Origin of the sequence: Neisseria shayeganii 871 (genome assembly GCF_000226875.1) — a bacterium.
Classification (GTDB): Bacteria; Pseudomonadota; Gammaproteobacteria; order Burkholderiales; family Neisseriaceae; genus Eikenella; species Eikenella shayeganii.
In genome coordinates, this window is record NZ_JH164926.1 from 1,204,095 (window position 1) to 1,250,083 (window position 45,989).

The 45,989-nt window shown below is 56.0% G+C and carries 63 protein-coding genes and 4 pseudogenes; 19 read left to right on the top strand and 48 right to left on the bottom strand.

From position 1 onward, the window contains the following. Window positions 1-37: 37 nt before the first annotated feature. From ftsZ to HMPREF9371_RS05500, 10 genes are all read right to left on the bottom strand, one after another. Window positions 38-1,210 (bottom strand): cell division protein FtsZ, encoded by a 1,173-nt coding sequence (ftsZ, locus tag HMPREF9371_RS05455; protein WP_009118972.1) that lies wholly within the window; start codon window positions 1,208-1,210, stop codon window positions 38-40. A gap of 101 nt (window positions 1,211-1,311) precedes the next feature. After that, on the bottom strand, window positions 1,312-2,544 hold the full coding sequence (gene ftsA, locus HMPREF9371_RS05460) for a cell division protein FtsA (RefSeq protein ID WP_009118973.1): 1,233 nt from the start codon (window positions 2,542-2,544) through the stop codon (window positions 1,312-1,314). Between the two features lie 68 nt (window positions 2,545-2,612). After that, the gene (locus tag HMPREF9371_RS05465) at window positions 2,613-3,383 is read right to left on the bottom strand and encodes a cell division protein FtsQ/DivIB (protein ID WP_009118974.1); all 771 of its coding nucleotides are present in this window, start codon (window positions 3,381-3,383) and stop codon (window positions 2,613-2,615) included. Continuing rightward, window positions 3,367-4,278, bottom strand: coding sequence for a D-alanine--D-alanine ligase (locus HMPREF9371_RS05470; protein WP_040660223.1), 912 nt, complete (start codon window positions 4,276-4,278; stop codon window positions 3,367-3,369). The genes HMPREF9371_RS05465 and HMPREF9371_RS05470 overlap by 17 nt, the downstream gene beginning before the upstream one ends. 282 nt (window positions 4,279-4,560) lie before the next feature. Further along, on the bottom strand, window positions 4,561-5,565 hold the full coding sequence (locus HMPREF9371_RS05475; protein WP_040660225.1) for a hypothetical protein: 1,005 nt from the start codon (window positions 5,563-5,565) through the stop codon (window positions 4,561-4,563). Between the two features lie 230 nt (window positions 5,566-5,795). Further along, entirely contained in the window at window positions 5,796-6,827 is a 1,032-nt protein-coding gene (locus HMPREF9371_RS05480; protein WP_009118977.1) for a hypothetical protein, read from the bottom strand. Next, window positions 6,824-8,230: a UDP-N-acetylmuramate--L-alanine ligase gene (gene murC / locus HMPREF9371_RS05485; protein WP_009118978.1), complete on the bottom strand. Its 1,407-nt coding sequence runs from the start codon at window positions 8,228-8,230 to the stop codon at window positions 6,824-6,826. The genes HMPREF9371_RS05480 and murC overlap by 4 nt, the downstream gene beginning before the upstream one ends. Window positions 8,231-8,401: 171 nt before the next feature. Then, the gene (locus tag HMPREF9371_RS05490; RefSeq protein ID WP_040660227.1) at window positions 8,402-9,028 is read right to left on the bottom strand and encodes a DUF2459 domain-containing protein; all 627 of its coding nucleotides are present in this window, start codon (window positions 9,026-9,028) and stop codon (window positions 8,402-8,404) included. 53 nt (window positions 9,029-9,081) lie between these two features. Beyond that, window positions 9,082-9,918, bottom strand: a complete 837-nt coding sequence (locus HMPREF9371_RS05495) for a 23S rRNA (adenine(2030)-N(6))-methyltransferase RlmJ (RefSeq protein WP_009118980.1) — start codon at window positions 9,916-9,918, stop codon at window positions 9,082-9,084. Window positions 9,919-10,041: 123 nt separating this feature from the next. Beyond that, complete coding sequence (locus tag HMPREF9371_RS05500; RefSeq protein ID WP_009118981.1) at window positions 10,042-10,806, bottom strand: amino acid ABC transporter permease; 765 nt, start codon at window positions 10,804-10,806, stop codon at window positions 10,042-10,044. A 288-nt stretch (window positions 10,807-11,094) separates the two neighbouring features. Here HMPREF9371_RS05500 and ribF point away from each other — a divergent pair, with 288 nt between their 5' ends. From ribF to HMPREF9371_RS05540, 8 genes are all read left to right on the top strand, one after another. Further along, entirely contained in the window at window positions 11,095-12,024 is a 930-nt protein-coding gene (gene ribF / locus HMPREF9371_RS05505) for a bifunctional riboflavin kinase/FAD synthetase (protein ID WP_040660229.1), read from the top strand. A 176-nt stretch (window positions 12,025-12,200) separates the two neighbouring features. Then, window positions 12,201-12,833, top strand: a complete 633-nt coding sequence (gene upp, locus HMPREF9371_RS05510) for a uracil phosphoribosyltransferase (protein ID WP_009118983.1) — start codon at window positions 12,201-12,203, stop codon at window positions 12,831-12,833. Between the two features lie 34 nt (window positions 12,834-12,867). Further along, window positions 12,868-13,554: a tRNA (adenosine(37)-N6)-threonylcarbamoyltransferase complex dimerization subunit type 1 TsaB gene (tsaB, locus tag HMPREF9371_RS05515; protein WP_009118984.1), complete on the top strand. Its 687-nt coding sequence runs from the start codon at window positions 12,868-12,870 to the stop codon at window positions 13,552-13,554. Then, on the top strand, window positions 13,551-13,994 hold the full coding sequence (gene rimI, locus HMPREF9371_RS05520; RefSeq protein WP_009118985.1) for a ribosomal protein S18-alanine N-acetyltransferase: 444 nt from the start codon (window positions 13,551-13,553) through the stop codon (window positions 13,992-13,994). Before tsaB ends, rimI begins: the two co-directional genes overlap by 4 nt. Then, window positions 13,988-14,959, top strand: a complete 972-nt coding sequence (locus HMPREF9371_RS13320) for a uracil-DNA glycosylase (RefSeq protein WP_009118986.1) — start codon at window positions 13,988-13,990, stop codon at window positions 14,957-14,959. Before rimI ends, HMPREF9371_RS13320 begins: the two co-directional genes overlap by 7 nt. A gap of 94 nt (window positions 14,960-15,053) precedes the next feature. After that, a complete protein-coding gene (gluQRS, locus tag HMPREF9371_RS05530; RefSeq protein WP_009118987.1) occupies window positions 15,054-15,959 on the top strand; it encodes a tRNA glutamyl-Q(34) synthetase GluQRS in 906 nt (301 codons plus the stop codon). A gap of 76 nt (window positions 15,960-16,035) precedes the next feature. Then, on the top strand, window positions 16,036-16,650 hold the full coding sequence (locus tag HMPREF9371_RS05535) for a methyltransferase family protein (protein WP_009118988.1): 615 nt from the start codon (window positions 16,036-16,038) through the stop codon (window positions 16,648-16,650). A gap of 52 nt (window positions 16,651-16,702) precedes the next feature. Beyond that, complete coding sequence (locus tag HMPREF9371_RS05540; protein WP_009118989.1) at window positions 16,703-17,569, top strand: DUF808 domain-containing protein; 867 nt, start codon at window positions 16,703-16,705, stop codon at window positions 17,567-17,569. Window positions 17,570-17,596: 27 nt separating this feature from the next. Here the strand turns inward: HMPREF9371_RS05540 and HMPREF9371_RS13325 are convergent. Next, window positions 17,597-17,799: pseudogene (locus HMPREF9371_RS13325) on the bottom strand (hypothetical protein); the annotation flags it as partial. Between the two features lie 60 nt (window positions 17,800-17,859). On the opposite strand from HMPREF9371_RS13325, the gene murI reads away from it, so the two are divergent. The 3 genes from murI (at window position 17,860) to HMPREF9371_RS05555 (ending at window position 20,196) form a co-directional block, all read left to right on the top strand. Next, window positions 17,860-18,675, top strand: coding sequence for a glutamate racemase (gene murI, locus HMPREF9371_RS05545; protein ID WP_009118991.1), 816 nt, complete (start codon window positions 17,860-17,862; stop codon window positions 18,673-18,675). A 43-nt stretch (window positions 18,676-18,718) separates the two neighbouring features. Further along, window positions 18,719-19,345 (top strand): phosphoribosylglycinamide formyltransferase, encoded by a 627-nt coding sequence (gene purN, locus HMPREF9371_RS05550; protein ID WP_040660231.1) that lies wholly within the window; start codon window positions 18,719-18,721, stop codon window positions 19,343-19,345. Window positions 19,346-19,506: 161 nt separating this feature from the next. Next, window positions 19,507-20,196: a DUF3108 domain-containing protein gene (locus HMPREF9371_RS05555; protein WP_009118993.1), complete on the top strand. Its 690-nt coding sequence runs from the start codon at window positions 19,507-19,509 to the stop codon at window positions 20,194-20,196. Window positions 20,197-20,236: 40 nt separating this feature from the next. On the opposite strand, the pseudogene HMPREF9371_RS13330 reads toward HMPREF9371_RS05555, so the two are convergent. Then, window positions 20,237-20,374 (bottom strand): annotated as a pseudogene (locus HMPREF9371_RS13330) (lipoprotein signal peptidase); the annotation flags it as partial. 55 nt (window positions 20,375-20,429) lie between these two features. On the opposite strand from HMPREF9371_RS13330, the gene HMPREF9371_RS05560 reads away from it, so the two are divergent. Both HMPREF9371_RS05560 and grxD read left to right on the top strand, forming a co-directional pair. After that, window positions 20,430-21,698, top strand: a complete 1,269-nt coding sequence (locus HMPREF9371_RS05560) for an RsmB/NOP family class I SAM-dependent RNA methyltransferase (RefSeq protein ID WP_040660233.1) — start codon at window positions 20,430-20,432, stop codon at window positions 21,696-21,698. 26 nt (window positions 21,699-21,724) lie between these two features. Continuing rightward, on the top strand, window positions 21,725-22,036 hold the full coding sequence (gene grxD, locus HMPREF9371_RS05565) for a Grx4 family monothiol glutaredoxin (RefSeq protein WP_009118995.1): 312 nt from the start codon (window positions 21,725-21,727) through the stop codon (window positions 22,034-22,036). Between the two features lie 48 nt (window positions 22,037-22,084). On the opposite strand, the gene HMPREF9371_RS13335 is transcribed toward grxD, so the two are convergent. Continuing rightward, the gene (locus HMPREF9371_RS13335) at window positions 22,085-22,267 is read right to left on the bottom strand and encodes a lipoprotein signal peptidase (protein ID WP_232203130.1); all 183 of its coding nucleotides are present in this window, start codon (window positions 22,265-22,267) and stop codon (window positions 22,085-22,087) included. 12 nt (window positions 22,268-22,279) lie between these two features. Here HMPREF9371_RS13335 and HMPREF9371_RS05570 point away from each other — a divergent pair, with 12 nt between their 5' ends. Further along, window positions 22,280-22,945 (top strand): glutathione S-transferase, encoded by a 666-nt coding sequence (locus tag HMPREF9371_RS05570; RefSeq protein ID WP_009118997.1) that lies wholly within the window; start codon window positions 22,280-22,282, stop codon window positions 22,943-22,945. Between the two features lie 87 nt (window positions 22,946-23,032). Here HMPREF9371_RS05570 and rpsT read toward each other — a convergent pair whose 3' ends face one another. Next, window positions 23,033-23,296 carry a 30S ribosomal protein S20 gene (gene rpsT / locus HMPREF9371_RS05575; RefSeq protein WP_009118998.1) on the bottom strand — a complete coding sequence of 88 codons (264 nt, stop codon included), beginning with the start codon at window positions 23,294-23,296 and terminating at the stop codon, window positions 23,033-23,035. A gap of 139 nt (window positions 23,297-23,435) precedes the next feature. Beyond that, a complete protein-coding gene (locus HMPREF9371_RS05580; RefSeq protein WP_009118999.1) occupies window positions 23,436-23,870 on the bottom strand; it encodes a PaaI family thioesterase in 435 nt (144 codons plus the stop codon). Window positions 23,871-24,018: 148 nt separating this feature from the next. Here HMPREF9371_RS05580 and hflX point away from each other — a divergent pair, with 148 nt between their 5' ends. Beyond that, complete coding sequence (gene hflX / locus HMPREF9371_RS05585; protein WP_009119000.1) at window positions 24,019-25,224, top strand: GTPase HflX; 1,206 nt, start codon at window positions 24,019-24,021, stop codon at window positions 25,222-25,224. A gap of 23 nt (window positions 25,225-25,247) precedes the next feature. Here hflX and HMPREF9371_RS13340 read toward each other — a convergent pair. From HMPREF9371_RS13340 to HMPREF9371_RS13885, 3 genes and pseudogenes are all read right to left on the bottom strand, one after another. After that, window positions 25,248-25,442, bottom strand: a pseudogene (locus tag HMPREF9371_RS13340) (hypothetical protein); the annotation flags it as partial. Beyond that, window positions 25,408-25,995 carry an RDD family protein gene (locus HMPREF9371_RS05590; protein ID WP_009119001.1) on the bottom strand — a complete coding sequence of 196 codons (588 nt, stop codon included), beginning with the start codon at window positions 25,993-25,995 and terminating at the stop codon, window positions 25,408-25,410. The gene HMPREF9371_RS05590 and the pseudogene HMPREF9371_RS13340, both read right to left, overlap by 35 nt. A 95-nt stretch (window positions 25,996-26,090) precedes the next feature. Then, a pseudogene (locus tag HMPREF9371_RS13885) lies at window positions 26,091-26,223 on the bottom strand (lipoprotein signal peptidase). Window positions 26,224-26,330: 107 nt separating this feature from the next. On the opposite strand from HMPREF9371_RS13885, the gene prmA reads away from it, so the two are divergent. From prmA to HMPREF9371_RS13345, 4 genes are all read left to right on the top strand, one after another. Further along, window positions 26,331-27,224, top strand: coding sequence for a 50S ribosomal protein L11 methyltransferase (gene prmA / locus HMPREF9371_RS05595; RefSeq protein ID WP_040660235.1), 894 nt, complete (start codon window positions 26,331-26,333; stop codon window positions 27,222-27,224). Between the two features lie 105 nt (window positions 27,225-27,329). Next, window positions 27,330-28,337, top strand: coding sequence for a zinc ribbon domain-containing protein (locus tag HMPREF9371_RS05600; RefSeq protein WP_009119003.1), 1,008 nt, complete (start codon window positions 27,330-27,332; stop codon window positions 28,335-28,337). Between the two features lies 1 nt (window position 28,338). After that, window positions 28,339-29,658 (top strand): amino-acid N-acetyltransferase, encoded by a 1,320-nt coding sequence (gene argA / locus HMPREF9371_RS05605; protein ID WP_009119004.1) that lies wholly within the window; start codon window positions 28,339-28,341, stop codon window positions 29,656-29,658. A gap of 183 nt (window positions 29,659-29,841) precedes the next feature. After that, a complete protein-coding gene (locus HMPREF9371_RS13345; RefSeq protein WP_009119005.1) occupies window positions 29,842-29,988 on the top strand; it encodes a hypothetical protein in 147 nt (48 codons plus the stop codon). Between the two features lie 49 nt (window positions 29,989-30,037). On the opposite strand, the gene typA is transcribed toward HMPREF9371_RS13345, so the two are convergent. The 30 genes from typA to rpsJ all read right to left on the bottom strand — a co-directional run bounded on the left by typA (window position 30,038) and on the right by rpsJ (window position 45,965). After that, on the bottom strand, window positions 30,038-31,846 hold the full coding sequence (typA, locus tag HMPREF9371_RS05610; protein WP_009119006.1) for a translational GTPase TypA: 1,809 nt from the start codon (window positions 31,844-31,846) through the stop codon (window positions 30,038-30,040). Between the two features lie 169 nt (window positions 31,847-32,015). Beyond that, on the bottom strand, window positions 32,016-32,405 hold the full coding sequence (rplQ, locus tag HMPREF9371_RS05615; protein ID WP_040660237.1) for a 50S ribosomal protein L17: 390 nt from the start codon (window positions 32,403-32,405) through the stop codon (window positions 32,016-32,018). Window positions 32,406-32,430: 25 nt separating this feature from the next. Then, complete coding sequence (locus HMPREF9371_RS05620; RefSeq protein WP_040660239.1) at window positions 32,431-33,414, bottom strand: DNA-directed RNA polymerase subunit alpha; 984 nt, start codon at window positions 33,412-33,414, stop codon at window positions 32,431-32,433. Between the two features lie 27 nt (window positions 33,415-33,441). Then, window positions 33,442-34,062, bottom strand: coding sequence for a 30S ribosomal protein S4 (gene rpsD, locus HMPREF9371_RS05625; protein ID WP_040660241.1), 621 nt, complete (start codon window positions 34,060-34,062; stop codon window positions 33,442-33,444). An 18-nt stretch (window positions 34,063-34,080) separates the two neighbouring features. After that, window positions 34,081-34,476: a 30S ribosomal protein S11 gene (gene rpsK, locus HMPREF9371_RS05630; RefSeq protein WP_002216249.1), complete on the bottom strand. Its 396-nt coding sequence runs from the start codon at window positions 34,474-34,476 to the stop codon at window positions 34,081-34,083. A 23-nt stretch (window positions 34,477-34,499) separates the two neighbouring features. Next, entirely contained in the window at window positions 34,500-34,862 is a 363-nt protein-coding gene (rpsM, locus tag HMPREF9371_RS05635) for a 30S ribosomal protein S13 (protein WP_009119010.1), read from the bottom strand. A gap of 76 nt (window positions 34,863-34,938) precedes the next feature. After that, window positions 34,939-35,052, bottom strand: coding sequence for a 50S ribosomal protein L36 (rpmJ, locus tag HMPREF9371_RS11800; RefSeq protein WP_003697674.1), 114 nt, complete (start codon window positions 35,050-35,052; stop codon window positions 34,939-34,941). Between the two features lie 18 nt (window positions 35,053-35,070). Beyond that, the gene (gene infA / locus HMPREF9371_RS11805) at window positions 35,071-35,289 is read right to left on the bottom strand and encodes a translation initiation factor IF-1 (RefSeq protein WP_009119011.1); all 219 of its coding nucleotides are present in this window, start codon (window positions 35,287-35,289) and stop codon (window positions 35,071-35,073) included. A gap of 26 nt (window positions 35,290-35,315) precedes the next feature. Continuing rightward, on the bottom strand, window positions 35,316-36,623 hold the full coding sequence (gene secY / locus HMPREF9371_RS05640) for a preprotein translocase subunit SecY (RefSeq protein ID WP_040660244.1): 1,308 nt from the start codon (window positions 36,621-36,623) through the stop codon (window positions 35,316-35,318). Between the two features lie 14 nt (window positions 36,624-36,637). Continuing rightward, complete coding sequence (gene rplO / locus HMPREF9371_RS05645) at window positions 36,638-37,069, bottom strand: 50S ribosomal protein L15 (RefSeq protein WP_040660246.1); 432 nt, start codon at window positions 37,067-37,069, stop codon at window positions 36,638-36,640. Between the two features lies 1 nt (window position 37,070). Then, window positions 37,071-37,256, bottom strand: coding sequence for a 50S ribosomal protein L30 (gene rpmD / locus HMPREF9371_RS05650; RefSeq protein ID WP_040660248.1), 186 nt, complete (start codon window positions 37,254-37,256; stop codon window positions 37,071-37,073). Next, window positions 37,249-37,770 carry a 30S ribosomal protein S5 gene (rpsE, locus tag HMPREF9371_RS05655; RefSeq protein ID WP_009119015.1) on the bottom strand — a complete coding sequence of 174 codons (522 nt, stop codon included), beginning with the start codon at window positions 37,768-37,770 and terminating at the stop codon, window positions 37,249-37,251. Before rpsE ends, rpmD begins: the two co-directional genes overlap by 8 nt. A gap of 32 nt (window positions 37,771-37,802) precedes the next feature. Then, window positions 37,803-38,156 (bottom strand): 50S ribosomal protein L18, encoded by a 354-nt coding sequence (rplR, locus tag HMPREF9371_RS05660; protein WP_009119016.1) that lies wholly within the window; start codon window positions 38,154-38,156, stop codon window positions 37,803-37,805. A 17-nt stretch (window positions 38,157-38,173) separates the two neighbouring features. Continuing rightward, window positions 38,174-38,707 carry a 50S ribosomal protein L6 gene (gene rplF / locus HMPREF9371_RS05665; protein ID WP_040660250.1) on the bottom strand — a complete coding sequence of 178 codons (534 nt, stop codon included), beginning with the start codon at window positions 38,705-38,707 and terminating at the stop codon, window positions 38,174-38,176. A 15-nt stretch (window positions 38,708-38,722) separates the two neighbouring features. Then, a complete protein-coding gene (gene rpsH, locus HMPREF9371_RS05670; protein ID WP_009119018.1) occupies window positions 38,723-39,115 on the bottom strand; it encodes a 30S ribosomal protein S8 in 393 nt (130 codons plus the stop codon). 13 nt (window positions 39,116-39,128) lie between these two features. Continuing rightward, window positions 39,129-39,434 (bottom strand): 30S ribosomal protein S14, encoded by a 306-nt coding sequence (gene rpsN, locus HMPREF9371_RS05675; protein ID WP_009119019.1) that lies wholly within the window; start codon window positions 39,432-39,434, stop codon window positions 39,129-39,131. 2 nt (window positions 39,435-39,436) lie between these two features. Continuing rightward, entirely contained in the window at window positions 39,437-39,976 is a 540-nt protein-coding gene (gene rplE / locus HMPREF9371_RS05680; protein ID WP_009119020.1) for a 50S ribosomal protein L5, read from the bottom strand. A gap of 12 nt (window positions 39,977-39,988) precedes the next feature. After that, window positions 39,989-40,312, bottom strand: coding sequence for a 50S ribosomal protein L24 (gene rplX, locus HMPREF9371_RS05685; RefSeq protein WP_009119021.1), 324 nt, complete (start codon window positions 40,310-40,312; stop codon window positions 39,989-39,991). A 10-nt stretch (window positions 40,313-40,322) separates the two neighbouring features. Next, window positions 40,323-40,691, bottom strand: a complete 369-nt coding sequence (gene rplN, locus HMPREF9371_RS05690) for a 50S ribosomal protein L14 (protein ID WP_040660252.1) — start codon at window positions 40,689-40,691, stop codon at window positions 40,323-40,325. Between the two features lie 222 nt (window positions 40,692-40,913). Further along, entirely contained in the window at window positions 40,914-41,177 is a 264-nt protein-coding gene (gene rpsQ / locus HMPREF9371_RS05695; protein WP_009119022.1) for a 30S ribosomal protein S17, read from the bottom strand. Then, entirely contained in the window at window positions 41,177-41,368 is a 192-nt protein-coding gene (gene rpmC, locus HMPREF9371_RS05700; protein ID WP_040660857.1) for a 50S ribosomal protein L29, read from the bottom strand. Before rpmC ends, rpsQ begins: the two co-directional genes overlap by 1 nt. Then, entirely contained in the window at window positions 41,368-41,784 is a 417-nt protein-coding gene (gene rplP / locus HMPREF9371_RS05705; protein ID WP_040660254.1) for a 50S ribosomal protein L16, read from the bottom strand. The genes rpmC and rplP overlap by 1 nt, the downstream gene beginning before the upstream one ends. Continuing rightward, window positions 41,768-42,463 carry a 30S ribosomal protein S3 gene (gene rpsC / locus HMPREF9371_RS05710; RefSeq protein WP_009119025.1) on the bottom strand — a complete coding sequence of 232 codons (696 nt, stop codon included), beginning with the start codon at window positions 42,461-42,463 and terminating at the stop codon, window positions 41,768-41,770. The genes rplP and rpsC overlap by 17 nt, the downstream gene beginning before the upstream one ends. A 10-nt stretch (window positions 42,464-42,473) precedes the next feature. Further along, complete coding sequence (gene rplV, locus HMPREF9371_RS05715; RefSeq protein ID WP_009119026.1) at window positions 42,474-42,803, bottom strand: 50S ribosomal protein L22; 330 nt, start codon at window positions 42,801-42,803, stop codon at window positions 42,474-42,476. Window positions 42,804-42,813: 10 nt separating this feature from the next. Then, window positions 42,814-43,092 carry a 30S ribosomal protein S19 gene (rpsS, locus tag HMPREF9371_RS11810; RefSeq protein ID WP_009119027.1) on the bottom strand — a complete coding sequence of 93 codons (279 nt, stop codon included), beginning with the start codon at window positions 43,090-43,092 and terminating at the stop codon, window positions 42,814-42,816. A gap of 5 nt (window positions 43,093-43,097) precedes the next feature. Next, entirely contained in the window at window positions 43,098-43,931 is an 834-nt protein-coding gene (rplB, locus tag HMPREF9371_RS11815) for a 50S ribosomal protein L2 (RefSeq protein WP_009119028.1), read from the bottom strand. A gap of 5 nt (window positions 43,932-43,936) precedes the next feature. Next, on the bottom strand, window positions 43,937-44,251 hold the full coding sequence (gene rplW, locus HMPREF9371_RS05725) for a 50S ribosomal protein L23 (RefSeq protein WP_182121943.1): 315 nt from the start codon (window positions 44,249-44,251) through the stop codon (window positions 43,937-43,939). Beyond that, the gene (rplD, locus tag HMPREF9371_RS05730) at window positions 44,248-44,868 is read right to left on the bottom strand and encodes a 50S ribosomal protein L4 (RefSeq protein WP_009119030.1); all 621 of its coding nucleotides are present in this window, start codon (window positions 44,866-44,868) and stop codon (window positions 44,248-44,250) included. The genes rplW and rplD overlap by 4 nt, the downstream gene beginning before the upstream one ends. Beyond that, entirely contained in the window at window positions 44,868-45,512 is a 645-nt protein-coding gene (gene rplC, locus HMPREF9371_RS05735; protein ID WP_009119031.1) for a 50S ribosomal protein L3, read from the bottom strand. Before rplC ends, rplD begins: the two co-directional genes overlap by 1 nt. A 141-nt stretch (window positions 45,513-45,653) precedes the next feature. Beyond that, the gene (gene rpsJ, locus HMPREF9371_RS05740) at window positions 45,654-45,965 is read right to left on the bottom strand and encodes a 30S ribosomal protein S10 (protein WP_002642322.1); all 312 of its coding nucleotides are present in this window, start codon (window positions 45,963-45,965) and stop codon (window positions 45,654-45,656) included. Window positions 45,966-45,989 lie beyond the last annotated feature (24 nt).

Consider the following 45,989-nt stretch of genomic DNA (forward strand, 5'->3'; position numbering starts at 1 on the left):
AACGGCAGGTTTTTTGTTGGTCAAGCCCAAGCAGGCATTAATCGGCTTGACGGCGGATGACCGCAGGAATTTCAAAATCATCCAGCACAGATTGGTTGGCAAAATCGGCAGCAGCCAAGTTCAGAGTACGGGCGCTGCGGCCGGAACGGATCACGCTGTCGATTTCGGGGAATCCGCCATCGGTGCCGGTGGCTTGGGCGGCTTTCACCATGCGCAGATTGTTGTGTTGCGCATGCTCGCCCTGTTCTTTCAAACCGGTGGCGATGATGGTGACACGGATTTCGCCCTCTTCCATAGAGGCATCCTCCGCCGTGCCGTATTTCAGTTCGGCATCTGGATGGGCATACTCGCTCACCACCGACATGATTTCCTTATACTCTTTCATGGTCAGGCATTCCGGCGCGGTGGTAATGTTCACCAAAACGCCGCGCGCGCCCTCCAAAGTCACATTGTCGAGCAGCGGGCTGGCAATCGCCTGCTCGGTGGCCAAACGGGCGCGGTCGATGCCGTGCGCCTGACCGGAACCCATCATCGCCATGCCCATGATGCCCATCACGTTTTTCACGTCGGCAAAGTCCAAGTTGATCATGCCGGGGCAGGTCACCACTTCGGTGATGCCAGCTACCGCGTTGCGCAGCACATTGTCGGCAGCGCGGAAGGCTTGGCGCACGGTGACGTCTTCGCCCAAAGCGCTCATCAGCTTGTCATTGGGGATCACAATCAAGGAATCCACTTGGTTTTTCAGGGTTTCCAAGCCTTCTTTGGCGATGTTGATACGCTTGCCTTCGTGCTCGAAGGGGCGGGTGACCACCGCTACGGTAAGAATACCCATTTCGCGGGCGATTTCGGCCACCACGGGAGCGGCGCCGGTGCCGGTGCCGCCGCCCATACCGGTGGTGATGAACAGCATATTGGCGCCTTGAATGGCTTCGGCGATGGTTTCACGCTCTTCCAAAGCCGCGTTGCGGCCGACTTCGGGGTTGGCTCCCGCACCCAAACCTTTGGTCAGGTTGGTGCCCAACTGGATGCGTTTGGGAGCTTTGTTGCCTTGCAGGGATTGGGCATCGGTATTGGCACTGATGAATTCGACACCTTGAACGGTGTTGTCAATCATATTGTTGATGGCATTGCAGCCGCCGCCGCCGATTCCGATTACTTTAATGACCGCAGGGCTGGTTGCCGATTCGACAACGTCATAAACCAATTGCATTGAATACTCCTTATTGCACCTTGCCGAAGGCTACCTGAAAACGTAAAAACGCCCGCATTATATCGTTCCGGCCTGTATTTGTGTGGAAATTTTACGGAAAATCAAAAATTGTTTTTCACCAGATCAATCAGCCGGCGGAAGATCGAATCACCGGTTTCCGGACGGCTCAGATGGTAGCCGTGCACGTTGCGCTGCTCGACTGCGGTTTGCAGCAGGCCGATGGCGGTGGCGTAGCGCGGATTGCGGATGCGCTCAGACAAACCGCCCATTTCCTGCGGCACGCCGATACGGGCGGGCAGGTTGAACACCTCCTCGGCCAAATCCACCACGCCGGACAATAAAGATGCGCCGCCGGTCAGCACCACGCCGGAAGTCAGCACTTCTTCGGGAAAGCCGGAACGGCGCAATTCGTTCAGGGTCAATTCCAAAATCTCCTCCACCCGCGGACCGATCACGCTGGCCAATACGCGGCGCGAAATCTGACGCGGGCTGCGGTCGCCCACGCTGGGCACCTCCACCATTTCGTCCAAACCTTCGCCGCTGGCCAAGGCCACGCCGTGATGGATTTTGATGTATTCGGCAGCGCTATAAGGGGTGCGCAGGGCTTGGGCCAAGTCCTTGGTAATCAAATCGCCCGCCACCGGAATCACAGCGGTGTGGCGGATGGCGCCGTTGGTGTAAACCGCAATGTCGGTGGTGCCGCCACCGATGTCGATCACGCACACGCCCAACTCTTTTTCGTCTTCGGTCAGCACCGCCTGCCCGCTGGCCAAGGGTTGCAGCATGATGTTGTCGATGTGCAGGCCGCAGCGTTCCACGCATTTCTGGATATTCTGCATCGCTGTCACCGCACCGGTAACAATGTGGATGCGCGTATCCAAACGCACGCCGCTCATGCCGATCGGTTCTTTCACGCCGGGCTGGTTATCGATGATGTATTCCTGTACCACAGTGTGCAGAATTTGGTGGTCCGGCGGAATATTGACCGCCTTGGCGGTTTCGATGGCGCGGTCGATGTCGGCCTGCATCACTTCGCCCTCTTTGATTTTCACCACGCCTTGCGAATTCATGCTGCGGATGTGGTTGCCGGCAATACCGGTGATGACGCTGTCGATCTGGCAGTCCGCCATCAACTGCGCTTCCTCCACCGCTTGGGTAATCGCTTGGGCGGTGGCGTCGATATTGGTCACCATGCCCGCCTTCAGGCCGTGCGAAGGAGCCTGCCCCAAACCGATGATATGAACCTCATTGTCGTCCTGCACTTCGCCGATCAGCGCGATGACCTTGGAAGTACCGATGTCCAGCGCCCCCACCAACTGTTTTTCTTTTGCCATAATTTTCCTATTCCACTTCCACTAATCCGTTATGTTTGCCGCCCGGGCCGCTCAGGCCCGATGCCGCCTCAGGGCTCGGCATCGCCGTGTGGGTGTGCGGCCGATGCCGCCTGCTCCGGTACCGCCGGCGTTTCCTCACCGCTACGGTAGCGTACAGCAAACCCGTCTTTATAACGCAGGTCCACATAGCGCACGCTGTCGGCACGGCTGTGCAGCACCTCATGCCAGGCCTGTACGAAACGGCGCAAACGGCTCTCCGCGTCCAAACGCCCTAAGCGCAACACCAAGCCGTTGTCCAGCGTGAGCGTGCGTGCGGCGCGCTGCCCGTAATCCAAACGCTCGATTTTCAAGCCGGTCGGTTCCAAAATGGCGCGAAAGCGGTCGTATTCTTCCACCATGATTTTGCGCGCCCCGGTGGCACCCGAGAACACCGGAAACGGCTCGTCGGTGGGCGCATCAAAGGCCCTGCCCTCACTGTCCACCAAGCCGCCGCCTTCCCACCGCGCCACCGGCTGACGCTCGCTTACCTGGATCTGAACGGTATCCGGCCACATACGGCGGATCTCCACCTCAGCCACCCAAGGAAGGGCTTCAAACGCTTCGCGTGCGGCATGCAAATCGGCTTTAAAAATATTACCGCGGATGTGCCGCTGAGCGGTCTGCTGGAGTTGGGCGGCATCCAAGCGTTGCAACTGGCCGTCGATTTTAACCGATTTGATCGGAAAATACGGCGAATTCATCATCCACACCACGGCTGCGGCCAACAGGCTGAGCACCACCAGCACATATAAGCCGTTGTTGATGCGCTTGAGCGCACCGGCGTTATCCCACAGTCGCATGGCGCAAAATTTCAAGGCATAAATCGGCAAAATCCCAACCGGCCTGCGCCGCTGCCTTCGGCACCAGGCTGTGGTCGGTCATGCCGGGCACGGTATTGATTTCCAACAGATAAAGTTTGCCGTTGCGGTCTTTCAAAAAGTCCACCCGTCCCCAGCCTTTGCCGCCCACCGCATCAAATGCGGCCTTGGCCAAGCGGCGGATTTCCGCTTCCTGATCGGCCTCCAAATCGCTCGGGCACTGGTACACCGTGTCGTCACGGTGGTATTTGGCTTCGTAATCGTAAAACTCGTTGGCCGGAATGATGCGGATGCTCGGCAGCGCATCCTGCCCCAATATGGCACAAGTGTATTCGCCGCCGTCGATGCAGCGCTCGGCCAAAATCTCGCCGTGCAGATGTTTCACCTCATCCAACACGGCGGGCAGGCGGCCGGCTTCTTTCACTTTCACCACGCCGACGCTGCTGCCCTCAGTAGAGGGCTTCACAAACAGAGGCAGGCCCAATTGCTGCTCGACTGCGGCAAAGTCGCTGTCTTCGCGCAACACAGCAAACTCCGGCACCGGCAAACCCAAAGCCAGCCACACCAGCTTGGTGCGGTATTTGTCCATACCCAAGGCGGAAGCCGCCACGCCGCAACCGGTGTAGGGAATGCCCAAGGCATCCAATACCGCCTGCACCGTGCCGTCTTCGCCGTAAGTGCCGTGCAGCACATTGAAGGCTACCTGAAAGCCCTGCGCCTTCAGCTGCCAGATGTCCTGCTCTTTGGGGTCGAAGCCGTAGGCATCCACGCCTTTGCTGCGCAAGGCCGCCAGCACCGCCTTCCCGCTTTTAAGCGACACTTCACGCTCGGCGGAAAAACCGCCGTACAAAACCGCCACTTTGCCGAAATTCTGCATCATTACTTCCTCAATCCGTTGCGGCACGCCAAGCCACACTTATCTGCCTTAAATTTATCTAAAATACCCAAATCCTATTCAGGTAGCCTGCCGCACGGCAAGGCTGCCTGAGGCAAACCCCGTCCCAGTCTGCCGCCTGAAAGCCTGTGTATCTTCTTCTGGCGCAGCAGTTTGCCGAAACAACACCTCAAATCCCAAGCGCGGTACGCATAAAGCGGGCACCTTGCCAATCTGTTGCTTATCCTCTGCGGATAACGCAGCAACGCTTGGTGACGGCACGTACTAAGGCAAGATGCGGTAGTGCGCCCAAGTCGGATCGTATTCACAGCCACACACCGCACCGATCCGCCTGAAGCGGGCGCACAGCACCCTGGCCTTCGCCAGCAACGCTGCCGACTCTGCCGTTACCGCATACACCGTACGCAGACCACATGCATCAGTCCGCTCCAGCGTACCAATGCCGTTTTGCCGCACTTGCGCCTCCGCATAAAACGCTTGCGTCAAGCTCTCGGCCGCCGCCCTGTCGTCCAAACGGCAAGACAGCGATACACACCAGGCCATGTCTGCCCGACCAAACAAAGCAGCGGCTGATTCGTTGCGCACAAAGTCCATCGCATCCAGCCCGGCTGTCTCGTCCGCTTCAGCCCGATAGCCGGCATATCGCCAAGCGGGTGGCGGATACAGGCCGTTGCGGCCCCAGCCGCGCCATAAGGCATCCAGCTGTTCAGGCAGCCCGTAAAGCGGCACCGCATCGGCAGCAGGATCCGCAGAAAAATCCACCGCACCGATCTTCACCGCCGCATCCCATTCACCCACCACATGATCCAGCAGCACCAAGGTCATATTCTTGGCATGCGCCCACATGGCGGTATCTATGTGTTTCGCAAACGCTACTTGCAAAGCCACCCGTTCCCGGCGTTCGGTGCAGCGCACCCAAATATCGGCCGTTTCCAATGACAAACCGGCCATGCGGATAAGCAACTCCCGGCCCGATCCGGCCGCACGCCGACGAAAGCCGCGCACGCAGTAAGCCGTTGGCGGAGCGCTATCCAACAAGGCCTGCACTTGCGGAAAATGCGCCAAGTCTCCGTTGGCGGTGAATACCAAACAGGCATCATCCGAACCGTCTGCCTCCCCCTCCAATTCCAGCAGCACCCGGCGGCAATGCCGCTGCAAAACGGTGTTGGCGGCATGTACAAAGCACCCGGCATCCATGCCGCGCCAGGCTGGTGACTCTTGCTGCCAATCCGCCCAAAAAGCCCGGGCATTGGCTTGCCACTGCGCCAAGCGGCTTGCGTCTCCCTGTTCTGCCGGCCAAGCTTTCCGTCGGCCGGCAACCGATCTCCTTAGCGCCTCCATCTTACGTTCTCCTATCGCATCGGCCGCCAAAACGGCGGCTTTTCTTTGGTTTCAGACAACCTTGATGTGGTTCTGAATTTTATTTTTATTAATGATGATGTTACGGCTATTAAATATGAAAAGACGGCAATAGACAATACCAACAAACACGCCAAAACTTAAAAACGGTAATGCCGCCAGGAAGGGTCGAACTCACAGGCCGCACGCGCATTCAGGCGCACATAACGATCGGCGATTTCCTCTGCTGCCGCCAAGGCCGCCTCCGGGGACGATGCCATGCCGCACACCTGATAAGCGCCCTCCACCAAATCGGTGTACGCCGTGGTCACAATGCCTTGCCCGTCACGGCCGACCGCAGCACCGAAAGCAGATTCGATTTCCGCCGTCCAAGCCAAACTCATCTCGTCATACACCTCGCAGCTGAGGCTGACACACCAAGCCATATCGGCCCGGCCGAGCAGGGCGGCGGCCGACTCGTTACGCAACAGCACCGGCGGCCGCAAACCGCCCGCTCTTTGCCCTTCATACACAGAATAATCATGCTTGGCCCACGGATACACCCCGTTGCGGCCCAAATCTTGGCGCCACATCGCGTCAAACACCGCCGGCAACTCGGCCAGCGGCACCGCCCCGGCAGGCATTTCGGCCACCAGCTCGATGGCCTCCACTTTCACATTCAAATCCCACTGGCCCAAGGCGTCGGCCAGCAGCTGCCACACCGCCACATGTTGGCCGCGGTGGGTGGGCGGCAAACCGTTTTCCACCCGCACCGCCAACACCAGCAAGCCGCCACCGCCCACCGAACAGGCTACCTGAAGCTGGCTGCCGCGCACATCTGCACCGCCGAAGGCCGAGCGGCGCTGCGCCAAACCGGCCGGCGGACGGCGGCGCAGCAGTGCCTGAAGCGCAAAAGGCAAGGGAGGCGCCGCTTCCGCCAATAAAACGGCATCGGCCATCGGCGAAATCTTGTTGGCGCTGCTTAAGGCTACCTGAAACGCTTGACCGGCAGCATCTTCGTCTGCAACCTGCAGGGATACCTCGGGAAAATAACCGTGCAGCAAACGGTTGCCTTCCCTGGCCAGCTCGCCGGCAGAGAGCGCATGCCACGGCACGCCGGCCTGCTGCCATGCCTGCCAAAACGATGCCGCGCGGGCTCTCGCCGCCTGCCGCCGGCTCAGGAAGTCGCTCATTTGGGGCGGCCGCTCAAATCAATCAGGGCCTGCGGCACTTTGTTGATGCTGCCCGCACCCATGTTCAACAGCAGATCGCCGTCTTTCAGAATCTGCAGCAGGGTGGGCGCCAACTCGTTTACGCCGCCGCAATACACGGTTTCCAGCTTGCCGCGCTGATGGCGCAACACCTGAGCCAAAGCCGGGCTGTCGGCATGCGGAATCGGGGCTTCGCCGGCGGCATACACATCGGTCAGCACCACGCTGTCGGCGGTATTCAGCACATTCACGAAATCGTCGAACAAATCGCGGGTACGGGTGTAGCGGTGCGGTTGGAAGGCCAGCACCAAGCGTTTGTCGGGATACGCGCCGCGGGCGGCCGCCAGTGTGGCGGCCATTTCCACCGGATGGTGGCCGTAATCGTCGATCACCAAAGCCGAGCCGCCTCCGGGCAGCGCGATGTCGCCGTAGCTTTGGAAACGACGGCCCACGCCGCCGAAATCCGCCAAGCCGCACTGAATCGCCTCCACCGGCACTTCGCATTCCAAAGCCACGCCGATAGCCGCCAAGGCGTTGAGCACATTGTGGCGGCCGGGGAAATTCAGGCGCACTGCAAACGGCGCCACGCTGCCGTCTTTCACATGGACGGTGAAACACATCTGTGCGCCTTCGCTGCGCACATCAGTGGCGTAAATATCGGCGCTGTCTTCCAAACCGTAGGTGGCGAACGGCTTTTTCACCTGCGGCAGAATGGCGCGCACGTGTTCGCTGTCGATGCACAAAAACGCCTTGCCGTAAAACGGCATACGGTGGATGAATTCCACAAAGGCCTGGTGCAGCTTGTCCACGCTGTGGCCGTAGGTGTCCATGTGGTCGGTATCGATATTGGTCACCACCGACATCACCGGCGTCAGATACAGAAACGAAGCATCGGATTCGTCGGCCTCGGCCACGATGTATTCGCCGCCGCCGAGCTGGGCATTGGTGCCGGCGGCGGTCAGTTTGCCGCCGATCACAAAAGTGGGGTCCAAACCGCCTGCCGCCAGAATGGAAGCGGTCAGGCTGGTGGTGGTGGTTTTGCCGTGGGTGCCCGCAATCGCAATGCCTTCGCGGAAACGCATCAACTCGGCCAACATCAGCGCGCGCGGAATCACCGGCACCTTGGCCGCCAACGCCGCCGCCACTTCGGGGTTGTCCTGCTGCACCGCGGTGGAGGTCACCACCACATCGGCGCCGGCAATATGTTCGGCGGCGTGGCCAGCAAACACCCGGATGCCCAAGCCCGCCAAATGCCGCGTGACGGCGCTTTCAGACTGGTCGGAGCCGGAAACGGTGTAGTTCAGATTGTGCAGCACTTCGGCCAGGCCGCACATGCCGGAACCGCCGATGCCGACGAAATGGATGTGTTTGACGCGGTTTTTCATGGGTAACTTCCAACAGACAACGGTGCCGCCCGAGCGGGCCGCAAACAAAGCCGTTATTGTAAAGGCGGCATGGCGGATATGCCATGCTTGAAATGTAAATTGGCATTTACACGAAACAGGCTACCTGAAACCTTTTCAGGTAGCCTGTTGCCCGGCCTGCCGGGCGCGCGCCTAACGTGCCGACAGCAGCGGGCGGTCGAAAGGCGACCACAAAGGCACGGGCACGCCGATGCGGTACAGCCGTTGGCGCATCCATTCGTTACAGGTCAGCCAAGGCTGGTAGCGTCCGTGCGCCGGATAAAAATCGGGATAATCCCGCAGCGGGCGCGTGCCGTCGAACTGCGCCGCCAAATCGGCCGCCAGCAAACGGTATTGCGCGGCACTGAGGCGGATGGCCCGGCTGGCGGGAGACGGCGGCGGTGCCTCACCGGCCCACACCTGCAAAGCGCTGTCGTCGAAAGCCAAGGCACGCAGCGCGGTTTGCGGCGTCAAATCCGACCACTGCGGCACTTGGGTATAAAACGTGCGGCTGCCCCAGCCGATGTACACATAAGGCTGTTCGCGCCAGGCCGGCCGTTTCAGGTAGCCCGCCCAATCGAAATGGCGGTTGCGCACCGGCACGGCGATGTTGATGTGCACGCCGTTGCTGAGCAGATACACCGTTTCCCCTTCGCCCGCCTCCGGCGCCGGCACCGCCGCCGACACCGTAATATAGGCCGACACCCAAGCCGCCGCCGCATACAGCAGCGGCAACAGCAACAAGCCGAACACTATCCGTTTGAACACGCGCCCAATCATCTTCCCCTCCGATACCCCCGTCTGCCGAAGGCTAGCTGACAACCCTCCCTGCCTCACACCGCCTGCCGTTCCAGCAGATAGCGTGCGCCGTTATCTTGCGCCAAACGTTCGGCCAACAGCGGCAGCGCCGCCTGCAGTTGGTCGTGCAGCACATAGGGCGGATTGACCACCCACATGCCGCTGCCGTGCATGCCGAAACCGTCGGCACGCGGCGCATGCACATGCAGTTCCGCCCGCAGCCAGTTTTCCGCGCCGCTTTTTTGCAGCACGGCCGGCAGGTTCAGGCTTTCCTCACGCGACAAACAGGGATACCACAACAAATAGCAGCCGTTGGCAAACCGCTTGCGCGCCGCCTGCAGGGCCTGCACCACCCGTGCGTAATCCTGTTTCTGCTCATAAGGCGGGTCCACCAGCACCACCGCGCGGCGCGTGGGCGGCGGCAACAGCGCCGTCAGCCCGGCATAACCGTCGGCCTGCTGCACCACGATGCGGCGGTCGCCGGCCATATTCTGCTTCAGCAGGGCGGCATCGGCCGGATGCAGCTCAAACAGGCGCAAACGGTCGCTTTCGCGCAGCAAATGCTTGGCCAACCAAGGCGAGCCGCAATAGGTGTCCGGCTGCGGCAATACCGCCTGCACATACGCCCAAAACGCCGCCAAGGGTTCGGGCAGCGCAGCGGCATCCCGCAAACGGCCGATGCCCGCGCGGTATTCACCCACTTTCTGCGCCTGCGGTGCCGATAAATCATACAAACCCGCGCCGCTGTGGGTGTCGATATACCAATAGGGTTTGTCTTTTTGATTGAAGTAGCGCAACACCAAAAACAGCGTCAGGTGTTTGAGCACATCGGCGTGGTTGCCGGCATGGAAGGCATGGCGGTAGCTGAGCATGGCAGGGAAACGGGGAAATTAAAGAAAAGCGGATTGTAACCGAAACCGTCCGCCGCCAAGCGCGGGCAAAACACAGGCTACCTGAAAGGTTTCAGGTAGCCTGTGTTTGTTTGCTCGGCCAAATCAACGCTCGTGGCTGACGCTGTATTTCTTCTCCAACCAAGAGAGCAGCGCGGTAAGGCCCATGATCATTACCAGATACACCAGCGCGATGAAGTAATACGGCTCTTCATACACCGAGTAGCGGCCGGAGGCGCTTTTCGCCACATAGGCCAGCTCGGCCACGGCAATGGCCGACACCAGCGAGCTGTCTTTCAGCAGAGTGATGAATTCGTTGCCGAACGGCGGCAGCATGCGGCGCACCGCCTGCGGCAGGATGATGTAGCGCATGGCCTGCACATAGCTCATGCCCAGCGAGCGGGCCGCTTCCATTTGGCCGCGGTCGATCGACTGGATGCCGGCGCGGAAAATTTCGGTGATGTAGGCGCCGGCATTCACCGACAAAGCCAAACCGCCGGCAATCAGGGCGGCATAGTTCTGGCGCAGATAAGCCGCGGTGTCGCCGCTGATCAACAGGCCGTGCTGCGGGTGCACCACAAAGGGCGACCAAATGTGGTACCAAATAAAAATCTGGATAAACAGCGGCGTGCCGCGAAAGAGGGTGAGGTAGAGCCAGGAAAGCTGCTTGAGCACCCACACCACCGCGCGGGTAAAGAAATTGCCCTGCTCCACTTTAATCACCCGGATCAGGGCATTGATCAGACCCAGAATGGTGCCGAACACCACCGCCACCACGGTCAGGCCCAGGGCGGTCAGCGCGCCCTTGAAGAACATCTCGCGGTATTCGTAAATGATGGGGAAATTCTGTTGGAAGAATTCTGCAATCATGATGGGATTTTCCTTTGTTTCGTTGTGTTTTATCGGCAACGGCCAAGGGCCTGCTCAATCGGACGGCAGACGGCCTGCACGTTTAGTTTTGTAAAAATCGGCGGCTATTGTACAAGAAAACCCACGCACTGCAACGGCTAATTCGGCAGCAGGCAGCCATTTCTGCGGCAGCCCGCTGATCGCTAAATGATTGTGCGGGCGCAGCAAAATAGATGCCCCACCCCTCCAAAGCTGGTTTCTCCTCCACACAGGGTTTACAATACGCCCTTTTTTGCCCGCCACTTTGCCATGATTATCCGCTTCGGCAACCACACTTCTTGGCCGCACCCGCACGGCAGCGCCGTCACCATCGGCAATTTCGACGGCGTCCACCTCGGCCACCGCCACATTTTCCAACGCCTGAAACACGAAGCGCAGGCGCGCGGGCTGCCCGCCGTGGCCGTGGTGTTCGAACCGCAGCCGCAGGAATTTTTCAGCCGCTGCAACCACACCCCGCCGCCCTTCCGCCTCAGCCCGCTGCGCGACAAACTGCGCCTGTTGCGCGACACCGGCTGCCTGGATGCGGTTTGGGTGCTGCGTTTCAATCAGGCGCTGGCCGCGCTGAGCGCGGAAGACTTTATCGGCCAACTGCTGCGCCGCCGCCTCGACACCCGCTACCTGCTCATCGGCGACGACTTCCGCTTCGGCGCCGGCCGCCGCGGCGATTTCACCCTGCTGCAAAGCTGCGCCGATATGGTAACCGAACGCACCCCTTCCGTGATGGTGGAAAACATCCGCGCCAGCAGCACCGCCGTGCGCCAGGCGCTGCATCAGGGCCGCTTGGCCGATGCCGCCGCCCTGCTCGGCCACCCCTATTCCCTCAGCGGCCGCGTGATGCACGGCGCCAAGCTCGGCCGCACCCTCGGCTGCCCCACCGCCAACATCCATCTGCCGCCGCACCACTATCCGCTCAGCGGCGTATTTGTAGTGGAGGCCCACGGCCCCTTCGGCAGCCGCCGCGGCGTGGCCAGCTTCGGCCTCAACCCCACCGTTTCCGGCAGCGCCAAACAAAAACTGGAAGTCCACCTTTTCGACTTCAACGGCCAGATTTACGGCAGCCGGCTGCGGGTGGACTTTCTGCACAAGCTGCGCGACGAACAGAAGTTCGACAGCCTCGAAACCTTACAGCAGCACATCTGGGCCGATATGGACGCCGCCCGCAACTGGAGCCGCACATAAGCAATCTGTTCTTTCATTAACACAACCGTTACAGAAAAACGTCCCCTTCTCGGCGCCGCCTGCCCACACAAGGCTACCTGAAACCCCTTCTGCTTTCAGGTAGCCTTTCCCGTCCGAAACCTCGCCGTTGCCGCTATAATAACGCCCGTTTTCCCCCTTTCCCCGCGAGAGACAGCATGAACATCACCGTGATCGACCACCCCTTGGTCAAACACAAACTCACCCTCATGCGCGAAGCCGAATGCAGCACCTACCGCTTCCGCACCCTCACCAAAGAGCTGGCCCGCCTGATGGCCTACGAAGCCAGCCGCGACTTCGAGCTGGAAAACCTCGACATCGAAGGCTGGTGCGGCAGCATCGCCGGCCAGCAGATCAAAGGCAAAACCGTTACCGTGGTGCCGATTCTGCGCGCCGGCTTGGGCATGCTCGACGGCGTGCTCGACCTGATTCCCACCGCCAAAATCAGCGTGGTCGGCCTGCAGCGCGACGAAGAAACCCTGCAGCCCGTGTCGTATTTCGAAAAACTGGTCAGCAAAATGGACGAGCGCCCCGCGCTGATTCTCGACCCCATGCTCGCCACCGGCGGCTCCATGGTCGCCACCATTGATCTGCTGAAGAAAAAAGGCTGCCGCCACATCACCGCCCTCGTATTGGTGGCCGCGCCCGAAGGCGTGAAACTGGTGAACGACGCCCATCCCGACGTCAAAATCTACACCGCCGCCCTCGACAGCCACCTCAATGAAGACGGCTACATCATCCCCGGCTTGGGCGATGCCGGCGACAAAATCTTCGGCACCCGCCAAGACTAAACCGCCCCCAAGGCTACCTGAAACCCAATCCACCATGCCCCAACCCGATTTTTCCCGCCCCATTCTGGCCGTCGATACCGGCACCGCCTATCTGTCGCTCGCCCTGCAGGCAGACGGGCAGCTGTATGCCGAACACCTTGAAGCCGGCAACCGCCAATCCGAAGAAATTCTGCCGCGCATCGCCGGCCTGCTGGCCCAAGCCGGCATCGGCGCCGCCGACTTGGGCACCTTAGTTTACGCCCAAGGGCCGGGCGCCTTTACCGGCCTGCGCATCGGCGCCGGCGTGGTGCAGGGCTTGGCCGCGCCCTTCGATTTGCCCTTAATCGGCATCCCCTCGCTGGACGCCGCCGCCGCGCTCTGCCCCCGCCGTCCCGCCGTGCTGGCCGCCACCGACGCACGCATGGGCGAAGTGTTTTACGCCTGGTACGACACCGAAAACGGACAGCGCCACAGCCCCTACCAAGTCGGCCCCGCCCACGGCATCCGGCTACCTGAAAGCCTGAACGGGCGCGAAGTATGCGGCATCGGCAACGCCTTCGCCCTGCCCGAGCCGCCGCCCTTCCCCGGCCGCAGCGAGATGCCCACCGCCGCCGACTTCCTCCGGCTCGCCCTAAGCGGCCGCTATCCGGCCGTGGCCGCCGCCGAAGCCGAACTGCTGTATGTGCGCGACAAAGTGGCGCTCACCGCCAAAGAGCAGGCCGAGCGGCGGGCGGCCAAATGATTGTCCGCGCCGCCCGCCCCGACGACTGCCCCGCCCTGGCCGAATTGGATGCCCTCTGCAACCCCTCGCCCTGGTCGGCCCGCCAGTTTGCCGCCTGTTTGGCACACGCCCACGAAACCGTGCTGCTGGCCGAACACGGCCGCAAACTGGCCGGGCTGATGGTGTGGCAGAAAATCGTGGACGAGGCCGAACTGCATCTGATCGACACCGCCCCCGCCATGCGCCGCCGCGGCGTGGCTTCCTTGCTGCTCCAACAGCTATTTGCGCAGGCCGCCGCCCAAGGCGTGCGCCGCATCACGCTCGAAGTGCGCCGCAGCAATTTGGCCGCACAAGCGCTTTACCGCCGCCACGGCTTCCGCGAATGCGGCCGCCGCCCGAACTACTACCCGCTGCCCGACGGCAGCCGCGAAGAAGCCATTCTGATGGAGAAGCCATGCTGAGCAGCCGCTATCTGCACCTGCACGAAGCCCTCGGCTTGGGCCCGATGTGGCTCAAGCGCGGCGCGCATGTGCGGCCGGCCGGCACAGCTGCGCCAACGCCAGCTTCGCCTGTTGCGGTAAGCAACCCGCCCGCCGCCCCAGCACCCCAGCCTGCCGCATTGTCGCCGGCAGCAAGCATACCTGCCGCTTCGGCACATACCGCGCCCGACACGCCGATGCCGCCGCAACAACAGCCGGCAAACCAAGCCGCGCGCACCTCTTCAACAAACGCGGCACCCCGCCGCCGCACCAGCCCGCAAGGCGCCGCCCTGTTGAACGATCTCGATCAGCGAACCGACGGCCATGCCGAGTCCGTGCCCGAACCGCCGGCCGAAACCGCCTTGCAAGCGGCCCAGCGTCTGTGGGCAGCCCGCACGCCCGCCACCTTCACCGACTTAGCGCAGCTGCGCCAACAGGCGGCCGACTGCACCGCCTGCAAGCTGCACGGCGAACGCAAACAGGCGCTGGCAGGCAACGGCGCCCTACCGGCCCAAGTCTTGGTGCTCAGCCTCAACCCCGCCCTACACGACGACGACACCTGCCAACTGTTCAGCGGCAGCCACGGCCGCCTGCTCGACAATATGCTGGCCGCGATTGGGCTGGATGCGGCATCGGTGTTCCGCACCGCCTGGCTGCGCTGCACCCCGCGCATTTCGCTCAAATCTTCGCCCGCAGAGCAAGTGGCCTGCGCCGCCTTTCTGGAACAGGAATGGGCCTGGGCGCAGCCGAAAGCCGTGCTGCTGCTGGGCGACGGCTTCCGCGACGAAGTGCAGCAATGGCTGGTGAAACAAATCATCGGCCCCACCCCCTGCTTCATCCTGCCGCATCCGGCCGTGCTGCTGCGCCAACCCTTGCTGAAAGCCCAAGCCTGGCCGGTGTTGCAAGCCTTGCGCAGCACACTCGACCACGCCCCGCAGGCTACCTGAAAGCCTTTCAGGTAGCCTGGAAACCGGCAGCCCCCTTGCCCCACCCAGCCATTCATCTTATCCGCCACCTTTCCACCCGGCTTTCAGGTAGCCCATGAGCTATATCGGACGTTTCGCCCCCAGCCCCACCGGCCTCTTGCACATCGGCTCGCTGCTCACCGCGCTGGCCTCCTATGCCGACGCCCGCGCCCACGGCGGACGCTGGCTGCTGCGCATGGAAGACCTCGACCCGCCGCGCGAAATGGCCGGCGCCGCCGACCACATCCTGCACACCTTGGAAGCTTTCGGTTTCGAATGGGACGGCGAAGTGGCCTACCAAAGCCGCCGCCACGCCCTCTACCGCAACGCGCTCGACACCCTCCGCCAAAAGCAGCTGGTCTATCCCTGCTATTGCAGCCGCAAACAATGGCAAGCGCACGCCCGCCCCGGCGCCGACGGCCCGGTGTACGACGGCCGCTGCTACCGCCTGCCGCCCGAGCCCGCCGACGCCCGCAAAGCGCCGGCCTGGCGGCTGCATGTTCCCGACGCCGACATCGGCTTTGCCGACCGCATTGTCGGCCGCTACCGGCAAAATTTAGCGCGCGACATCGGCGATTTCGTGCTCCTGCGCGCCGACGGTTTCTGGGCCTACCAGCTGGCCGTGGTGGCCGACGATGCCGAACAGGGCGTCACCCACATCGTGCGCGGCCAAGACCTGCTGGTCTCCACCCCGCGCCAGATTTATCTGCAACAGTGTTTGGGCCACCCCCAACCCGCCTACGCCCACCTACCGCTGCTCACCAACGGGCACGGCCAGAAATGGTCGAAACAAACCCTGGCCCCTGCTTTGGACCTGCAGCGCCGCGAAGCCCTGCTGCGCGAAGTGGCCGCCTATCTGCGCCTGCCGCCCGCCCCGGCGGTGGACAAACCGCAAGACCTGCTCGCCTGGGCGGTGACCCACTGGCAGATGGAACGGGTGCCGCCCCATTCCATCGACACCACCGCCCGGCAGGCTACCTGAACAGCCGAAGGCTACCTGAAAACCTTTTCTCCGCAATAAGCAGAAAGGCCGCCCCATTACCGCCCTGCACCGCCTGATGTCATCGCGCCCGCTGCTGTTGGAAAGCGTGATGAAACTGTCCGCCCTCGCCGGCATTGCCTGGTTTGCCGCCCAAGTGTGGCAGACCTATCTGCGCACCGGCGACGCGGTATTGCTGCTTCTGTTGGCCGGCGAAATCCTCACCCTGAGCCTGGTGCTGCTGGCCAAACCCACCGCCACGCGCAGTTTCGCTCCCGCGTCGCTGGCGGTGATTGCCGCCCTCTCGTTTTACTTTGTTTGGGTGCATCTGGAGCCGGGCACCGCGCTGGTACCGCCGGCCGTATCGGCGGTTGTCATGGGTGCGGGCATTGTGTGGCAGATGTATGCCAAGCTGTGGCTGGGCCGCTGCTTCGGCATTCTGCCCGCCTGCCGCGGCATCGTGGTCGGCGGCCCCTACCGGCTGGTGCGCCACCCGATTTACTTGGGCTACTTCCTGACCCACGCCGGCTTTCTGCTCGGCCACTGTTCCGCTTTCAATCTGGCCGCTTTCGCCGTGTATTACGTCCTCAAGCTGTGCCGCATCCATTACGAAGAGCGCCTGCTGTCGGCCCATCCGCGCTACCGCCGCTATCAGGCCGAAGTAAAATACCGCCTGATCCCGTTTATCATTTAAAATCCGCTTCCTTCAGCACACTTTCACACACCATATTCATAAGGAACCGCACATGGCTTTCGCCTCCCTCTTTACCCTGCTCGACGACATCGCCTCCGTTCTCGACGACGTGGCGCTGATGACCAAAATGGCCGCCAAGAAAACCGCCGGCGTGGTGGGCGACGATTTGGCGCTCAATGCCAACCAAGTCACCGGCGTGAGCGCCGAACGCGAATTGCCGATTGTGTGGGCGGTGGCCAAAGGCTCGTTTGTCAACAAGCTGATTCTGATTCCCGCCGCCCTTTTGCTCTCGGTGTTCGCGCCCGCCCTGATTGTGCCGCTGCTGATGATCGGCGGCGCCTACCTCTGTTTCGAGGGCGTGGAAAAGCTGCTGCACAAGCTGCTGCACCGCCACGAAACCCACGAGGGCAGCACACCCGATGAATTGATCGACGAAAACGCCAAAATCAAGGGCGCCATCCGCACCGATTTCATCCTTTCCGCCGAAATCATCATCATCGCCTTAGGCGTGGTGGCCGCCTCCACGCTCACCACCAAAATCCTGGTGCTCTCCGCCGTGGGCATCGGCATCACTTTTGTGGTGTACGGCATGGTGGCGCTGATTGTGAAAGCCGACGATTTCGGCCTGCGTCTGATGCAAACCCCGGCCACCGCGCCGGTGGGCAAAGCCATCATCCTCTTTATGCCGTGGTTTATGCGCTCGCTCAGCATCATCGGCACCCTGGCCATGTTCTTGGTGGGCGGCGGCATCTTTACCCACTACTGGCCGCAATTGCACCACTGGCTGCACGCCAACCAATGGGACAGCGGCCTGATGGGCCACCTCGCCGCCCTAATCACCGGCATCGCCGTCGGTGCCGTGGTTTGCGCCGTGGTGCTGCCGCTGATCAAAGTGTTCGACAAAAAAGACGCTCATTAAAGCCGCTTCCACACGCTGTCTGCCGTCAGGCTGAGACCTTTGCAAAACCCCCAGATGTGGATGCAGCTCAAGGCGTAGCAGCGCAGCGAACGCAGACATATCATCTAGATAGGCAAGTGAGCGAGCAGTACCCATAGGGCATAAACGCACAACGCAGAAATGCGCCGCAGATGGGGATTTTGCAAAGGTCTCAGGCTACCTGAAACCCCGTTCAGGTAGCCTGACGGCATTCTGCGGCCACACCCGCGAAGTGGTACAATCCGCCGCCTGTTGATTTCCCCCTTACCGCCATGTCCTCATCTGCTTTGGCCCAACGCCCCATCGGCGTATTCGATTCCGGCGTCGGCGGCCTCACCGTGGTGCGCGCGCTGATGGAGCGCCTGCCCAACGAAAACATCGTCTATTTCGGCGACACTGCCCGCGTGCCCTACGGCGTCAAATCGCGCAGCACCATCGAAACCTTCACCGCCCAAATCGTCGAATTTCTGATGCAGAACGAAGTGAAGGCGCTGGTGATTGCCTGCAACACCATCGCCGCCGTGGCCGGGCAGCGCGTGCGCCAAATGGCCGGCGCCATGCCCGTGCTCGACGTGATTGCCGCCGGCGCCGAAGCCGCGCTGGCCACCTCGCGCAACCACCACATCGGCATCATCGCCACCAGCACCACCGTCAACAGCAATGCCTACGCCCGCGCCATCCACGCCCACAACCCGCAGGCGCGCGTGCAGTCGCAAGCCTGCCCGCTCTTGGTGCCACTGGTGGAAGAAGGCTGGCTCGACCACGAAGTCACCCGCCTCACCGTGCGCGAATACCTCAAACCGCTGCTGGCCGAAGACATCGACACCCTGGTGCTGGGCTGCACCCACTATCCCCTGCTCAAGCCCCTGGTCAAACAGGAAGCCCCGCGCCTGCAACTGGTCGACTCCGCCACCACCACCGCCGAAGCCGCCGCCCAAGCCCTGGCCGCCGCCGGCCTGCTCAATCCCGACCCCGCCCCGGCCGACTACCGCTTTTACGTGAGCGACATCCCGCTGCGCTTCCAAACCATAGGCGAACGCTTTTTGGGCCGCAGCCTCGAACAAATCGAAATGATGCGCCTGGGCTGATGCCGCCTCAGGCTACCTGAAACCCCTTTCCTTGCGTCCGACCATGAAAAACATCGTCATCCTGATTTCCGGCCGCGGCTCCAATATGCAGGCCGTGGTAGAGGCCGCCATTCCCGGTGCGCGCATCGCCGCCGTGCTGTCCAACCGCCCCGACGCCGCCGGCCTCGCCTGGGCCGCCGAACAAGGCATCCCCACCGCCGCCCTCAACCACCGCGACTACCCCGACCGCGCCGCTTTCGACCAAGCCATGATGCAGCTGATCGACGGCTACGCGCCCGACCTCGTGCTGCTGGCCGGCTTCATGCGCATCCTCACCTCCGAATTCTGCGCCCGTTACGCCGGCCGCCTGATCAACATCCATCCCTCCCTGCTGCCCGCCTTCCCCGGCCTGCACACCCACCAACGCGCCTTAGACGAAGGCTGCCGCGTAGCCGGCTGCACCATCCATTTCGTCACCGCCGAGCTCGACAACGGCCCCATCATCGCCCAAGGCGTGGTGCCCGTATTGGACGGCGACAACGCCGACGCACTCGCCGCGCGCGTACTGGCCGTCGAACACCGCCTGCTGCCGCAAGCCGTGGCCGACTTTGTGGCCGGCCGCCTGCACATCGAAGGCAAACGCGTGCGCAACCAACGCCCCGCCGCCGCCGCCGAGCCTTTGCTGGCCTAAACATCCGCTTTCAGGTAGCCACTGCCCGTTCCGCACCACACAAACCACCAACAGGCTACCTGAAAACCCGCCGACACGCTCTAACGGAACTTTAAACGACTTAACCCGCCGCCGTGCTACATTGGCGCCCGTTTGATTCCGTTTTTCCCGAAAGAGACCCCATGACCCCCACCCTCCGCCGCAGCCTACCCGTGCTCGCCCTGGCCTGCGCCTTTGCCGCCCCCGCCCAAGCCGACACCGCCTTCCCGCAAAAAGCAGAACTGCAATACGTCGGCCCCTACGGCGTGCCCGCCGTGATGACCTTCGAGCGCAACGGCAGCCAATACCGCGTGGTGGCCGACATCAACGCCCCCATGTACAAAATGCGCTTCACCTCCCAAGGCCGCATTTCCGGCAACCGCCTCAGCCCCGCCAGCTACAGCGACATCCGCCGCGGCCGCCCCTATGCCGGCGCCACCTTCAACTACGGCGCCAAAACCGTGAGCTACGGCAAAGCCGGCGCCACCGAAACCAAGCCCATGAACGGCCCCACCTTCGACCTCTTCACCCTCGCCTGGCAGCTCGCCCTCAACAACGGCCAACTGCCCGCCAATCTGAACATCACCAACGGCAAACGCCTCTACACCGTACAAGGCATGACCCGCCTCTCCCCCGCCAGCTACACCATCAACGGCGGCAGCATTCCGGTCAACCGCTTCCGCGTGCAGCGCGGCGACGACACCATCGAATATTCCTTCGCCCCCGATTTCGCCAACATTCCCGCCCGCATCAAATACACCGACGACGGCACCACCTACGAGCTGAAACTGCGCAGCGCCAAAATCGACGGCGTGACCATCCAGCCCAAATAAGCCGCCTGCCGGCACCATCGGGGCGCGCACCTCTGCCGCCCCGAGACCATTGCAAAACCTCCAGATGTGGATGCAGTTCAAGGCGTAGCAGCGCAGCGAGTGCAGACATATCACATAGATAGGCAAGCGAGCGAGCAGCTCACAACGCAGAAATGCGCCGCAGATGGGGGTTTTGCAAAGGTCTTGCCCCGTTCTGCTGCCCGCCCCACCCATCCTCAGGCTACCTGAAACCCATGCTTTCCCCCCGCACCCTCCGCCACGCCGCCGACGTTCTGCCCCAAGTGCTCGCCTTCCGCCAGCCGGCCGACGCCGTACTGGCCGCCTACTTCCGCGAACACAAACAACTCGGCCGCCAAGAACGCCAGGCCGTGGCCGACACCGTATTCGCCGCCATCCGCCACCGGCAGAAAATCCGAGCCGCCCTGCCGCAGGCCGACCGCCATCCCGAGCACACCGTCTTGGCGGCCGCCTACTTCGGCGCCTTGGCCGCTCCCGAACAGCTCGCCGCTTGGGCCGCGGAGCATCACGCCGCCCACCTGCCGCCCCGTTTGGCCGACACCGCCGCCCAAGCGGCGCACAGCCTGAATACCGCCGCCGAACTGCCCGCCTGGCTGATCGACACCCTGCGCAGCGACGGCTGGCACGACGACGCCATCCTCGCCTTCGGCCGCAGCACCGCCCAAGCCGCCCCGCTCGACCTGCGCGTCAACACCCTCAAAGCCAAACGCGACAAGGTGCTGGCCCAACTGCGCAACGAAGGCCTGGCCGCCGAAGCCACCCCCTATTCGCCTTGGGGCATCCGCCTGCACGACAAAACCGATTTCGGCCGCCACCCGCTCTTTCTCGACGGCAGCATCGAAATCCAAGACGAAGGCAGCCAGCTGCTCGCCCTCGTCAGCGGCGCCAAACGCAACGAAATCGTGGTCGATTTGTGCGCCGGCGCCGGCGGCAAAACCCTGGCCATGGGGGCCATGATGAAAAACAGCGGCCGCCTGTATGCTTTCGACGTGGCCGAAAAACGGCTGGCCAACCTCAAGCCCCGTCTGCAGCGCGCCGGCCTGAGCCAAATCCATTTACAGCGTATCGAACACGAGCAAGACTCCCGCCTCGCGCGCCTCTACGGCAAAGCCGACCGCGTGCTGGTGGACGCCCCCTGCTCCGGCCTGGGCACCCTGCGCCGCAACCCCGACCTCAAATACCGCCAATCGCCCGACAGCGTGGCCGAGCTGGCGGCGCTGCAGGCGCGCATTCTCGCCGCCGCCGCCCGCCTCGTCCGCCCCGGCGGCACCCTGATTTACGCCACCTGCAGCATGCTGGCCGCCGAAAACGAAGCCCAAATCGAACGCTTCCTCGCCGGGCAGCCCGGCTGGCAAAGCCTGCCCGCCCTACTGCCCAAGGGGGATACGCAAATGCCGCAGACAGGTGTATATTTGCGCCCCAATCCCGCCGAACACCAAACCGACGGCTTTTTTGCCGCCGTTTTGCTGCGTCAGGCTACCTGAAACCCTCCCACACCCCGAGGACAACCATGAGCAATATCCAAGAAGAAATCAAAAAAGTCGTTACCGAAAACCGCGTGGTGCTGTTTATGAAAGGCAGCAAGCAATTTCCCCAATGCGGCTTTTCCGCCCGCGCCGTGCAAATCCTGCAGGCCGCCGGCTGCACCGACTTCGTGACCGTCAACGTGCTGGAAAACGACGCCGTGCGCCAAGGCATCAAAGAATACGCCAACTGGCCCACCATCCCGCAGCTGTATGTGAACGGCGAATTCCTCGGCGGCTCCGACATCATGATGGAAATGTTCGAAGCCGGCGAATTGCAAGAAGCCCTCAAAGCATAGGACGTGCCGCCGGCCCCGCCGAAAAACACACAGGCTACCTGAAAATTTTCAGGTAGCCTGAGACCTTTGCAAAACCCCCAGATGTGGATGCAGTTCAAGGCGCAGCAGCACAGCGAGCGTAGACATATCATCTAGATAGGCAAGCGAGCGAGCAGCGCACAACGCAGAAATGCGCCGCAGATGAGGGTTTTGCAAAGGTCTCAGCCCGTGCGCCCGCCCCGCTGTTTCCACCCGGAGAACCACATGATTACCCTGTACGCCCTCAAACAATCCCGCGCCTACCGCATCGCTTGGCTGCTCGAACTGCTCAATCTGCCCTATCAAGCCGAAATCATCGAACGGGATGCCGCCACTTCGCTCGCGCCCGAGCGGCTGCGAACCCTCCACCCGCTGGGCAAATCGCCCCTGATTGACGACAACGGCCGAGTCTTGGCCGAAAGCGGCGCGATTGTGGAATACCTGCTGGCATGCTACGGCCAAGACCGCCCGCTCAAGCCGTCCGCAGACAGCCCCGCCTACCCCGACTATCTGTTTTGGCTGCACTATGCGGAAGGCTCGCTGATGCCTTTATTGGTGATGTCGCTGGTCTTCCGCAAAATCGACGAGCGCAAAATGCCGTTTTTCGTCAAACCCGTCGCCCGCAAAATCACCGGCGGCGTGCGCGATGCCTTTTTACAACCGCAACTGAAACTGCATCTCGAGTTTGTCGAGCAACAGTTGGCCGGCCGCACTTGGCTGCTCGGCGACGAACTCAGCGGCGCCGATATCATGATGAGCTTTCCCTTGCAGGCCGCCCTGTCGCGCACCCCGCTGGCGCTGCCGAATATCGCCGCCTATGTCGCCCGCATCGAAAGCGACCCTGCTTATCAGCGGGCGCAAGCACGTTTGGGCAAATTGGCATTCCTGTAGCCGGGCCAAACGGCATACGCCAAGCATACGGACAAACAAAAAACCGAATCTGGCGCAGATTCGGTTTTTTACGTCGGAGCGCAGGGCTTAGGCCATGGCTTTAACTTTGGCAGACAGGCGGCTTTTGTGACGGGCGGCTTTGTTTTTGTGGAACACGCCTTTGTCGGCGATGCGGTCCATCACTTTGGTGGCCGCTTGCAGTTCGGCTTGGGCGGCGGCTTTATCGCCGGTTTCCACCACTTTCAATACTTTTTTCACCGCAGTACGGAAAGCGGTACGCAGGCTGGCATTGTGGGCGCGGTTTTTTTGCGCCTGACGGGCGCGTTTACGGGCTTGTGCGCTATTGGCCATAAGAAAACTCCTAAAGAATAAGGTCAAATTTGCAAACGCGGAATTCTAATGTTTTCAGGTTTTAAATGCAAGCGCGGATTCGGTTTTCCGCTTTGGCCTGACACCAAAACGCCACCGCCGACGGCCGGCGCGGTTGGTTTCAGGTAGCCTGTTTGCGCGCCACCACCATATTGCCCATGCTCATGGCGCACACCAGCCGCCCTTTCTCGTCGGTCACCTCCATCTCGGTGTAATGCACGCTTGTGCCTTTGCGCCGCAATACCGCACGGCAGTACACGGTGCCGGTAAACACCGGGCGCAGATGGTGGGCGGTGATGTCGGTGCCCACCGCCATCAGGCCGCTGTCGGTCAAAACATGGTTCGACAGCGTCGAACCCACGCTTTCGCCCAAGGCCACGCTGGCACCGCCGTGTAAGAGGCCGTAGGGCTGGTGCACCTGCGGGCGAACCGGCATTTTGGCCAGCAGAAAATCTTCTCCCACATCAATGAATTCAATGCCCATCCATTCCAACATGGTTTGACGGGATAAATCGTTCAAATGCCGCAACAGCGCAGGCTTATCGGTTTCGGTCATGGTGTCTCCTCTTCATTTCGGCGCATCCGTCAGCAGCCGCTCACCACTTGGACGCCCGACAAGCGTTTCAGGTAGCCCCGGGCCACGGTCTGAAGTACGGAACAAGTGGGCTATAATAAACGCCCTTTCCCTTTCTGCACAGCCAGCCATGTCCCGCCGAACCCTTTTCCAACTCGACAAATCCTTGGAGCGCCCCGAACGCGTGATGCTGGTGGGCGTGATGCTGTCCGACAGCTTCAGCGGCAGCAACGAGAGCCGCGAACACGCTTTCCGCGCCGCCCTACAGGAAGCCGCCGAACTGGTGGCGGCCACCGGCGGCGAACTGGTGCACACCGAAACCGCCAAACGCGACCGCGCCCACAGCGCTCTGTTTGTGGGCAGCGGCAAAGCGGAAGAACTGGCCGAAGCCGTTCGGCGGCACAATATCGAGCTGGCCGTATTCAACCACGAGCTCACGCCCACGCAGGAGCGCAATCTGGAAAAAATCCTGCAATGCCGCGTCTTGGACCGCGTGGGCTTAATTCTGGCGATTTTCGCCCAGCGCGCACGCAGCCAGGAAGGCCGCCTGCAGGTGGAACTGGCGCAGCTTACCCACCTTTCCGGGCGGCTGGTGCGCGGTTACGGCCACCTGAAAAGCCAGAAAGGCGGTATCGGTCTCAAAGGGCCGGGCGAAACCCAGCTCGAAACCGACCGCCGCCTGATCCAAACCAAAATCACCACCCTGCGCCGCCAGCTCGAGGCGGTCAAAAAACAACGCGAAACCCGCCGCAAATCACGCCTGAAAGCCGGCACCACCTCGTCCGACGGCCGCTTCCACGCGGTGAAAACCTTTGCCATCGTCGGCTACACCAATGCCGGCAAATCCAGCCTGTTCAACCGCCTGACCAAAGCCGACGTGCTGGCCAAAGACCAGCTGTTCGCCACCCTCGACACCACCGCGCGGCGGCTGTACCTCAATGCCGACACCAGCATCATCCTCACCGACACCGTGGGCTTCGTGCGCGATCTGCCGCACCAATTGGTGGCCGCCTTCTCCGCCACCTTGGAAGAAACCGCGCTGGCCGACGTGCTGCTGCACGTGGTGGACGTTTCCCACCCCGACCACGAACGCCAAATCCAAGACGTCAATGCCGTGCTGGCCGAAATCGGCGCCGACGGGCTGCCGCAACTGTTGGTGTACAACAAAACCGACCTGCTGCCACCCGCACTGCGCCGTGAAGGCATCTTGCGCAACGCTGCCGGCCAAGCCGTGGCCGTCGGCATTTCCGTGCTCACCGGCAGCGGTTTGGACGAACTGCGGCAGGCCCTTGGCGAATGGGCGCAAACGCCTGCGCCCACGCAACAGGCTACCTGAAAACCCGAGGCGGCACACCCAGTCTGAGACCTTTGCAAAACCTTCAGATGTGGATGCAGTTCAAGGCGTAGCAGCGCAATGAGTGCAGACATATCAGATAGATAGGCAAGCGAGCGAGCAGCGCACAACGCAGAAATGCGCCGCAGATGAGGGTTTTGCAAAGGTCTCAGTCTTTCAGGTAGCCTACACCCGCACCACCACGGTTTTCGCCAGCTTATCCTGCAAGGTTTGGCGCCGCCGGTCGGAAAACAGCATCACCACGCACACCAGCGGCACCAGCCAGCCGAAAAACGGTAACAACAGCATAATCGGCAGCCAAAGCAGCTCCCGCCCAAACAGCAAACGCCCCCAACCCAACGGTCTGTTTACCTCATCCACCACCTTCACGCCCAACAAGCGCTTGCCCCAGCTCTGCCCGCTGCGCGCCATAGAGAACGCCTGACCGCCAAAATACACCGCACAAATTATCCCCAGCAACACCCCCGTCGCCCGGTCATCAACCGGTAGCGAAAACATCACGGCCACCATCACCACCCCCACCGCCACCAACACAAAAAATACGCCGTTGAGTAGCACCGCCAGCACCCGTCGCACCGGCCCGGCCAAACCGAGCACTTCCGGTACGGCCCACGCGCCCGCCGCCGGCGTCCCGGCAGCGCCGAACAACTGGTCTTCCAGCGAGCCGGCGCCGCGGGTTTCCGGTGCCGCAGCTTGCGGCATGCGCTCCTGCTTCGGCCGCCGGCCCACATTCCTCAAACGAAAATCCTGCATGGCTGTTCTCCTTCATTGCCTGTTGTGCTTATTGTAAACCGTTGACAGGTACCGCAGGTCGTTTTGCTGCACTCTGCGCCGCAGTCATGCTCTTTTCAGGTAGCCTGAGACCTTTGCAAAACCCTCGGATGTGGATGCAGTTCAAGGCGTAACAGCGCAGCGAGCGAGCAGTACCCATAGGGCATAAACGCACAACGCAGAAATGCGCCGCAGATGGGGGGCGTGCAAAGGTCTCAGCCTGCCCAAGGCTACCTGAACCGCCGTTTCCCTGCGCAGACCGCGCGCTTTCCGCTACAATGGCGGCCTTCTTACAAACTGCCCAACCCCATCACGCCATGTCTTACCAACAAGCCGCTATTCCCGTGAGCGAACGGGTGGCCGAAGCCTTTTCCGACGCCCTGATGACCCACGGCGCCCTATCCGCCGCCATTGAAGACGCCTACGCCGGCACCGACGAAGAGCAGGCTATTTTCGGCGAGCCGGGCGAACCCACCGAACAGCTGTGGCAGCGCAGCCGCATCCTCGCCCTGTTTGCCCAAGATGCCGATGTCGCCGCCGTGGTTCAAGCCGCCGCCGCCGACTGCCGGATGCCGGTGCCGCCCTACCACATCGACGAATTGCCCGAACAGGACTGGGTGCGCCTGACCCAAGCCCAGTTCGACCCGATCCGCATTTCCGAACGGCTGTGGATTGTGCCCACCTGGCACGACATCGCCGACGAGGCCGCCGTCAATCTGCGCCTGGATCCCGGCTTGGCCTTCGGCACCGGCAGCCACCCCACCACCCACCTCTGCCTGCAATGGCTGGACGAACAGCTGCAAGGCGGCGAGCGGGTGCTGGACTACGGCTGCGGCTCGGGCATTCTGGCCATCGCCGCCCTCAAACTGGGCGCCGCCGCTGCCGACGGCGTGGACATCGACGCGCAAGCCATCCGCGCCAGCCGCGACAATGCCGAGCAAAACCAAGTGGCCGCCCGCTTTTTCCTGCCCGACGCCCTGCCCGAAGGCCGTTACGACGTGGTGGTGGCCAACATTCTGGCCAACCCCCTGCGCATGATCGGCAGCATGCTGGCCGCCCGCACCCGCCCCGGCGGCCGCATCGTCCTCTCCGGCATCCTCGAAGATCAAGCCGAAGAATTGAGCGGCATCTACGCCGAATGGTTCGACATGGCGCCGCCCGTGGCCGACGGCGGCTGGGTACGCCTGAGCGGCACGCGCAAGGACGGCTGAACCAACACAAAACCGACACTTGGCGGCATCAGGCTACCTGAAAGATGACAGCCGCCGCCAATCCTTCCTACAATGCCCTCTACCCAACCTTCGCCCACAACGCCGATGAAGACCGTTCCGCTCAAATGCCCGAAATGCGAAACTGAAAACAGCTACGCCGTTGCCGACATCAAAGCCGCCAACGGCCAAGTTGAATGCGCTTGGTGCGGTCATCCGTTTATGGTGGCGCGCAAAGCCAAGCCGGCGACAGAGCCGCCTGCGCCTCCGCCTGCGCCGCAAGCCGTTCCCGCCGCCGACACCACCGATCTGCGGCACGCCAAAATCCCCCTGCGCGAAAAACTGGCCCGCCTCAAGCAACATTCCGAAGCCTTGGCGGTCCAGCAGTCTGCCCAACAATCAGCCGGCAAACCCGCAAACACCGCAGAGCAAACCTCCGTTCCGCCCGCACCCCAAGCACCAACCGCAAGCGCACCGGCCGACACCGCTCCGTCCCCGCGGCCTGCGGTTGAGCCCGTCAAAACCGAACCCACGCCTGCACCCGCTGCCGGAACCGCCAGCAAAGCAGCAACTACCGAAACCGAACCGGTATCGCTTACCGATAAGCAAACCGAAGCGCCCGATATCCGCACCCTGCTCCAACGCAATGCGGCCATCGACAATGAAACCGGCCAGCCCTTGCCGTTCCGCCTGTATCAGGAGCCGGCCGGCCCGGCGGCCGTCCGTACCGATTCGGCGGCCACCATCGAGGCCTTGTTGCAGCGCACCGGCAACCAAGCTCTGCCCCCTGCCACGCTGCCGAATATCGATTCTCTGCTGAAAACCATTCAGCAAAACACCCCGGCCGCACCCGGCGGCCACACGCAAAACATCCACATTCAGGCGCAAAGTCTGGTGTTCAACCTGGTATCCGGCAAAGACGGCGCCGCCCACTTGCCCCAAGCGGCCGGCCTGCTGCCTGCCGTCATCGACCAGCCCACAGACGGTGGCCAGCCGGTCGATCCCACGCTGCCGGTCAGCCGGCAAGAACACGATTTCAACTGGACGCTGGCTTCTTTGGTGGCGCTCACCGTGCTGATTATCCAGCTGTTTTATTATCTGTTGATGATGCGCTGATATGCAGGCCGCCTCCGACGATTTCATCCTACACTTCCGCGAAGCCGCTCCCTATATCCATGCCCTGCGCGGCAAAACCGTGGTCATCGGCATCAGCAGCGCCCTGCTGACCGGCAATACCCTCACCGCCCTCGCCGCCGACATCGGCCTATTGGCCGGATTCGGCGTGCGCTTGGTGTTGGTACACGGTACCCGCTGCCAAATCACCGCGCAAACCGAAGCGGACGGCGACACCCCGCGCTACCACCGCAACCGCCGCATCACCGACGCCGCCACTCTGCAGCGCACCAAACAAGTATGCGGCGTGCTGCGCACCGATCTCGAAGCCGCCCTCTCTTTAGGGCTGGCCAACCTGCCCGGCCGCGGCCGCGGCCTGCGCATCGTCAGCGGCAATTTCGTCACCGCCCGTCCTTACGGCGTACTCGACGGCATCGACATGGGCTATACCGGCCAAGTACGCAAAATCGACACCCAAGCCCTGCAAGACTGTCTTAACGACGGTGCGGTGGTCTTAATCAGCCCCATCGGCCACTCGCTCAGCGGCCGCAGCTTCAATCTCAGCATGACAGATATCGCCGAAGCCGCCGCCATCGCCCTGCAGGCGGAAAAACTGGTGTTCATCACCCCCCAGCCCGGCATCACCGACACCGGCAACCGCCTGCTCACCAACCTCACCGCCCAAGAAGCACGCCAACTGCTCAACGAACAGCAAGTGCCGCCCGAACAGCAACGCCTGCTGCAAGCCGCCCTCAACGCCCTGCGCCACCATGTGCAGCGCTGTCAGATTGTTTCAGGTAGCCTGGACGGGAGCCTGATCCGTGAACTGTTTACCCGCCACGGTGCCGGCACCTCCATTGCCGGCGGCGAGTTCCTCAACATCCGCCCCGCCCGCAGCAGCGACATCGCCGACATCGTCCGCCTCACCCGCCCGCTGGCCGAACAAGGCATTCTGCTGCCGCGCAGCCGCGGTTATTTAGAAAACCACATCGGCGAATTCAGCGTATTGGAAGACGACCGCCACCTCTGCGGCTGCGTCGCCTTGAAAACCTATCCCGAAGCACAGGCGGCCGAGCTGGCCTGCCTGGCCATCTCACCCGAAGCACGCGACAGCGGCTGCGGCGAACGGCTGCTCGATTACGTGGTGCAACAGGCACAAAGCCGCCAACTGCACAAACTGTTCGCCCTCTCCACCCAAACCGGCGAATGGTTTCTCGAACGCGGTTTCCGTACGGCCTCGCCTACCGACCTGCCGGAGGAACGCCGCCGCCAATATCAAGAAAACGGCCGTTGCTCGCATATTTTTCTGCGCGAGCTGCATTGAATCACCCACCGGCTGGTCAGATTCAAGCGTAAGTGAAAAGTAACGCTGAGACCTTGGCAAATCTAGATGTGCATATGAGCGAAGCCAGTTTGACCGCCGGAAATCCCGGTGGGGCGGAGCTTACCTCAAAAATCACTTCGCAAGCATGATAAAGACATACCGAATCAGAAAAGGCTGAGACCTTTGCAAAACCCCCATCTGCGGCGCATTTCTGCGTTGTGCGCTGCTCACTCACTTGCCTATCTATATGATATGTCTGCGTTCGCTGCGCTGCTGCGCCTTGAACTGCATCCACATCTGGAGGTTTTGCAAAGGTCTCAGGCTACCTGAATCTTTTCAGGTAGCCTTTCCAGTATTGATGCCGCATTCAGCAGGTAAATCAGTCTTTTTTGAAGTGACGGCGGCGTTCCTGCTCAGTCAGATAACGCTTACGCAAACGAATGGACTTGGGCGTGATTTCCACCAATTCGTCATCGTCGATAAACTCCACCGCGCTCTCCAGCGTCAGCTTGATCGGCGTGGTCAGGCGCACCGCTTCGTCGGTGCCGCTGGCGCGCACATTGGTGAGTTTCTTGCCCTTAAGCGGATTTACCACCAAGTCGTTGTCGCGGCTGTGGATGCCGATGATCATGCCTTCGTAAATCTTCTCGCCCGGCGACACAAACATGCGGCCGCGGTCTTCCAGATTCCACAAAGCATAAGCCACCGCCTCGCCCTGCTCCTGCGATACCAACACGCCGTTGTGGCGGCCGGGCATGTCCGGTTTTACCGGCGCATAATCGTCAAATACATGGCTCATCAAGCCGACACCGCGGGTCATGGTCATGAACTCGCCCTGGAAACCGATCAGACCGCGGGCCGGAATGTGGTATTCCAAACGGGTGCGGCCGTTGCCGTCGCTTTCCATATTGGTCAGCTCGCCACGACGGCGGCCCAGCTCTTCCATTACCGCGCCTTGGTTGTCGTCGGGCACATCCACCGTCAGATTTTCATAGGGCTCGCATTTTTGGCCGTCAATCTCGCGGTACACCACCCGCGGCTTGCCGACCGCCAGCTCATAGCCTTCACGCCGCATGTTTTCCAACAAAATGGTCAGATGCAATTCGCCGCGGCCGGACACACGGAAAATATCGGCGTCTTCGGTGTCTTCCACCCGCAAAGCCACATTGGTCAGCAATTCTTTTTGCAGACGGTCGCGGATTTGGCGCGAGGTAACAAATTTTCCTTCGGTGCCGGCCAAGGGCGAGGTGTTGACCATAAAGTCCATGGTCAAGGTCGGCTCGTCCACGCTGAGCATAGGCAAACCTTTGGGGTTGTCTTTGTCGCTAATAGTCACACCGATACCGATGTCCTCGATACCGGAAATGATCACGATGTCACCGGCTTCGGCTTCTTCCAAAGGCACCCGTTCCAAGCCTTTAAAACCGAGCAGCTGGTTGATGCGGCCTTGGGCTACTTGTTGCTCGTGGTTCATCACCGCCACCACCTGACCGGGCTTGATGCGGCCGTTGAGGATGCGGCCGATGCCTAAGCGGCCGGTATAGTTGTCGTAATCCAGCTGGGAAATCTGCAGCTGCAGGGTTTCATCGGCGCTGCCGGAAGGGGGCGGCGTGTGTTTGAGAATGGTGTCAAACAGAGGGCGCATGTCTTGATTGTCGTCGCCCTCTTCCAGCTTGGCAAAACCGGATAGGCCGGAAGCATAGACAATGGGAAAATCCAGCTGCTCGTCACTGGCGCCCAGCTTATCAAACAGCTCAAAGGTTTGATCGATCACCCAGCTGGGACGGGCGCTGGGCTTATCAATTTTGTTAATCACCACAATGGGGCGTAAGCCCAAGGCCAAAGCTTTTTTGGTGACAAAACGGGTTTGCGGCATCGGCCCTTCCTGAGCATCCACCAGCAAGACCACACAATCGACCATGCCCAATACCCGTTCCACTTCACCGCCAAAGTCGGCGTGTCCGGGCGTATCGACAATATTGATGTGGTAACCCTCATATTCGATGGCGGTATTTTTGGCCAAAATGGTAATGCCGCGTTCTTTTTCGATGTCATTGCTGTCCATCACCCGCTCGTCAACCTGTTGGTTGGCACGGAAAGTGCCTGACTGGCGCAGCAATTGGTCAACCAAGGTGGTTTTGCCGTGGTCCACGTGGGCAATGATGGCGATATTACGGATAGATTTCATAAGATATTGAATTCAAATTGAATGGTAAAGACTGGTTGATTATAACAACCCGACAAAGATGATGGCAAAAACGCGCCGACGCGACCGTCATCTGATCAATCTCGGCTTTTATAAAAAAAGGGCCGAAGCAAATCGACCCTTTTCAGCGCCTTCTCAACGTTAGGCGAAATTAATTTTGCTCTGAAGACTCTTCAGTACTGGCAGCCAAATCGGTCAGCTGCACCAAAGCCAAAGGCGCATTGTCACCTTTACGGAAGCCGTATTTCAAAATACGCACATAGCCGCCGTTCCGGTTTGCAAAACGTACACCCAGCTCATCAAACAGCTTCACAACCACATCACGATCACGAGTACGGTTGAACGCCAGACGACGGTTGGCCAAAGAAGGCTTTTTACCCAAAGTAATCAGAGGCTCTACAACGCGACGCAACTCTTTTGCTTTCGGCAGAGTGGTTACGATGGTTTCATGGGTCAACAAAGAGTTAGCCATGTTACGCAACATGGCAGCACGATGGCTGCTGGTGCGATTCAATTTGCGGTTAGCATTACCATGACGCATGTCATTATCCTTTTATCATCAATTCTTAAAGCTTATCTAAACCGGCAGGCGGCCAAGCTTCCAATTTGGAGCCCAAAGTCAAACCTTTCGAAGCCAAAACTTCTTTGATTTCATTTAAAGATTTGCGACCCAAATTGGGGGTTTTCAACAGTTCAGTTTCGGTACGCTGAATCAAATCACCGATATAATAGATGTCTTCTGCCTTCAAGCAATTCGCAGAGCGAACGGTCAATTCTAAGTCATCAACGGGACGCAGCAGAATCGGATCAATCGGTGGCGCTTTTTCTTCAACTTCTTCAACCGGTGTACCCTGTAGATCAGCAAAAATAGACATCTGATCAATCAAGATACGAGCCGCACTACGCACAGCTTCTTCAGGATCAATCGAGCCATTGGTTTCAATGTCTAAAATCAAGCAGTCTAAATCTGTCCGCTGTTCTACACGCGCAGGTTCCACATCAAAACTGACTCTGCTGATCGGCGAAAAACTTGCATCCAGGTGAATGGCGCCAATTTGCTTGTAATCGTCTTTACGCGTACGATTAGTAACGGACTGGTAGCCACGGCCTTTTTCCACTTTAATGGAGAGCTCAATTTTTCCATTATCCGCCAAGTGGCAAATAATGTGATCAGGATTGATGACTTCAACATCGTGCGGCAACTCGAGATCACCTGCAGTCACAATACCGCCACCGCTCTTTTTTAGACCAACCTGAACAGAGTCACGACCGAGCAACTTAAATACCACTCCTTTAATGTTCAGGAGAATATCAACCACATCCTCCTGAACACCATCAAGGGTCGAGTATTCATGCAAGACACCCTCAATAGATACTTCTGTGGGTGCGAAACCATTCATTGATGACAGTAAGATACGCCGCAAAGCATTACCTAATGTGTATCCGAAACCACGTTCAAAAGGCTCCATTGAAACCTTAGCACGAGTAGCAGACAAGGCCTCGACGTCAATTTGACGAGGCTTTAAGAATTCGGAAGTGCTGTTTTGCATTTAACGGTCCCTCACTGAGTTAATGGATTATTTCGAGTAGAATTCAACCACTAACTGTTCATTAATATCGCCGTACAGTTCAGCACGATCAGGCATATTTTTGAAAGTTCCCTCTAATTTATCGGTGTCTACGCTCACCCAGCCGGGCAAGCCGATTTGAGTAGCCAAATTCATCGCCTCCAAGATGCGTGCCTGTTTTTTCGCTTTTTCACGAACGGATACCACATCACCAGGCTTCACTTGGAATGAAGGAATATTCACTACTTGGCCATTTACCAAAATGGCTTTATGAGAGACCAATTGACGCGCTTCTGCACGAGTCGAACCAAATCCCATCCGATAGACCACATTATCTAAACGAGATTCTAAAAGTTGCAAAAGCAGCTCACCAGTTGAGCCTTTACGGCGGGCAGCCTCAGCAAAGTAACGTCTGAATTGACGCTCTAATACACCGTAAATACGACGAATTTTTTGTTTTTCACGCAATTGCAGACCATAATCAGACAGTCTGCCACGGCGTGCACCATGCTGTCCTGGTGCACTGTCTAGTTTACATTTAGATTCCAAAGAACGACGAGCGCTCTTCAAAAAAAGATCCGTACCTTCACGGCGCGATAACTTACATTTAGGACCGATATAACGTGCCATATCTCACTACTCCAAAAATTAAATACGACGCTTCTTAGGCGGACGGCAACCGTTATGAGGCAACGGGGTAACGTCTGTAATACTGGTAATTTTGAAACCAAGAGCATTGAGAGCACGAACAGAAGATTCTCGGCCGGGACCAGGGCCTTTGATGCGAACTTCCAAATTTTTCACGCCATACTCTTGGGCAACTTTACCAGCGGCTTCTGCTGCTACTTGAGCAGCAAACGGTGTACTTTTACGCGAACCTTTAAAACCAGCGCCGCCAGAGGTAGCCCAAGATAATGCATTGCCTTGACGGTCAGTGATGGTAATAATGGTATTGTTGAAAGATGCATGAACATGCACAATACCTTCACTTACGGTTTTGCGTACTTTTTTACGTACACGCGAGGCTGTGTTTGCTTTAGCCATCAATTAAATCCTTAAGAAAGAAATTATTTTTTACCTGCAATTGCCTTGCGCGGACCTTTACGAGTACGAGCATTGGTTCTCGTACGCTGTCCCCTACAGGGCAAACCACGACGATGACGGAAGCCACGATAGCAGCCCATATCCATCAGACGCTTGATATTCATCGTTACTTCACGGCGCAAGTCACCTTCAACTTCATATTTAGAAACCTGCTCACGTAAAGCATCCAATTGTGATTCATCCAAGTCTTTCACTTTGGTGCTGGCATTCACACCAGCAGCCTCGCAAATTAACTTGGCACGAGTAGCACCAATACCGTAAATAGCCTGCAGGCCAATAACGATATGTGCATGATTAGGGATATTTACCCCTGCAATACGAGCCATACTTAATTCCTTAATTTGGCAACCAATTAATTAACAAACAAATCATCACTAAACTTAGGCCAATCGATTTAATACATCAACCTTGACGCTGCTTGTGACGCGGATCTGTACAAATTACCCGTACCACCCTATTTCGGCGGATAATTTTACAATTACGACATATTTTCTTTACAGATGGTTGAACACGCATTTCATTTCCTTTTTAAAATTAACGGGCTCGAAAAACAATTCGCGCACGCGATAAATCATAAGGCGTCATCTCAACAGTAACTTTATCACCGGGAGAGATCCTGATATAGTGCATACGCATCTTACCAGAAATATGCCCCAACACCTCATGACCATTCTCCAACTTTACTTTAAAAGTTGCATTAGGAAGAGTCTCCAAAATCTCCCCCTGCATTTGAATAGTATCTTCTTTAGCCATAAATCTCTTAAATTGAATTAATCTAATTATCTTCTTGCCGCAGGCTTACGCAACAAATGTTCATATTGTTGATTCATACGATATGAGGCAATTTGTGTTCCAAAGTCCATCGTCACCACCACCAAAATAAGCAGCGAAGTACCACCAAGGTAAAAAGGAATACTCAACATTCCAGTTACAAATTCAGGAATCAAACAAACAATAGTTATATAGAGTGCACCAAAAAAAGTCAGATGCAAAACAACTTTTTCTAGATATCGCGATGTTTGCTCACCAGGCCTAATACCAGGAACAAAAGCGCCACTCTTCTTCAGATTTTCTGCCATTTCTCTTGGACTGAATACCAAAGCAGTATAAAAATAGCAAAAAAAGATAATGGCAACGGCAAAAATAATCACATACAGAGGTTCACCATGCTGTAGATACGCTGCCAATCTGGTAATCCAATTATCAGCACCGGATACACCCGCCCAGCTAACGATCTGAGACGGAAACAAAATAATGCTGGAAGCGAAAATTGGTGGGATAACTCCAGCCATATTCAGCTTAAAAGGCATATGAGTAGTTTGACCTTGAACAATGCGATTACCCACTTGCCGTTTAGCATAGTGAATAGGAATCTTTCTTTGAGCACTTTCAATATAGACAACTACATAAATCAGAAGTAGCGCACCTAACACAATAAATAATGCAGTCAAATAATGCAGTGTTCCATCCGCCGTCATAGAAAATAACTGACCAATACTACTCGGCAAAGTAGCAATAATTCCCGCCGTAATAATCAAAGAAATTCCGTTACCAATTCCACGTTCTGTTATCTGTTCACCTAGCCACATTAAGAACATAGTCCCAGTAACCAAGCACACAACACCAGAAACAAAAAACTCCAATTTAGGAATTGAAACAATACCTTGCTGATAAACAATACCCGTAGCAAACAAGCTTTGCACAAAAGCCAAAGCTAATGTAGCCCATCTGGTGTATTTAGTTAGAACACGCCGACCAGATTCCCCCTCCTTCTTCAAAGCTTTCAAGGAAGGAACAATTTCTGAACCAAGCTGAATAATAATAGAAGCAGAAATATAAGGCATAATACCAATAGCAAACAGACTGAATCTTTCCAAAGATCCTCCGGAAAACATATTCAGCATACCCAAAATACCTGCGTTACTATTGCTATTTTGAAATAATTGAGCCAATGCAGCAGCATCTACACCAGGAACTGGTATATGTGCCCCAATACGAAAAACAATGAGTGCACCAAGCAAAAATAGCAATCGGCTTCTTAAATCGCCTAATTTAGCCACTCCTGATGTAGATTGCTTTGCTAACACGTTACTTACCCTAATTATTTAATACTACCGCCCGCGGACTCGATCGCTTCTCTCGCTCCAGCAGTCAACTTGATACCGCTTAACTGAAAAGCCTGTTTTGCTTCACCACCAGCAATTAATTTAACACTCAAAGCATTATTCGGAATCAAACCAGCTTGCTTTAATGTTAATAAATCAATTTCATTAACCGCCAAAGCATTCAAATCTGAAACTTTCAGCTCTGCATTAAATGCAGCAGTCAATGATTTAAAGCCTCGCTTAGGTAAGCGGCGTTGCAAGGGCATCTGCCCCCCTTCAAAACCAACTTTATGGAAGCCACCAGAACGACTTTTTTGACCTTTATGGCCTCGGCCGCCTGTTTTACCTAAGCCGCTGCCAATGCCACGACCTACCCTGCGTCGTGCATGTTTAGCCCCTTCTGCTGGCTGAATACTATTCAGAAACATCTTATCCCTCCACCTTCAAAAGGTAGCTTACCTTATTAATCATGCCCCGATTTTCGGGAGTATCCAGTACTTCAACGGTATGTTCACGATGCCTTAAGCCTAAACCCTTAACACAGGCACGGTGACTTTTGATCGTACCGATCAAACTTCTAACCAAGGTCACTTTAATCTTTTTTTGCTCAGTCATTGCCATTGACTCCTAAAATATCTTCTACAGCCAATCCACGTTTAGCTGCAATTTCAGCCGGAGTATAAAGTTTGGATAGACCATCTAAAGTTGCACGAACGATATTGTAGGGGTTGGTTGAACCGTGTACTTTTGCAGAAATATTATGGATACCCATCGCATCAAATACTAAACGCATAGGTCCACCAGCTTTCACCCCGCTACCTTCTTTCGCAGGCTGCATAAATACCCTAGTTGCACCATGCTTGCCTATTACTTCATGATGAATTGTTCCATTTTTTAATGGAATTTTAATCATTGAACGCCGTGCTTGATCCATTGCTTTTTGTACAGCAACAGGTACTTCCTTAGACTTACCCTTACCCATACCAATTCGACCATCTCCATCACCAACTACAGTCAGTGCAGAAAAGGCCATAATTCGGCCACCTTTCACCACTTTAGTCACGCGGTTAACAGCTACCATTTTTTCAATCAGGCCATCGCCGCGCTCTTCCATTTCATTTTTTGCCATCTTATTTAAAGACTCCAGAATTTTATTTAGTTTTAAAAGCTCAAGCCATTTTCACGGGCAGCTTCAGCCAAGGCCTTCACACGACCGTGATACTGAAATCCAGATCGATCGAATGCAACTCTTTCGATACCAGCATTTTTCGCTTTTTCTGCAATTCTTTTACCAATGATGGCCGCAGCTTCAACAGTACTACCAGATTTAATAACAGAGCGAACCTCAGCTTCCAATGTTGAGGCGGAGGCTAATACTCGATCACCTTCTGCATTAATTACTTGTGCATAGATATGATTATTTGTACGGAAAACACACAGTCGTACCATTTTCAATGCTGCGATACGCGAACGAGTTTTACGCGCCCGACGCAGTCTAGTCATATGCTTATTCATATAAATATGGGCCTCAATTATTTTTTCTTAGCTTCTTTCATTACAACAACTTCGCCAACATAGCGAACACCCTTGCCTTTGTAAGGCTCAGGCGGGCGAAATGCACGAATTTCAGCTGCTACCTGCCCAACCGCCTGTTTATCAGCACCAAAAAGAACAATTTCTGTCTGACTGGGGGTTTGAACACTCACACCTTGAGGCATTTCATACACAACCGGATGAGAAAAACCTAAAGATAAGTTCAACACAGAGCCCTGTGCTTGAGCCCGATAACCTACCCCAATGAGTTGAAGGCGCTTTTCAAAGCCTTCCGCAACACCTTTGACCATATTCGCTATAATTGCACGAATTGTTCCAGACATTGCATTGGCTTGTTTACTATCAGAAGATGGAGAAAAAAGTAATTTATCATCACTTTGTTCAATATTTACATCACCGTTTAAAGGAAGTGATAGCTCACCATTTTTACCTTTAACAGTTAATACTTCCGCTCCAAATTTAATTTCCACACCAGCAGGAACGATTACTGGATTTTTTGCTACGCGAGACATAACAATTCCTTCTGGTTAGGCAACAATGCACAACAACTCACCGCCAACACCTTCGCTCCGGGCTTTGCGATCAGTCATCACACCCCGGGAAGTGCTTACAATCGCAATTCCCAAGCCATTCATTACTGCCGGAATTTGATTAGACGGCTTATAAACACGCAAACCGGGACGAGAAACGCGCTTGATTTGGTCAATAACCGGCTTACCAGAATAATATTTTAATTGAATTTCCAATACAGGCTTCGCATCAGCAGAAATTGTATAATCTTCTACATAGCCTTCTTCTTTCAAAACTTGAGCAATCGCTTTTTTCAGTTTTGATGAGGGCATTGCAACTACAGCTTTATTCGCGCGCTGTGCATTGCGGATACGGGTTAACATATCGGAAATAGGATCATGCATACTCATTTAACTTCTCCCATTACCAGCTTGCTTTAATGACACCAGGAATCTCACCACGCATGGCGATTTCACGAATCTTAATGCGGCCCAAACCAAACTTCCTGAAAGTTCCGCGAGGGCGACCAGTAATAGCACAACGGCGACGCTGACGCACTGGCGCAGCATTACGGGGGATGGATTGCAGCTTCAAACGGGCCTCAAAACGCTCTTCATCAGTAGCGGCAGCATCATTAATAACAGCAAAAATTGCTGCGCGCTTACTCGCATATTTTTTAGCCAACGCAGCACGCTTAGCTTCTCGATTAATAAGTGCTTTCTTAGCCATAATTATCCTTTGAAAGGGAACTTAAACAAAGACAAGAGCGCTTTCGCTTCCTCATCTGTTTTTGCAGTAGTAGTGATTGTAATATTCAAACCACGCAAGTTATCGATTTTATCATATTCGATTTCAGGAAAAATAATTTGCTCACGGACACCCATATTATAGTTTCCACGACCATCAAAAGCTTTCCCATTTACACCGCGAAAATCACGAACCCTAGGCAATGCAATAGTGATTAAGCGATCTAAAAATTCAAACATCTGAGCGCGGCGCAAAGTTACTTTACAACCAACCGGGTAGTTGTCTCGGATTTTAAATCCCGCAATGGATTTACGAGCAACTGTTACAACAGGCTTCTGCCCTGCAATTTTTTCCAAATCAGAAACAGCATGCTCCATTACTTTTTTATCCGCAACCGCCTCCCCTACACCCATATTCAGAGTAATTTTCTCTATACGAGGTACTTCCATAATTGACTTATAACCAAACTGTTTCATCAATTCCGGAACAACAGTTTTGTTATAAAATTCATTTAAACGCGCCATACCTATCACCTCTTAAACACCAATTTGAGCGCCATTAGACTTGAATATACGAACACGCTTTACTTCGCCTTCGGACTCAACAAGCTTTACGCCTACTCGATCAGCTTTCTTGGACTCAGGATTGAAAATCGCAACATTTGAAATAGACAAAGGCATCATCTTCTCAACAATACCTCCTTCTACACCACGCATCGGATTAGGTTTTTGATGTCTCCTAACCACATTTACGCCATCAACGATCAGTTTATCACCTAAAACCCGAATTACCTGACCTTGCTTACCTTTATCTTTGCCAGCAATAACAACAACCTGGTCACCTTTAATAATTTTCTTCATGCCCTAACCTTTACAAAACTTCAGGAGCCAATGAAACAATTTTCATGAATCGCTCTGTACGCAACTCACGAGTAACCGGTCCAAAAATACGACTACCCATAGGCTCAAGCTTATTATTTAATAAAACGGCTGCATTATTATCAAATTTAATTAAAGCACCATCCGGGCGACGAACACCTTTAGCGGTTCTAACAACCACCGCATTATAGACATCACCTTTTTTTACGCGACCTCTAGGCGCAGCATCTTTAACCGCAACTTTAATAATATCACCGACATTCGCGTAACGACGCTTAGAGCCACCCAAAACTTTGATGCACATTACTCGTCGCGCACCAGAATTGTCAGCCACATCCAAAATGGTCTGCATTTGAATCATGATTTTACCTTTTTAAATCCAACTTAATTTACCACTTTTAGATCAGCTTATAACCAGCATGGGCTATCAGCAAACCTAAAACCCGATACAGCAGGTTCCAGTAAACCAGTCTTGGTCCCGAAGGAAGAAACTTTCTAGAATCGAAAGCTGAAAAACGAAGTTTACAGCCATCTAGAGATGACTGCAAGCTTCGCCTTCAAAAAAAGCTAAATGTTGTACAATTTATACAGTTTTTGCTTTTTCAATCAATTCCTTTACTTTCCAAGATTTGGTTTTAGAAAGCGGCCGAGACTCCTCTACTAGGACCACATCACCTACTGAGAATTGATTTTGCTCATCATGTGCGTGAATCTTGCTAGAACGACGAATCACTTTCCCATACAACGGATGCTTAACCTTCCGCTCTATCAGAACAGTGACGGTTTTATCCATCTTATCGCTAACAACCTTACCTTGCAAAATACGAACATTTTTTGATTCGCTCATTATTTCACACCTTTTTCAGTTAATATGGTTTTAATACGAGCAATATCCCGACGGACCTTTTTCAATTCACTAACTTGAGTCAACTGGCCAGTAGCATGCTGCATACGTAAACCAAACTGTGCTTTTAATAAATCGAGTAAATCAGCTTGCAACTGCTCTACAGACTTATTGTTCAGTTCCTTACTTTTCATCATTTACCTACCTGTTTCGCAACAAATACCGTTGAAATAGGCAACTTAGCAGCAGCTAATGCAAAAGCCTCTCTTGCTAGGGTTTCTGGAACACCATCCATTTCATACAAAACTTTGCCGGGTTTAATTTCAGCAACATAGTATTCAACAGAACCTTTCCCGCCACCCATACGAACTTGAATGGGTTTCTCCGTGATAGGCTTATCTGGAAACACTCTGATCCAAATACGACCACCACGTTTAATGTGCCGAGTCATGGCACGACGAGCAGCTTCAATTTGACGGGCAGTTAATCGGCCACGTCCAACAGCTTTTAAACCGAAATCACCAAAGCTCACTTCATTGCCACGTGTAGCAATGCCTGTATTACGGCCTTTATGCTGTTTTCGATATTTCATTCTAGTTGGCTGCAGCATTTCGACTACCCTTTCTGCGTTTACTTTCTTGTTCGGTACGGGCAGGGGCTATTTCCTTACCCTCACCTGTATATACCCAAACTTTCAAGCCAATCACACCATAAGTTGTGTGTGCTTCACTGGTTGCATAATCTACGTTGGCACGCAAAGTATGCAGCGGCACACGACCCTCACGGTACCATTCGCTACGCGCAATATCCGCACCATTCAACCGTCCGGAGGTCATAATCTTAATGCCTTTAGCACCAATACGCATCGCGTTTTGCATAGCACGTTTCATTGCACGTCGGAACTGCACACGCTTCTCAAGTTGCTGAGCAATACCGTCAGCAATGATTTGTGCATCTAACTCCGGTTTACGTATTTCTTCGATATTGACATGAACAGGCACACCCATCAAAGCTTGTAAATCATGCTTCAAAATCTCAATATCTTCACCTTTTTTACCAATCACCACACCAGGTCGTGCAGAGTAAATGGTAATTTTTGCTGACTTAGCAGGCCGTTCAATAACAACACGACCAACAGAAGCATTCGTTAAACGTTTACGCAAATAATTACGTACATCAATATCTTGCTTCAAGACAGCAGAAAAGTCTGAGCTTTTAGCAAACCATTTAGATGACCAATCCTTATTGACAGCCAAACGAAAGCCTGTCGGATGAATTTTTTGTCCCATAGCTTTTCCTTTAGTTGCCCACTGTCAAATTGATATGACATGTTTGTTTTTCAATTCGATTGCCACGGCCTTTAGCTCTAGCCTGAAAACGTTTTAATGAAGCTGCTTTGTCAACATAAATGGTAACAACTTTCAGCTCATCAATATCAGCGCCTTCATTATGCTCAGCATTAGCAATCGCAGACTCCAATACTTTTTTAATCAGCTCCGCACCTTTTTTAGGACTGAAAGCCAAAATATTTAAAGCTTGGGCAACATCTTTACCTCGAATCAAATCTGCAACCAAACGGGCTTTTTGGGCAGAGATGCGGGCATTTTTATGTGATGCAGATACTCTCATAATTTATCCCTTATTTCTTTTTAGCTTTTTTATCAGCCAAATGGCCTTTAAAAGTACGGGTTAATGAGAATTCGCCTAGTTTATGGCCGACCATATTATCGCTAATAAAAACCGGTACATGAGTACGGCCATTATGAACAGCAATAGTCAAACCAATGAAATCAGGCAGGATTGTAGAGCGTCGAGACCAAGTTTTAATCGGACGCTTGTCATTATTTGCACGAGCAGCATCTACTTTTTTCAGCAGGTGCAGATCGACATAAGGACCTTTTTTAAGTGAACGAGCCATACCAATTAACCTTTATTAGAGTAACGACGACGAACAATCATATTATCTGTGCGCTTGTTGTTACGGGTACGATAACCTTTCGCCGGCGTACCCCACGGGCTCACAGGCTCACGAGCTTCACCAGTACGTCCCTCACCACCACCATGGGGGTGATCAACCGGATTCATTACGACACCACGAACAGTCGGTCGAATACCGCGCCAACGATTAGCACCAGCTTTACCAATTTTTTTCAAGCTCTGCTCTTCGTTACCAACTTCGCCAATGGTTGCACGGCAGCTAATATGGATTTTACGTACTTCACCTGAACGCAAACGGACTTGGGCATAAATGCCTTCTTTAGCCAAGAGTACTGCAGAGGCGCCAGCAGATCGGGCAATTTGTGCACCTTTCCCCGGTTTCATTTCAATGCAATGGATAGTCGTACCCACCGGAATATTACGAATCGGTAAGGCATTACCCGCTTTAATCGCGGATTCTGCACCAGAAACCAAGACAGCACCTACTTTAATGCCACGCGGAGCGATAATATAACGACGCTCACCATCAGCATAGCACAACAAAGCGATATGAGCCGTACGGTTCGGATCGTATTCAATACGCTCCACTTTTGCCGGGATACCGTCCTTATTTCGTTTAAAGTCAACTACACGATAATGATGTTTATGACCGCCGCCTTTATGGCGAGTGGTAATATGGCCGTTGTGATTGCGGCCCGCGGTTGAATTCTTTTTTTCAACCAATGCAGCATAAGGTGCACCCTTATACAAACCTTCAGTAGTCACGCGAACCATGCCGCGACGACCAGCAGAGGTTGGCTTCATTTTTACAATAGCCATTCTCTTTATTCCTTATCAGCAGCTGCGGCAGCGGCTTCCAAGTCTAATTCTTGACCGGCAACCAAGCTCACATAGGCTTTTTTGACATCACTGCGACGACCCATAGTGCGGCCAAAACGCTTTACTTTACCCTTGGTAGTAGTTGTTGTTACAGAAGCAACTTCTACACCAAACAGCAATTCAACAGCTGCCTTAATTTCAGCTTTTGTTGCGTTAGCCAACACTTTGAAAGTCATTTGGTTACGTTTTTCAGCCAGCAAATTGCTCTTTTCAGACACAACAGGAGCCAAAATCACTTTCATCAAACGCTCTTGATTCATACCCATTGCTCCTCCAGCTGAGCCACAGCTTCTTTAGTCACCACAACTTTTTTGTAACGTAACAAACTGTACGGATCAATTTGCTGAGCTTCCAAAACCAATACATTAGGCAGATTGCGCGAAGAGAGATAAACATTCTCATCCAGCTGTTTGGTAACAAAAAGCACTTGATCCAAACCCATATTTTTTACTTGGTCGGCAAAAGCTTTTGTTTTAGGGGTATCAGCAGACAAGCTCTCCACCACAAAAAGACGCTCATCTCGTACCAATTGCGATAGGATGCTCGCCATCCCGGCTCGATACATCTTCCGGTTTACTTTTTGTGTAAAGTTTTCGTCGGGTTTATTAGGAAACGCACGACCGCCGCTGCGCCACAAAGGAGAGGAGGTCATACCAGATCTAGCGCGACCAGTACCTTTTTGGCGCCACGGCTTCTTCGTAGAGTGCTTAACTTCAGCTCGAGTCAACTGCGCGCGATTACCAGACCGCGCATTTGCCAAGAAAGCAGTAACCAACTGATGAACCAGTGCTTCATTGTACTCACGCGCAAACAAAGCATCAGACGCATCCAAGCTACCTGAAACCTGGCCTTTAGCATCAATTACTTTCAATTCCATTATGCACCTACCTTCACGCTGGGTCGCACAATCACATCACTGTTTGCCGCGCCAGGAACTGCGCCTTTTACCAGCAACAAGTTACGCTCAACATCAACACGGACCACCTCTAAGCACTGAACAGTTGCTTTGGTATTGCCATACTGACCAGCCATGCGTTTACCAGGAAACACGCGACCAGGATCCTGAGCCATACCAATCGAACCCGGCACCCGATGAGAGCGCGAGTTACCATGAGAAGTACGTTGCGATCCAAAGTTATGACGCTTGATGGTGCCAGAGAAGCCTTTACCCTTAGAGGTACCGGTCACATCAACCAGCTGTCCCACTTCAAACATAGACACAGAAATTTGATCGCCTGCTTTTAATTCACCCAACTTTTCTTCAGACAGAGCAAACTCAAGCAAACCACGACCAGCTTCCACACCAGCTTTGGCAAAATGCCCAGCTTCAGCCTTACCGACTCGGTTAGCTTTTTTCTCGCCAAAGGTAACTTGAACAGCAGAATAGCCATCAGTATCTTTGGACTTTACTTGGGTAACGCGATTTGCAGACATATCCAATACAGTTACCGGCACAGAAGCACCTTGCTCAGTAAAAATACGGGTCATGCCCACTTTGCGCCCAACCAGACCTAAAGTCATGATTTTTCCTTAATATAATATATAACAAGGGGTCAATTACGATTGATTGACCATTGGACAAAAACGGACTTGGCAAACGCCAAGTCCGTTACTATACAGTATTTTCTTAAATAGAATCAAGAAAAAAATGCCTTCAAGCCGTTACTGCACCTTAATTTCCACATCCACGCCGGCAGGCAAATCCAATTTCATCAGCGCGTCGGTGGTCTTGTCAGTCCAATCCACAATATCCATCAAACGCAAATGAGTTCGGATTTCTAACTGCTCACGTGAGGTTTTATTCACGTGCGGAGAACGCAAAATATTGAAGCGCTCAATTTTAGTCGGCAATGGGATCGGTCCCTTTACTACCGCACCGGTACGCTTGGCGGTTTCGACAATCTCTTGCGCAGAGCGATCAATCAAGCTGTAGTCATACGCTTTCAGACGAATACGGATTTTTTGGTTAGCCATAGATCAATATCCTTCTGGTTAAGC

Coding starts and splice junctions, on each gene's coding strand:
- ftsZ (WP_009118972.1), bottom strand. CDS start 1,210: ATGCAATTGGTTTATGACGTTGTCGAATCGGCAACCAGCCCTGCGGTC.
- ftsA (WP_009118973.1), bottom strand. CDS start 2,544: ATGGCAAAAGAAAAACAGTTGGTGGGGGCGCTGGACATCGGTACTTCC.
- HMPREF9371_RS05465 (WP_009118974.1), bottom strand. CDS start 3,383: ATGCGACTGTGGGATAACGCCGGTGCGCTCAAGCGCATCAACAACGGC.
- HMPREF9371_RS05470 (WP_040660223.1), bottom strand. CDS start 4,278: ATGCAGAATTTCGGCAAAGTGGCGGTTTTGTACGGCGGTTTTTCCGCC.
- HMPREF9371_RS05480 (WP_009118977.1), bottom strand. CDS start 6,827: ATGAGCGACTTCCTGAGCCGGCGGCAGGCGGCGAGAGCCCGCGCGGCA.
- murC (WP_009118978.1), bottom strand. CDS start 8,230: ATGAAAAACCGCGTCAAACACATCCATTTCGTCGGCATCGGCGGTTCC.
- HMPREF9371_RS05490 (WP_040660227.1), bottom strand. CDS start 9,028: ATGATTGGGCGCGTGTTCAAACGGATAGTGTTCGGCTTGTTGCTGTTG.
- HMPREF9371_RS05495 (WP_009118980.1), bottom strand. CDS start 9,918: ATGCTCAGCTACCGCCATGCCTTCCATGCCGGCAACCACGCCGATGTG.
- HMPREF9371_RS05500 (WP_009118981.1), bottom strand. CDS start 10,806: ATGATTGCAGAATTCTTCCAACAGAATTTCCCCATCATTTACGAATAC.
- ribF (WP_040660229.1), top strand. CDS start 11,095: ATGATTATCCGCTTCGGCAACCACACTTCTTGGCCGCACCCGCACGGC.
- upp (WP_009118983.1), top strand. CDS start 12,201: ATGAACATCACCGTGATCGACCACCCCTTGGTCAAACACAAACTCACC.
- tsaB (WP_009118984.1), top strand. CDS start 12,868: ATGCCCCAACCCGATTTTTCCCGCCCCATTCTGGCCGTCGATACCGGC.
- rimI (WP_009118985.1), top strand. CDS start 13,551: ATGATTGTCCGCGCCGCCCGCCCCGACGACTGCCCCGCCCTGGCCGAA.
- HMPREF9371_RS13320 (WP_009118986.1), top strand. CDS start 13,988: ATGCTGAGCAGCCGCTATCTGCACCTGCACGAAGCCCTCGGCTTGGGC.
- gluQRS (WP_009118987.1), top strand. CDS start 15,054: ATGAGCTATATCGGACGTTTCGCCCCCAGCCCCACCGGCCTCTTGCAC.
- HMPREF9371_RS05535 (WP_009118988.1), top strand. CDS start 16,036: ATGTCATCGCGCCCGCTGCTGTTGGAAAGCGTGATGAAACTGTCCGCC.
- HMPREF9371_RS05540 (WP_009118989.1), top strand. CDS start 16,703: ATGGCTTTCGCCTCCCTCTTTACCCTGCTCGACGACATCGCCTCCGTT.
- murI (WP_009118991.1), top strand. CDS start 17,860: ATGTCCTCATCTGCTTTGGCCCAACGCCCCATCGGCGTATTCGATTCC.
- purN (WP_040660231.1), top strand. CDS start 18,719: ATGAAAAACATCGTCATCCTGATTTCCGGCCGCGGCTCCAATATGCAG.
- HMPREF9371_RS05555 (WP_009118993.1), top strand. CDS start 19,507: ATGACCCCCACCCTCCGCCGCAGCCTACCCGTGCTCGCCCTGGCCTGC.
- HMPREF9371_RS05560 (WP_040660233.1), top strand. CDS start 20,430: ATGCTTTCCCCCCGCACCCTCCGCCACGCCGCCGACGTTCTGCCCCAA.
- grxD (WP_009118995.1), top strand. CDS start 21,725: ATGAGCAATATCCAAGAAGAAATCAAAAAAGTCGTTACCGAAAACCGC.
- HMPREF9371_RS05570 (WP_009118997.1), top strand. CDS start 22,280: ATGATTACCCTGTACGCCCTCAAACAATCCCGCGCCTACCGCATCGCT.
- rpsT (WP_009118998.1), bottom strand. CDS start 23,296: ATGGCCAATAGCGCACAAGCCCGTAAACGCGCCCGTCAGGCGCAAAAA.
- HMPREF9371_RS05580 (WP_009118999.1), bottom strand. CDS start 23,870: ATGACCGAAACCGATAAGCCTGCGCTGTTGCGGCATTTGAACGATTTA.
- hflX (WP_009119000.1), top strand. CDS start 24,019: ATGTCCCGCCGAACCCTTTTCCAACTCGACAAATCCTTGGAGCGCCCC.
- HMPREF9371_RS05590 (WP_009119001.1), bottom strand. CDS start 25,995: ATGCAGGATTTTCGTTTGAGGAATGTGGGCCGGCGGCCGAAGCAGGAG.
- prmA (WP_040660235.1), top strand. CDS start 26,331: ATGTCTTACCAACAAGCCGCTATTCCCGTGAGCGAACGGGTGGCCGAA.
- HMPREF9371_RS05600 (WP_009119003.1), top strand. CDS start 27,330: ATGAAGACCGTTCCGCTCAAATGCCCGAAATGCGAAACTGAAAACAGC.
- argA (WP_009119004.1), top strand. CDS start 28,339: ATGCAGGCCGCCTCCGACGATTTCATCCTACACTTCCGCGAAGCCGCT.
- typA (WP_009119006.1), bottom strand. CDS start 31,846: ATGAAATCTATCCGTAATATCGCCATCATTGCCCACGTGGACCACGGC.
- rplQ (WP_040660237.1), bottom strand. CDS start 32,405: ATGCGTCATGGTAATGCTAACCGCAAATTGAATCGCACCAGCAGCCAT.
- HMPREF9371_RS05620 (WP_040660239.1), bottom strand. CDS start 33,414: ATGCAAAACAGCACTTCCGAATTCTTAAAGCCTCGTCAAATTGACGTC.
- rpsD (WP_040660241.1), bottom strand. CDS start 34,062: ATGGCACGTTATATCGGTCCTAAATGTAAGTTATCGCGCCGTGAAGGT.
- rpsK (WP_002216249.1), bottom strand. CDS start 34,476: ATGGCTAAAGCAAACACAGCCTCGCGTGTACGTAAAAAAGTACGCAAA.
- rpsM (WP_009119010.1), bottom strand. CDS start 34,862: ATGGCTCGTATTGCAGGGGTAAATATCCCTAATCATGCACATATCGTT.
- rpmJ (WP_003697674.1), bottom strand. CDS start 35,052: ATGCGTGTTCAACCATCTGTAAAGAAAATATGTCGTAATTGTAAAATT.
- infA (WP_009119011.1), bottom strand. CDS start 35,289: ATGGCTAAAGAAGATACTATTCAAATGCAGGGGGAGATTTTGGAGACT.
- rplO (WP_040660246.1), bottom strand. CDS start 37,069: ATGTTTCTGAATAGTATTCAGCCAGCAGAAGGGGCTAAACATGCACGA.
- rpmD (WP_040660248.1), bottom strand. CDS start 37,256: ATGACTGAGCAAAAAAAGATTAAAGTGACCTTGGTTAGAAGTTTGATC.
- rpsE (WP_009119015.1), bottom strand. CDS start 37,770: ATGGCAAAAAATGAAATGGAAGAGCGCGGCGATGGCCTGATTGAAAAA.
- rplR (WP_009119016.1), bottom strand. CDS start 38,156: ATGAATAAGCATATGACTAGACTGCGTCGGGCGCGTAAAACTCGTTCG.
- rplF (WP_040660250.1), bottom strand. CDS start 38,707: ATGTCTCGCGTAGCAAAAAATCCAGTAATCGTTCCTGCTGGTGTGGAA.
- rpsH (WP_009119018.1), bottom strand. CDS start 39,115: ATGAGTATGCATGATCCTATTTCCGATATGTTAACCCGTATCCGCAAT.
- rpsN (WP_009119019.1), bottom strand. CDS start 39,434: ATGGCTAAGAAAGCACTTATTAATCGAGAAGCTAAGCGTGCTGCGTTG.
- rplE (WP_009119020.1), bottom strand. CDS start 39,976: ATGGCGCGTTTAAATGAATTTTATAACAAAACTGTTGTTCCGGAATTG.
- rplX (WP_009119021.1), bottom strand. CDS start 40,312: ATGAAGAAAATTATTAAAGGTGACCAGGTTGTTGTTATTGCTGGCAAA.
- rplN (WP_040660252.1), bottom strand. CDS start 40,691: ATGATTCAAATGCAGACCATTTTGGATGTGGCTGACAATTCTGGTGCG.
- rpsQ (WP_009119022.1), bottom strand. CDS start 41,177: ATGAGCGAATCAAAAAATGTTCGTATTTTGCAAGGTAAGGTTGTTAGC.
- rpmC (WP_040660857.1), bottom strand. CDS start 41,368: ATGAAAAGTAAGGAACTGAACAATAAGTCTGTAGAGCAGTTGCAAGCT.
- rplP (WP_040660254.1), bottom strand. CDS start 41,784: ATGCTGCAGCCAACTAGAATGAAATATCGAAAACAGCATAAAGGCCGT.
- rpsC (WP_009119025.1), bottom strand. CDS start 42,463: ATGGGACAAAAAATTCATCCGACAGGCTTTCGTTTGGCTGTCAATAAG.
- rplV (WP_009119026.1), bottom strand. CDS start 42,803: ATGAGAGTATCTGCATCACATAAAAATGCCCGCATCTCTGCCCAAAAA.
- rpsS (WP_009119027.1), bottom strand. CDS start 43,092: ATGGCTCGTTCACTTAAAAAAGGTCCTTATGTCGATCTGCACCTGCTG.
- rplB (WP_009119028.1), bottom strand. CDS start 43,931: ATGGCTATTGTAAAAATGAAGCCAACCTCTGCTGGTCGTCGCGGCATG.
- rplW (WP_182121943.1), bottom strand. CDS start 44,251: ATGAATCAAGAGCGTTTGATGAAAGTGATTTTGGCTCCTGTTGTGTCT.
- rplD (WP_009119030.1), bottom strand. CDS start 44,868: ATGGAATTGAAAGTAATTGATGCTAAAGGCCAGGTTTCAGGTAGCTTG.
- rplC (WP_009119031.1), bottom strand. CDS start 45,512: ATGACTTTAGGTCTGGTTGGGCGCAAAGTGGGCATGACCCGTATTTTT.
- rpsJ (WP_002642322.1), bottom strand. CDS start 45,965: ATGGCTAACCAAAAAATCCGTATTCGTCTGAAAGCGTATGACTACAGC.